We start from the raw sequence: 53,578 nt of genomic DNA on the forward strand, positions 1-53,578 counted from the left end.
CTTGAACTCTCCGGCATGGATATCCCCGCTCCACGCGCAAAAGAGAAGTACAGCTGACGCGAGCTTAAGGAGTACTCGATCCAGATTGATGAACATACGTCGAAAAGAGGCGCGCATGTTGCCCTCCAGCATGAAACAAGGCCTGAGGCAGTCGCTCGCCACCCACTGAGCTTTGACACCAGCGCGGTCGTAGGAATGATCGTAGTTTCCCCCTGCCCCACCAATTGCCAAGTGCGATTTTGCTCGCAGCAAGCTACCCCTCATCGATAATAGAGTGGTTCCATGGGCCGCGCATGACCCATTTGGGTATAGGATCATGGCGACCGTGGCGTCAGGGCAGTTGTCACCGTTGCCGTATCCCTGAGCCTGTGGAGCGCGCCGACTTACTCCGTCGGGCCGCGGCAGCAATCCAGGACTATAGTGACGAGATCGCCATCGCATTCGGGTTGGCGCATGCCGACGAGATCGTCGGCAAGCACGCGATTGCGAATCCCACAATGCGCTTTGCCTGGAACGCTATCGCGACGGGCATAAGATGAAGAAATGCCGCAGCGATGGAACGACCAACAATTATCGTGATCACAACCGTTTCACGTTAACCGTTAGGAAACGACGGGCTTGTTAAATGAGTCTCCCCACGGGGCATAAATATGGCACTTCACCTTTCGGCGGATGCGGTTCCTGTGGCGGCGGCCCCACAGAAGTATCTTTTTGGTCCGGTCGCTGACTTTCTCATGCTTGGCTGGAGCGCGTTGCTCATCCTGCCGGTCTTGTTTTTTGTCCCTCTTAAGTACGAAGGTTTCGTGGGCGCAACGATGTTGTTGCTGGCTCATCTGATAAACCATCCGCACTTTGCCCACTCGTATCAACTTTTCTATCGCAATTTCGGGCGGAAGGTGTGCGGAGACGGATATGACAAGAACCTTCAGGTCCGTTACATCTTCGCGGGCATTGTCGTCCCGCTGATCATGGGCGGTTTTTTTGCTTACGGTTCAATAGCGGGGAATGCGCGCCTGCTGGGGTATGCTGGCAATGCGATGGCCTTTTTTGTGGGCTGGCACTATGTCAAGCAAGGCTACGGCATGCTGATGGTGGACGCCGTATTGAAGCGCAGGTTCTTCAACGAGCAAGACAAGAAAGTGCTGCTGTTCAACGGCTATGCCGTATGGCTGTTCGCCTGGCTTCAGACAAACGCGGTGATCACCGAAAGGCAATTCTGGGGCTTGGACTACTACACATTTGCCGCCCCCTCATGGGTCACCAATATTGCCGTATTTGCCGCCGCTGCTTCCACGGCAGCCACGGTCGTGATGCTGATCAATCGCTGGCACAAGCATGGTGGCACGCTACCGTACAACGGCGTCGTCGCTTACGTCGTGTCTCTATACGCCTGGATTCTATTTGTGAGGATAAACCCGCTCTGGTTGCTTGTGGTGCCGGCGCTCCATTCGTTGCAGTACCTGGCGGTGGTCTGGCGTTATCAGACCAACGTAGAGCTCGACCGTTCAGATGCTGTTATAGAACCCGAATTCAAGGTCCTGTCCATTATTGGTCCGATGTATAGGTTGCGAGTGCTGGGCTTTGTCATCATTGGTAGTATTCTTGGGATTCTCGGTTTCTGGCTGGTCCCGATCGCGTTGTCTGCTTTGATTCCTTATAATAAAGAGGTGCTCGGCTCGTCGCTGTTCCTCTTCATAGCGTGGATATTCATCAACGTGCACCACTACTTCCTGGATAACGTTATGTGGCGACGAGGCAATCCAGAGGTATCAAAATATCTGTTCCGCTAGTCACTTGCCGCGGCAATCCTGTGATGGCCACAGATAGCCGGCCGGACCGCTCGCCACGCGGAGGCCAGCGTCGGAAAACGGTTCGGCCATACCTGCGTCAGCCGCTTGGTGGGCTTCAATAATGTTCGAGATAATCGATCTGAAAGCGATTCTGATCGTCTTTATGATCTTCGTTCCGCTGGAGCATCTGGTGCCGCTTCATGAGGGGCGACGGTACCCGCGACGGGCGTTCGTAACCGACCTCCTTCACCTGCTGGTGACCGGACTGCTGTTCAAGATCGGATTTCTGATCTTTGTCGGCGCCTGTATAATGGCCATCAATTCAGCCGTTCCGAGTATCATCGGCGAAACGGTGCGGGCGCAGCCCATATGGCTCCAGACGATCGAGGTGATCGTTATCTCGGACGTTGGTTTCTACGTCGCCCACAGGACGCTCCACTCTGTGCCGTTCCTTTGGCGTTTTCACGCGATCCACCACAGCATCGAAGAACTGGACGCCCTGGCTGCCCACCGTGTTCATCCCCTCGACCAACTCTTCGTCAAGGCGACGTCGCTCCTACCGATCTACGCCCTCGGCTTTTCGGTCTGGCCAATCATCATCGCTGGGCTGATCTACCAATGGCAGGCGCTACTAATTCACTCGAACATCAGGATCGGGTTTGGGCCGTTCAAGTGGGTGGTCGCCTCACCGCTCTTTCATCATTGGCACCATGCTAACGAGCCAGCGGCCATCGACAAGAACTTCGCCGGCCAGCTTTCTATCATCGATGCGATATTCGGCACGATGTACATGCCCAAAGCGATGCCGACGAAATACGGGACCGACGAGCCGGTGCCAGATGCCTATTTGGGACAACTCGCCTATCCGTTCACCACGCCTAAAAGGCCCATCGCATCAGACTTGCAAATGGCGGAGCTGAATCATGACCAGTCGAATTGAAGACTTCGCCGGCCAGGCCGCGATCCTGGCTATTTTCTCGGCGCTGGTAGTGCTGGAAACAGGTACAATTGGCGGCATATTCAATGCGCGCGAGAGTCTCGAAGGATGGTCGCTAGTATTGATCTCTCGGATCGCTGCCTTGATCTTCATGGCTATGTCGCTCTTTTTCACGCTGGTGAGGCTGCCGGCCAAGGCCAGCGCGTCGGGCCTTGCACCGCGCATAGTCTCGATCGCGGGAACCTTTGTGATGTTCTTGCTGGTCGTGCTCCCGGTCGGAACCGTTCCAACAGAAGTTCGACTGTTTGGAACCGCGATGATCGTGGTGGGCACGATCCTTTCAGCCTACTGCCTGCTTTGGCTTGGACGGTCATTTTCTATAATGGCGACAGCTCGAAAGCTCGTGATCGCCGGCCCCTATAGCATCGTCAGACACCCGCTTTATGTTGCGGAGGCGATCACAATCAGCGGTGTTATCATCGCCAACTGGTCGATCTCGTCGGTTGCGGTCGGTGCCTGCTGGTTTATGCTTCAGTTCCGGCGGGCCGTGAACGAAGAGCGCGTGCTGCGCGCCGCGTTCCCCGAATACCAGGAATACGAACGGCGAGTGCCAATGCTGCTACCATTTCGAGTGGTCAAGGCAGCCCGCTGATCGTTTCCGGCGCCACCTGGTTAGGATCGAGATAGAGTATCTTGTCGGGCAACGGCGTCAGGCCATATGCCGTGCGGAATTTCCCGTTGTGGCGCTTCTTTCGACGCTCGCCTGAGGACATGAGCTACAAGGCGTTCCCTTCTAGCTCTTCTGACGAATTGAAGCGTTGCGACCGGAACGGAAACAGGCGTGATGACGTAGCGTGTCTCAAAGCAGGGCGTGGTCCAGGAGCCAGGGGTTTGGCAAACTATTTGGTCTCGTCATCTGTTTTGTCTTCTTCCTGAGTGCACTGCACGTTGCGTATGAAAACGGTGTCTGGCTGGCACCAAGCGCACACCAAGCGCGCTACGACCACAACGTGTACAAAGTTCGCCATACAAAATCGCAGAAAAAAGTACGGCGATGGCTCCCTAAGTAATTGAAAACTATGGTGATCCCGACAGGAATCGAACCTGTGACCTACAGATTAGGAATCTGCCGCTCTATCCTACTGAGCTACGGGACCACGCGGCCCGACACATAGCCGCTTCGGACCGTTTCGCCAAGAGGCAAGCTTGACGCAATCGGCCGGTCACGAGTGGACCGCAAAGATGAGCCGGAAATAGCGGAACTTCGGACCACCGCCGCGCTTTAGTGTGCCGAAGGAGAGACCCGCATGAGTGCCACGAAAGAGTTCTTCGAAACCTGGCTCCAGGAGAACGTCGGTAACCTGCCCGCGGAAAGCGAAGTGAGCGTGGCCGTCCTGGTTCAGCAATTCGAGCAGGATGCCGATGCGGCCGGCTATGGCCACGAGGTGCGCCAAGACGAGATCGGCGACATCGAAGAGGCCATTGAGAAAGCTCTGAACAGGGCCCGGACAGGCGAACAGCCGCAGGCTGACGATCCGGCCGAAGAGAGTGATCTGGCGCCCGTCATGGAGGCGCTGGAGGTCGACGACCCGAAGAGCGGGCCGTAGCGATCCCAGGCAACATCGGATGGCAGCCTACCAGCGGTTGCAGCTCTCCCCTTCCACCCTAAATGACCCGGCATGATGGATGCCAAACACATCACACTCGGCGTTGTGATCGGCGTGGCTATCGGTGTCGCATCGGACAATATCATTGCGGGTATCGGAATCGGTATCGCCCTGGGCATTGCCTTGGGTCTTGCGCGGAGGCGGTCCGGTCGGAAGTGACGATCGGAGCATCGTCACGTCCCGCGCCCGACCGCCTTGCAGCCATCCCAAATCGCGGCGCACCCCTCGGATCAAGCCGCAGGGCGGTTTATGGCCGATGCATCAGGCGGCCAGCGCCGTCTCCGCCAGCTTCACCCAATAGCTCATGCCGTGCGGGATGACCTCGTCGTTGAAGTCGTAGGCAGGGTTGTGGAGACCGGCGGTGTCGCCATTGCCGATGAAGATGAAGGCGCCCGGCCGCGCTTCCAGCATGTAGGAGAAATCCTCGCCGCCCATCACCGGCTGGATGGCGCGTTGCACCTGTGCCTCGCCGGCGATTTCAGCGGCGACATCGCTGGCAAAGACCGTCTCCTCCGGATGATTGAAGGTGACGGGATAATTGGCTTTGTAATCGACCTCGATCGTTGCGCCGAAGGCCGCGCCCACGCCCTCGCAGATGGCGCGCACACGCTGCTCAGCCTTCCTGGCGACCTCCTTCTTCAGCGTGCGCACGGTGCCGGCGATCTCGGCGCTCTCGGGAATGACATTGTAGGCGTCGCCGGCGTGGAATTTCGTCACCGACACCACGACAGCCTCGACCGGATCGGTGCTGCGCGAGGCGATCGTCTGCAGAGCGCCGACGAGCTGGCTGGTGATGACGATCGGGTCGATCGTGCCGTGCGGCATCGCCGCATGCCCGCCCTTGCCCTTGACGGTGATGGTGAATTCGGCTGTCGCCGCCATGATCGGGCCCGGCTTGATGGCGAATTGTCCGACCGGCAGGCCCGGCATGTTGTGCATGCCGAACACCTTGGAGATGCCGAAGCGCTCCATCATGCCGTCCTTGACCATCTCGTTGCCGCCGCCGCCGCCTTCTTCGGCCGGCTGGAAGATCACTGCGACGGAGCCGGCGAAATTGCGCGTCTCGGCAAGGTATTTGGCGGCACCAAGCAGCATCGCGGTGTGGCCGTCATGGCCGCAGGCGTGCATCTTGCCAGGAATGGTCGAGGCGTAGGGTTTGCCGGTGATCTCGTTGAGCGGCAGCGCATCCATGTCGGCGCGCAGGCCGATGCTCGTGCCTTCGCCCAGGCGGCCGCGGATGATGCCGACGACACCGGTCTTTCCAAGGCCGGTCACCACGTCGTCGCAACCGAAGGCCTGCAGCTTCTCGGTGACGAAGGCGGCGGTCTCGAAGACGTCGAAATTCAGCTCTGGCGTCTGGTGCAGATGGCGGCGCCAGCCGGCGACCTCGTCTTGCATTTCGGCGGCGCGGTTCAGGATCGGCATGATGTTCCATCTCGCTGTTGGAGCAGACGGGCTCTGCCTGCTGCTTTGCAATTGTGCCTGCTGTTTTAGAATTGTCATTCAGGCACTTTGCCATCTTGACGTCACATAGGCTAAATAGCACCGCAAGATAGTGATCCGGATAGAGGGACCGGATCACCATGCTGGCGATCGCGTAGCAAATCTTACGGAGCCAGAGGCGACTGCGGCAAGAGGCGATTTCGGATTCCACCATGCGGTACAGGCGTTTCCTCAAATTGTTGCTCGCGGGCGCCGTGGCGCTTGCGGCGCTGGCCGGCCCGGCTCTCGCCAATCCGACGATCGTGTTCGACCTGGAGAATGGCAAGATCCTCCAGCACCAGGAGGCATTCAAGCGCTGGTATCCTGCCTCGCTGACCAAGCTGATGACCGCCTATGTGGCGTTTCGTGCGATTGCCGCCGGCGAGGTCCAGGTCGATTCGCCGATCAAGGTGACGAAGCGTTCCGCCAGCGAGCCGCCGAGCAAGATGGGCTTCAAGCCCGGCTCGGTCATGCGGCTCGATAACGCGCTGAAGATGATACTGGTCAAATCGGCCAACGACGTCGCCATGGCCGTCGGCGAGAACATCGGCGGTTCGCAGATCGCTTTCGCCGAACGCATGAACGCCGAGGCGCGCCGGCTCGGCATGACCGGAACGCATTTCGTCAACCCGAACGGGCTGTTTTCGCCGGACCAGTATACGACTGCGCGCGATCTCGGCTTGCTGGTGATGGCGATCCGCACGGAATTTCCACAATATGCCCCATGGTTCTCGATCGAGGGCCTGGCCGTCGGCAAGAAGAAGATCTCGAATTACAATCTTCTGATCGGCCGCTATCCCGGCGCCGACGGCATGAAGACCGGCTTCGTCTGTCCGTCGGGCTTCAACATGATCGGCTCGGCAACACGCGACGGGCGCACGCTGGTGGCGGTGGTGCTTGGCGAGAAGTCGGCCATCACTCGCGCCGAGACCGTCGCCAGGCTGCTCGACCAAGGCTTTGCCACGCCGACACCGGGCTGGCTGACGGTGGCGGCGCTGCCTTCCTATGGCGACACCACATCGGTCAACGACATGAACGACGAGATTTGCAGGAAGAAGCCGGCTAAGGAGCAGTCGGAAGCTGCCGCCCCCGTCGGCGATAAGAATGCGCCAAAATCTCCCTATCGAAAAAAACTCGATCACGCGCCGGCATTGGTCGCAGTCGGCCTTGGCGGCGCCACCGGGCCGATACCGAAAGCCATGCTCGATGCATCGGGCCAGGAATATGCCGACGTGCCGCTGCCGAGCTGGCGGCCCGACCTGCCGCCGCCGCCCGGCGCGGAGCCGGCAGTGATCGGTTCCGCTACTGCGGCCCAGGAGCCCGCCAAGGCAGTGAACTAGGCTGATGAGCAGCAGCTTTCCCATCGCCGTTTCGGTGCTGACCGGTTTTCTCGGCGCCGGCAAAACGACGCTGCTCAACCGGCTGCTCAGGGATCCCGCGCTCGCCGACACCGCGGTCATCATCAACGAGTTCGGCGAGGTGGCGATCGACCATCTCCTGGTCGAACAGGCCTCCGACGGGATCATCCAGCTTTCCGACGGCTGTCTCTGCTGCACGATGCGCGGCGAACTGGTCGACACGCTGGCCGATCTCGTCGACCGGCTGCAGACCGGCCGCATCGCCCGGCTTGGCCGCGTCGTCATCGAAACCACCGGCCTCGCAGATCCGGCGCCGGTGCTGCAGTCGATCATGGCCCATCCGGCGCTGGTCGAGGCCTTCCGGCTCGACGGCGTCATCACGCTGGTCGACGCGGTCAACGGAGACGCCACGCTCGACGCCCATGTCAAGGCAGTGAAGCAGGCGGCGGTCGCCGACCGCATCGTGCTGACGAAAGCCGATCTGGCCACCGATCCGCGCGACGTCGAGGCCTTGCGGGCGCGGCTGCGGCAGATCAATCCGGGTGCCGAGCTGCTCGATGCGGGTGACAGAAGGACCGATGCAGCGGCGCTGTTCGATTGCGGCCTCTATAACCCAGCCACCAAGTCCGCCGACGTGCGGCGCTGGCTGGGCGAGGAAGCCGCCCATGATCACCACCACCACCACCATGGTGACCACGGCGATCATGACCACGATCATGACCATCGGCACGATTCCCGCGTGCGCTCCTACTCGCTCGTTCATGACGGGCCGGTGCCGTTTTCGGCGATCGAGATGTTCCTCGACCTGTTGCGATCAGCACATGGCGAGCGCCTGTTGCGCATGAAGGGCGTCATCGAATTGCTGGAAGACCCGTCGCGGCCACTGGTCGTCCACGGCGTCCAGAAGATCCTGCATCCGCCGGCGCGGCTGCCGTCCTGGCCGGACGGCCAACGCGGCACAAGGCTGGTGCTGATCACGCTCGACATGCCGGAAGATTACGTCCGCCGGCTGTTTGCCGCCTTCACCAACCGGCCGTCGATCGACTCACCGGACCGCGCAGCGCTGGAAAACAACCCGCTGGCCATCGCCGGGCGGTAGGCGGCTGATCTCCCCCCTCGAGGGGGAGATGTCGCCGAAGGCGACAGAGGGGGTCGTCTCGGCCGGTGCGACGCCCCGTAGGAACGAAAGATAAGGTTGGCGCTTCACGCGCGGCAACCCCCTCTGGCCTGCCGGCCATCTCCCCCTCGAGGGGGGAGATTATCCCGCTCAGCCGCCGCCGCGCTCGACCAGAAACCGATGGCCGCCGGAAACCGCTGCCGTTTCGATCAATCGATGGCCGCTCTCGGTGCAGAAGGCGGGAATGTCGATGACGGCGAGGGGGTCGGTGGTTTCGAGCCATAGCCGGCTGCCCGGCCGCATTGTGGCCAACCGCTTTTTTGCCTTGAGCACGGGCAACGGGCAGTTCAGGCCTTTGAGGTCGTAGACGGGGGCGGGGGCGGGGCTGGTTGAGGGCCTGTCTTCCTGGCCCCCATCTCCTTGTTCAGGCATGAAGCTCAGCCGCCGAACATCCCGAGCAGCTTCTTCTTCAGCCTTGTCGTCCTGCTTTCACCGGCATTCGCCGCCTGCGTTGCGGCCGGGGCGGCATCGGGGGACGACGCAATTGTCGCGGTAGCGACAGGCGCTTCGGCAGCGGCCCTGGCATCCTCCTCTTCGGCCAGCGAATTGATCCTGGCCGTTTGCTTTTCGGCCAGAGCCTGAGCCCTGGCCGCCTCTTTCGCGGCCTTGGCCGCTTCTATCGCGGCAAGCCTTTGCTCCTCGGCCTTCTGCTTGGCGGCCTTCTCGGCGTCGAGCGCGGCCATCTTGCGGCCCGCCGGCGAATCGATGCGGCCCATGCGCGCCGTCGCCGTCACCGAGCCGTCGGCGTTGAACGACGGCGGATCGATCGGCACGCGTTCGCCACGGGCGCGTTTCTTCGACCACTCGGAGACGATGCTGGCTTCCTTGATCCCGCCGATGGTCGGCTTGGGAGCCGGCACGCTGGCCTTGACCGCGCCATTGAAAGCCGCCTCGTAGGTGCTCTGGTAGGCATTGAAGGCGCTCTTCAGCGAATCCGGCTGGGTCGTCGCGGGGCAGGCGCCGGTCGGATCGAAGGTCTCGCCGTCAGGCGCGACCTGGTTGAAGACATAGCGCTTCTCGCAGACATCGACCTTCGGCGGCACTTTCGTGATCTCGAAATTGTCGTAGCCGACCTTCAGCATCTTCCAGAATTCGTAGTTCGGATCTTTGTGATAGCGCGCCATGTTGGCGGCGGTCATGCGGAACGGAAAGGCCTGGATCTGGAACTCGGTCTGCCCGCCCTGGAAAGCGTCGCGGCCGAAGGCGTAGATCTGCTCGATCTGCGCGTCGGTCATCGAATAACAGCCCGACGACGAGCAGGCGCCATGGACCATCAGATGGGAACCGGTGCGGCCATTGGCGCGGTCGTAGACGTTGGGATAGCCGATGTTGAAGGCAAGGTGGTAGCTCGACCGCGGATTCATCTGCGCCGGACGGACCGTATAGAAGCCCTCCGGCGCCTGGCGGTCGCCTTCGGTGTATTTGGGGCCCAGCTTGCCCGACCATTTGCAGATGTCGTAGCTGGCGACCAAGTCATAGCGACCGTTGGTCTTGGCCTTCCAGATTTCGAGCTTGCCCTCTTCCTTGAAGATGCGGGCCATCACCGGCGAGGTGCGGGTCATGCCCTTGGCCTTCATGCTGGCCAGGATTTTTTCGGGCAACGGCTTGTTGGCGTGGGGGGCAAAATCCTTCATCGAAGAATCGTTGCAGCCAGCGACGCCTATCGCGGCAATCACAAGTGCGGTGCGGGCAAGCTTGGCAAACATGGCTATGTCTTTTCTTTCGGACCGCAGGCATCAGGGCCGACAGGCCCAACCCTAAGCCCGTTAACCTTGAAAATTCCTTACCGCAGCGCCGGGCCTTACGGCAATCCGATTGAAACGAGCGCAGCGGCATTTTTGTGGCGAAGGTGCTTAATCTCGCCACATTGCGGCGTCGAAACCGTCCGGCGGTCCGTCCGACTGAAATCGGCCGGCCTGAATCCTCTTGTTCGACCACGCCTTTTGCGAAAACCGGTACCCACTTTTTGCTGCGCTGAGCCTCGGTTCGGGATCATAGTCTAGAGGTTTCGCCCCATAGTCAGATATTTCTCGCGGCGCTGCTCACGAAAATCGGTGTTGGCGCCGGAGAATTCCTTCATCGTTTTGGCGATGAGATCGCCGGTGGCGGCAATCACCGTATCCGGGCCACGATGGGCGCCGCCGAGCGGTTCGGGAACGATGGCGTCGATGATCTTGAGCTCCAGCAGATCCTGAGCGGTGATCTTCATGTTGGTCGCCGCATCCTTCGAGCGGGTGGTGTCGCGCCACAGGATCGAGGCGGCGCCCTCCGGCGAGATCACCGAATAGATGGCGTGCTCGAGCATGTAGACGCGGTTGGCGGTGGCGATCGCGATGGCACCGCCCGAGCCGCCTTCGCCGATGACCACCGAGATCGACGGCACCTTCAGGCGAAGACAGGCCGAGGTCGAGCGGGCGATGGCTTCGGCCTGGCCGCGCTCCTCGGCATTGACGCCCGGATAGGCGCCGGCCGTGTCGACCAGCGTCAGCAACGGGATATTGAAGCGGTCGGCGAGTTCCATCAGCCGCACCGCCTTGCGATAGCCCTCCGGCCGCACCGAGCCGAAATTATGCCTCAGCCGGCTGGCCGTGTCCGAGCCCTTTTCCTGGCCGATGATCGCCACCGGCTCGCCGCGGAAGCGGGCGAAGCCGCCAACGATCGCCTGGTCCTCGCCGAAATTGCGGTCGCCGGCAAGCGGCGTGAAATCGTTGAACAGGCCCTTGATGTAGTCGACGCAATGCGGCCTGTCCGGATGGCGCGCCACCTGCACCTTCTGCCACGGGGTCAGTGCCTTGTAAGTGTCGCGCAATGCGTCGCGCACGCGTTTCTCGAGCCGGCTGATCTCATCGCCGACATCGACCGCCTCGCCATTCTCGGCGAGCTTCTTCAACTCGATGATCTTGCCTTCGAGATCGGCGACCGGCTTTTCGAAATCGAGGTAATTGTACATTCTTGAGCGGACCGATAAGCCGGGAGGCAATGACAAGCCGGGAGGCAATGACTGGCGGAACCTGGGAAATAGAGGCTCCGGGCGGTGGAACGTCGTCCTCACATAGCGATATGACGCCTAGTCGGCAAGCGGATGATGATCGTTGACCAGCCGCACCAGCCGCTCCTCCAAAACATGTGTGTAAATCTGCGTCGTTGAAATATCGGCATGGCCAAGCAACTGCTGCACCGCCCTGAGATCGGCGCCGTTCTGCAGCAGATGGCTGGCAAAAGCATGGCGCAGCACATGCGGCGATATTTTCGCCGAGGCGATGCCGGCCCGCGCGGCAAGGCCCTTCAGGTCGCGGGCGAAGACCTGCCTGGAGAGATAGCCGCTGTCGCTTGCCGCCGGAAACAGGAACGGGCTATCCGCCAAAGCCGGCACCGTTGCCCGGGCAGCGAGCCAGGCCCGCATGGCCACGCGCGCCTTTGTCGATAGCGGCACCATGCGTTCCTTGTCACCCTTGCCGCGCACCATGAAGAAACGATCGTCGCGCAACGCCACCGTCACCGGCAGGCCGACCAGTTCGGAAACCCGCAGGCCGGTGGCGTAGAGCACCTCGACCAGCGCATGCAGGCGCAGCGCCGCCAGGCCGTCGCCATCGTTCAGCGAGGCGCCAGCTGCCTCCTGCGCCGCACGGTCGATCAGCCGGCCGGTGTCGGCCTCGCTCATCGTCTTCGGCAGCGGCCGGCCCTTCTTCGGACTGTCGAGGGTTCCGGTCGGGTCGTCGCCGCGCAGACCCTCGGCGTAGAGGAACTTGAAGAACTGGCGCATCGCCGACAGCTTGCGTGCCTGCGAGGTGGCGGCAAAACCGCGTGCTGCTATCTCGTCGAGATAGTTGCGGATATCGGTGGCGGCGGCACCAGCGAGCCCGCCGTCGATCTCCGCTGATGCGTCTTCGAGGTCGCGGCGATAGCTGGAAAGCGTGTTTTCGGCAGCGCCGCGCTCGGCGCTCATCATTTCCAGAAAGGCTTCGATGCGGGCCGCGCTGTTCATGTCTCTCAGTTTTTCTTGGGAATGAGCTTTTCGGGAGGGATGCGCACGCTCATTTCGGCCTTTCTCGGCTCGACGAACATCGCCAGAGCGAACATCGCGCCATAGACAATGCCGGCCAGAATCGTGAGCGTCACGACAAAGCGGAACAGTGTCGGCATCAATTTTCGCCCGTCTTGTTGTTCTGCGTTTCCAAACCCAGTGCCCTTATGAGACGCCAATCCGGCCAATTCAAGGGCGAAGCGCCGACGACGTGCGGCGGCGCCACGCTTGACGCAATCAGGCTTTTGATGTCGATACGCCGGCAAAGAGGGGTCTAAGCAGGCATTCGTGGGCTAGCCCGAAAATGCCTGCCTGGATTCTTTGGCTTGTCGCAGGTTCTGTCGCAAAACCTGGGATAGCTTTGCGGAACCTGCTTAGAAACATCATGGTGTCATGAACGCGTTGCCAGCCAATCCTCCCGATGAGAGCCATGCCGCGCTGCTCGGCCGGCTGGGCAGCCGTTCCATTGTCTTTGTCGGCCTGATGGGCGCGGGCAAGACGGCGATCGGCCGCAAGGTGGCGGGGATGCTGGGACTGCCTTTCATGGACAGTGATCAGGAAATCGAAAGCGTGTCGCGGATGAGCGTCCCGGAACTGTTCGAACGCTATGGCGAGCCCGAGTTCCGGGCGCTGGAGCAGCGCGTCATCCTGCGCATATTGGAACACGGCCCGCAGGTGCTGTCGACGGGCGGCGGCGCCTTCATGAGCGCGCAGACGCGGGAGGCCATTGCCGGCCATGGCGTGTCGGTATGGCTGAAGGCCGAGATCGATCTGTTGATGGACCGCGTTTCCAAGAAGCAGAACCGGCCGCTCCTGAAAAGCGCCGATCCCCGTGCCGTGATCGAGCGGTTGATGGCCGAGCGCTATCCGGTCTACGCAACCGCCGATGTTACCGTGCCGACCCGCGACGATCGCAAGGAGGTCATCGCCGCCGAGGTGGTGAACGCGCTTTGCGGGTATTTCGGCGTGGCAGCCGCGACAGGCGAGGTGGGCTCGTGAAAAGCAATGCGACAGTCACCGTCGAAGTCGGGCTCGGCGATCGCGCCTATGACATATTGATCGGCTCCGGCCTGCTGTTGCGCGCCGGCACCGAGATTTCGCGCCGCCTGCCCGGCACGCGCGCCGCGGTGGTCACCGACGTCAATGTCGCCGCCGCCCACCTCGAGACGTTGAGGGCCGGCCTTGAAAAGGGCGGCATCCGGCCCGCCGTCATTACGCTGCCGGCGGGGGAAAAGACCAAGAGTTTCGCGCATCTCGAAGAGGTGGTGGACGGCGTGCTCGCCGCAAGACTGGAACGCGGCGATGTCGTCGTCGCGCTCGGTGGCGGTGTCATCGGCGATCTGGCCGGATTTGCCGCCGGCATCGTGCGCCGCGGCATGAATTTCGTGCAGATCCCGACCTCGCTGCTGGCGCAGGTCGACTCTTCCGTCGGCGGCAAGACCGGCATCAACAGTGCGCGTGGCAAGAACCTCGTCGGCGTCTTCCATCAGCCGAAACTGGTGCTGGCCGACACCGAAGTGCTCGACACGCTGCCGATACGGGAATTCCGGGCGGGTTACGCCGAACTCGCCAAATACGGACTCATCGATCGCCCCGACTTCTTCGCCTGGCTGGAGGAAAACTGGGGCAAGGTGTTCTCTGGCGGCCCGCAGCGGACCGAGGCCATCGCCGAGGCCTGCCGCGCCAAGGCCGATGTCGTCGGCCGCGACGAGTTCGAGACCGGCGACCGCGCGCTGCTCAATCTCGGCCACACGTTCGGCCACGCGCTCGAGGCTGCCACCCGGTATGACAGCGCCCGTCTCGTCCACGGCGAGGGCGTCGCCATCGGCATGGCGCTGGCCTATCGCTTTTCGTCACGCCTCAACCTGGCAAGTCCCGACGATGCGGCGCGCGTCGAGGCGCATCTTCGCACCGTTGGCCTGCCCTGGCGCATGGCCGATATTCCGGGTGAATTGCCTGACGCCGAGGCGCTGCTTGCCTTTATCGCCCAGGACAAGAAGGTGTCGCGCGGCGCGCTGACCTTCATCCTGACGCGCGGCATCGGCCAGGCCTTCATCGCCAAGGATGTGCCGGCGTCGGAAGTGCTGTCGTTTCTGAGGGAGAACCATCCGGGTCAGCAGAACAGCCGCCCGAGTCGGCCGGGAGGCCGACCGGGTCAGCCGAGAGGCCGACCGGGATGAGCGAGGCCGGCTGGATTGTCGCTGCTGTCCTTGCCGGGCTCGGCCTGCTTGCCTTTGCCTTTCGCGCGCGCCTGCTCGCCGCCTTCGGCTATGAATTGCAGCGCATCGAGCCGCAGCATTCGAGCCATGACGAATCGCGGGGCGCCGTCGACGATTTTCGTCGCGACGGACAGGTGGTGCGCGAGGATCGCGCCCGCATCGGTCGCCTGTCCGATCTCGATGAGCTCGAAGTGTCCGATGTCATGGTCCATCGCACCAACATGCGCTCGGTCAATGCCGACAATCCGCCGGAGGCAGTGGTGCGCGAGATCCTGCAGAGCCCGCATACCCGCATGCCCTTGTGGAAGGGCTCGCTCGACAACATCGTCGGCGTGCTGCACGCCAAGGACCTGCTGCGCGCGTTGAACGATGTCGGCAACGACTTTTCCAAGATCGATGTGATGAAGATCGCTTCAAAACCGTGGTTCGTGCCCGATACCACGACGCTGCAGGAACAGCTCAACGCCTTCCTGCGGCGCAAGGCGCATTTCGCTATCGTCGTCGACGAGTATGGCGAGGTCGAGGGGCTGGTGACGCTGGAGGACATCATCGAGGAGATCGTCGGCGAGATAGCCGACGAGCACGATATCGACATGCAGGGCGTCAAGCAGGAAGCCGACGGCTCCGTCGTCGTCGATGGCACTGTGTCGATCCGCGACCTGAACCGGGCGCTCGACTGGGACCTGCCGGACGAAGAAGCCACCACCATTGCCGGTCTCGTCATCCACGAGACGCAATTGATCCCGGACGAGAAGCAGGCGTTCACCTTTCACGGCAAGCGCTTCGTCGTCATGAAGCGCGACAAGAACCGGATTGCAAGGCTGAGGATCAGGCCGGCCGGCGAGATTTAGTTCTGATAGGTTCTTTCGCGGCTAATCAATCCTGGACGCTCGCCGCGCCGGCGTGCACTTTCGACCGGGCTGTCTGGAGGTGACGGTGATCGATCGGCGAACCCTGCTTTTGATGTCGATGGCTTTGTTGACGGCCAGCGCTTCGGCGGCGTCGCGCCGGCTTTCGCCATCTCCGCAAACTATCGACTACGGTCCGGCCAGGCTCGATATCTACGCGCGCGCCGGCGCCAGTTCCCTGCCTGTGATCGTTTTCATCCATGGCGGTGCCTGGCGAGCCGGCAATCGCACCAACGTCGACGTCAAGCCGGACTTCCTGCTCGACAATGGCTTCTGCTTCGTCTCGATCGACTACCGGATGCTGCCTGAGGCTGATGTCGCCACCCAGGCCAACGATGTCGAGCAGGCCTATCGCTACGTGCGCGCCAACATCGCCAGATACGGCGGCGATCCGAACCGGATTGCGGTGATGGGCCATTCGGCCGGCAGCCATCTCGCCGCACTGACCGGGCTGCGCGGCGGTCTGCCCGGCGTCGCGGCGCTGGTTCTGAACGATACCAGGGCTTATGACCTGGAGGCGCTTGCGAGGAGCGGCGGCATGACACGGGCCTATGCAAAGGCCTTTCCCGACCCGGCGCAGTGGCGAACGCTGTCGCCGGCCACCCATGTCGGGAGCCGCAAACATCCGGCGACCTTCATCGCCTATTCGCGCGCAGCGGGTCGTGCGGCAGCCTCATGGGCCTTCGCCGAGCGCCTGCGGGCGACTGGAACGGAGGTGACACTGTTCGATGGCAGCGCCTATTCGCACATGTCGATCAATCGCGATTTCGGCGACGAAGGCGACGCGTTGACCCGTGCGGTGATGATTTTCCTGAAGGCAGCGCTCGGCTAGAGCGGTTCATCGTTTCACGGAAACGCCGAACCGCTCTATCTCTTGGTTTTTGCGCAATTCCCTAGGGAAAGCGCTATGCGCTTTTCCCGGGAAAACCGTTTCACACTTTTCCTGGAATTGCTCTGAGGTCTACCACCTGATCTTTTCGTCCGGCGCGGCCGGCTCGATCGCCAGCGCATGGACACCAGCCTTCAATTCGTCGGCCAGCAATGCGTTGACCGCGCGGTGGCGCTCGATGCGGCTCATGCCGGCAAAGGCTGAGGAGACGATGCGGACGCGGAAATGCGTCTCACCGGTGCCGTCATAGGTTCCGTGATGGTCGGAGTCCTGATGGTGATGGCCGGCATGGAGATGGCTTTCGTTGATGATGACCAGTCGCTCCGGCAAAAACGCCTTCTTCAACTTGCCTTCCATCGTCGACTGTATGGACATTCGTACTTCCCTTCACCACATATGGCTGGCGCATGACCCCCGAAAATCGGTGCCGTTTGCGCGTCCGGAAGGACGCGCGGCGCCGCCGTCGCGACAAAATTCGCCGATCGCCCGCTTTATGCCGCGATTCAGCGGTTAGGGCGATCATCGCGAAAATGTCAATTCTTGTTTCGCACCGGCGAACAGCCCATAAATGGGTGAGATGAAACCGTACCCCAAATATTTCGAGAAAATCCGCATCCGCCCGGAGAAGGATGCGGAGCTGAAGTCTCGTTCGCCGATCTGCCAGTGGGACGGTTGCAAGGAGGCCGGCACCCATCGCGCGCCGGTCGGGCGCATGAAGGAGGGCGAGTATTTTCAGTTCTGCTTCGATCATGTGCGCGAGTACAACAAGGGCTTCAATTATTTCTCCGGTGTCCCCGATACCGAGATCGCCCGCTTCCAGAAGGAAGCGATGACCGGCCACCGGCCGACATGGAAGATGGGCGTCAACGGCGCCTCGACGCGCTCCTCGCCCGATTTCGCGCAGCAGCGTTCCGGCCGCGCCGGCTACTACAACCGCATGCGCGATCCGTTCGACCTGTTCAAAGGCCCAAAAGATCCGCGCGAGGCGCGTGAGCGCAAGGCCAAGCCTCTTGAGGCCAAGGCGCTGGAAACGCTTGGCCTTGATACAAAGGCGACTGGCAAGGACATCAAGGCGCGTTATAAGGAACTGGTGAAACGCCACCATCCGGATGCGAATGGCGGCGACAGAGGTTCGGAAGACCGGTTCCGCGATGTGCTCCAGGCCTATCGCGTGCTCAAGCAGGCAGGATTGTGCTGAGCGACCTCCGTGTCGTTTTCCAACTTTCATAAGGTTGGAAAAGGCTCTAAGACCGCCCCCGGACAAAATCGATTGCCGGCGAAATCAGGCGCTTCGCCCGTGGAGACGTTGATAAAGATGAACAAGGTCGATCGCGACATCGCCAACCTGCCCGACACCACCGTGCCGGTGAAGGAGAAATTCGGCTTCGAGTCCAAGATGGTGGTGCCGGCCTATTCGGTGTCGAGCGAGCATGTGCCCGACATCGATCCCGACTATCTGTTCGACAAGAACACCACGATGGCGATCCTCGCCGGCTTTGCCTACAACCGCCGCGTCATGGTGTCGGGCTATCACGGCACCGGCAAGTCGACGCATATCGAGCAGGTCGCCGCCCGCCTCAACTGGCCCATGGTGCGCGTCAATCTCGACAGTCATGTCAGCCGCATCGATCTCGTCGGCAAGGACGCCATCGTCGTCAAGGAAGGGTTGCAGATCACCGAATTCCGCGACGGCATCCTGCCCTGGGCCTACCAGCACAATGTCGCGCTGTGCTTTGACGAGTACGATGCCGGCCGTCCGGACGTGATGTTCGTCATCCAGCGCGTGCTGGAATCGTCCGGCCGGCTGACGCTGCTCGACCAGAGCCGGGTCATCCGCCCGCATCCGGCGTTCCGGCTGTTCTCGACCGCCAACACCGTCGGCCTCGGCGACACCACCGGCCTCTATCACGGCACCCAGCAGATCAATCAGGCGCAGATGGATCGCTGGTCGATCGTCACCACGCTGAACTATCTGCCGCACGACAATGAGGTGAACATCGTGCTGGCCAAGGCCAAGCACTATCGCGATGCCAAGGGCAAGGAGATCGTCAACAAGATGGTGCGTGTCGCCGACATGACGCGTTCGGCCTTTATCAATGGCGACCTTTCGACCGTCATGAGCCCGCGCACGGTCATCACCTGGGCCGAGAATGCCGAGATCTTCGGCGATATCGGCATGGCGTTCAGGCTGACCTTCCTCAACAAGTGCGACGAGCTGGAACGCTCGCTGGTCGCCGAGTTCTACCAGCGCGCCTTCGGCCAGGATTTGCCGGAGAGCGCCGCCAACGTGGTTCTGGGCTAAGCATGGCTCGATTCCGATTTTCGGGGTCATGCTCCAAGGAATGATCGATGGCGGGTCCAGGCGACAACACGCGCAACAAGTCGAAGACGGGGTCTGAAGCCGACAGCTTCAAGCGCGCCGTCACCGTCTGCATGCGCGCGATTGCCGGCGACAAGGACCTCGAAGTCGGTTTCGCCAAGGATCGGCCGGCGCTCGCCGGCAGCCGCGCCCGGCTGCCTGAACTGCCGAAGAAAGCCTCGAAAGCCGACATCGCCATCACCCGCGGGCTCGGCGATTCCATGGCGCTGAAGCGCGCCTGCCACGACACGCGCATCCACACCAGGCTGGCGCCGGAGGGCAAACAGGCCCGCGCCATCTACGATGCGGTCGAGCAGGCCCGCGTCGAGGCGATCGGCTCCCGCGCCATGCAGGGTGTGGCCGACAATATCGGCTCGATGCTCGAGGACAAATACGCCAGGGCCAACCTCATCGACGTCAAGGACAAGGCCGACGCGCCGATCGAGGAGGCGCTGGCCCTGATGGTGCGCGAAAAGCTGACCGGCCGCGCCGCGCCGAAGAGCGGCGAGCGGCTGGTCGACCTCTGGCGCCCTTGGGTCGAGGAGAAGGCAAGTGCCGATCTCGACGGACTGTCGGCAAAGCTCGACGACCAGCAGGCCTTCGCCCGTGTCGTGCGGGAGATGCTGGCTTCCATGGAAATGGCCGAGGAACTCGGTGACGACCAGGAGACCGAAGACTCCGAAGACAACGATGAAAACCAGCCGCAAGGCGAGGAGCAGAGCGAAGAGGGCGGCGAGGACGATTCCGGCTCCGAGCAGTCGCAGTCCGACGACACCGAGGCGTCGTCCGACGACGAGCAATCGGCCGAGACGGAGGCATCCGATGCTACCGCCGACGACCTGTCCGACGATGACGACGCCGATGCCGAGACGCCCGGCGAGGCGCGCCGCAACGACAATCCCTTCACCAATCTGTCGAAGGAGATCGATTACAAGATCTTCACCACCGCCTTCGACGAGACGGTGGGTGCGGAGGATCTGTGCGAAGAGGAAGAGCTGGATCGGCTGCGCGCCTTCCTCGACAAGCAGCTTGCCAACCTGTCCGGCGTCGTCGGCCGGCTGGCCAACCGGCTGCAGCGCCGGCTGATGGCGCAGCAGAACCGGTCCTGGGATTTCGATCTCGAAGAGGGATATCTCGACCCGGCGCGGCTGGTGCGCGTCGTCATCGACCCGATGCAGCCGCTGTCCTTCAAGCAGGAGCGCGACACCAAATTCCGCGACACGGTGGTGACGCTGGTGCTCGACAATTCGGGCTCGATGCGCGGCCGGCCGATCACGGTCGCCGCCACCTGCGCCGACATTCTGGCGCGCACGCTGGAACGCTGCGGCGTCTCGGTCGAGATCCTCGGCTTCACCACCCGCGCCTGGAAGGGCGGGCAGGCACGCGAGAAATGGCTGAAGGAAGGCAAGCCGCCCAATCCTGGGCGGCTCAACGATCTGCGCCACATCATCTACAAATCCGCCGACCATCCGTGGCGGCGGGCGCGGCGCAATCTCGGCCTGATGATGCGCGAGGGCCTGCTCAAGGAAAACATCGACGGCGAGGCGCTGCTGTGGGCCCACAACCGCCTGATCGCCCGGCCGGAGCAGCGCAAGATCCTGATGATGATCTCGGACGGCGCGCCGGTCGACGATTCGACGCTGTCGGTCAATCCGGGCAACTATCTCGAGCGGCATCTTCGCGCCGTCATCGAACTGATCGAGACGCGCTCGCCGGTCGAGCTCTTGGCCATCGGCATCGGCCACGACGTTACCCGTTACTATCGCCGCGCCGTCACCATCGTCGATGCCGAGGAACTGGCCGGCGCCATGACCGAGCAACTGGCCTCGCTGTTTGGCGAGGAAAGCATGCGCGACACGCGACGCGGCGGCATGCGGCGCGCCGGATGATTTTTTCGCGGGGCGGCTTTCGGCAGACGCTTTTCGCCGCCACAGCCCTTTTCGTTGCCGGCATCGCCTGGTCGCCTCCCATCGCTGCCGGCACCGTTGCGGTCGAGCCGATCGAAATCTCGGCACGGCTGATAGACCGGTTTCATATCGGCGGTGACGAAAAGCGGTTCGGCCCGCTCGAATTCGTCGGCGGGCTGGAAATGACCTCGCCGTCACGCGATTTCGGCGCGCTGTCGGCGTTTCGTTTCCGCAAGCCCGGCAGTGATTTCATCGGCGTCGCCGACACCGGTTTCTGGTTCTTCGGCACCGTCACCCATGATGCCGACAAGCGCCCATCCGGCATCCAGAATTTCCGTATGCAGCAGATGGCCGACGAGGCAGGCCAGCTGATCGCCGAGAAATGGGAGGTCGACGCCGAAGGCCTTGCGCTCAAGGACGGCATTGCCACAGTCGGCTTCGAGCGCGATCACCGCATTGCACAGTTCAAGATCGAACCGGGCGACATGAAGCCGCCGTTCAGGCAGCTCGACTTCCTGATTCCAGCCTGGGAGCTTCGCCGCAATCGCGGCTTTGAGACCGTCACCCACGCCAATCCTGACGGCCAGCACCAAGGCGGGCTGGTCGTGGTCTCGGAAAAGAGCCTCGACAAGGCAGGCAACATCTATGCGGCCGTTATCGATGGGCCGCACAAGGGCGTCTTCACCGTCAAGCGCAACGGCAATTTCGACATTGCCGACGGCGCCTTCCTGCCGGACGGCGACCTCTTGCTTTTGGAGCGCAGCTTTTCGATGGCCGGCGGCGTCAAGATGCGGCTGCGGCGCATCTATGGCGAAAGCGTCGAGAAGGGCGCGGTTGCCGACGGGCCGGTGCTGATGGAAGCCGACATGGGCTACCAGATCGACAATATGGAAGGGCTCGACGTCTGGACCCGCGACGACGGCGCGCTGATGGTGTCGCTGGTCTCGGACGACAACCACTCGATGCTACAGCGTAATCTGTATCTGGAATTTGTGCTGCACGAGGATTGAGAGGCGGTCGGCAAAGGACGGCCGATAACAAGCTACAGCTTGGCGCCGGTTGCAGCAGGCCGGGGTCCGTTGGTCGCGATCCAGATGATTTGGCGTGCGCCGCGCTTGCCATTGGCTCGCACCTTGGCCTCCTCGACCGCGAAGCCCGCCTGCTTGAGCCGGCGGGTGAAACCGCTGTCGGGTCCCTGCGACCAGACCGCCAGCACGCCGCCGGGCTTGAGCGCTGCTCTCGCGCTGATCAGCCCGGCTATACTGTAAAGAGCATCGTTGGCCCTGTGGACGATCCCTTCCGGCCCATTGTCGACGTCGAGCAGAATGGCATCCCTAGCCGAGGCTTCCGATCGTATGATCTGCCCGACATCCGCCTCGCGAATGGTCACGCGCGGATCGTCGAGACAGCCGCCGAACAGCGAGGCCATCGGGCCGCGCGCCCACGCCACCACGGCGGGCACCAACTCGGCGACAACGATGCCGGCATCGGCGCCAAGCTCGGCAATCGCGGCGCGCAACGTGAAACCCATGCCCAGCCCGCCGATCAGGATTTTCGGCTGCCTGCGGCCGGCAATCCTTTGGCAGGACAGCCTCGCCAGCGCTTCCTCAGAACCGCTGAGGCGGCTGTTCATCAGCTCGTTCGAGCCGAGCATGATCGAGAATTCGGCGCCGCGTTGTTTCAGGCGCAGCGCGTGGTCGCCGTCAGGCGTTTTCGCGGTATCGAGTTGGACCCATGGGATCATGCTTGAGAACCTGTGAGCATGATCTTTTCCGAAAACCGGTTCCCACTTTTAGGGATCATGCTCTATGCCGCCAGTGCCGGCTGGCTCCAGCGGGCGGCAAGCAGCCGGTAGGGGATCAGCGCCACCACGGCTATGATCAGCTTCACGCCGAGGTCGCCGAGCGCCCATGACACCCAGCGCATGGCCTCGACCGGCAGCACGCCCATCAGCGGCGCGGTTTCGAGCGCAAAGCCATCGTTCGGGCCAGCGAAGGCGAAAGCCGCCGAAAAGGCGATCGTGAAGAACACCGCGGTGTCGAACACCGAGCCGACCAGCGTGCCGACGATCGGCGCCCGCCACCAGCTCTGCCGGCGCAACCGGTTGAACACGGTCACGTCGAGCAGCTGCGCGATCAGGAACGCGGTGCCGGAAGCCGCTGCAATGCGCACCAGCCGGTCGGCAGCCGTTTCGAATTCGATCAGGCCGCAACGGAACAGCAAGGGCGGGATGACGACCGAGCAGATCACTGCCGCCGCGAAGCCGACAAACACGATCCGGCGCGCCACAGCCGGGCCGTAGCGGCGATTGGCAAGGTCGGTGACCAGGAAGGAGAACGGGTAGGTGAAGGCGCCCCAGGTCAGAATGTCGGCCAGCGACAGGCCGCCGATTGCACCCTGCAGCGGGAACTGCACGAGGACGTTCGACGCCACCACGACAAGCGCCATGGCCGCAACGAAGGGCAGGTATCGGGAGAAAAAGCTCATTTTTTTATCCTGGGTAATGGAACCAGCGGGGTGTCATGCCGAGTTCGGACGACACTCCATTGCTGTTTGGCCATCGGATTTCTCCGAAAACCGCTTCGCACTTTTCGGTCCGATGCCGAAGGCGGTTGCCTGAAAAATTAAGCGGCCGGCTGTTCGGCGAGCTTCTTGGCGATCTGCTTCTTCAGCAGCCGCGCGCGCTGCGACAGCTCCTTGGCGTCGGCCTTGGCCAGGAACGCATCAAGGCCGCCGCGATGCTCGACCGAACGCAGCGCGTTGGCCGAAATGCGCAGGCGCACATTCTGGTTCAACGCTTCCGAGATCAGCGTCACATTGACGAGATTGGGCAGGAAGCGACGCTTGCTCTTGTTGTTGGCGTGGCTCACATTGTTGCCGGACATGACTGCCTTGGCAGTGAGTTCGCAGGTGCGGGACATGGTTCTAAACCTTCAGTTCTCGGTCTGGCCAAACATTCGACCCGCGCCGGGTGGCGCGCGGTTTCGGTCAGGCGGCCTTATGGAAAAAGTTGGCGTTCCATAGTTGCATTTCGGCGATGCGTCAAGCTCCGGCTTGCGCCCGGGTATGACGACGTCTTTCACATAAAGGCCGAAATTCAGTCTATAAGCGGTCGCACAAGGAGATGCCAGGCTGGAGTTGCACGCTTCTGCTGAAATCGAGGATCGATCCCGCAATGCTTCGTTCGTCTCATGCTCTCCTTGCCGCGCTCGCCGTGGCGCTGCCGACGGCAATTTCTGCCGCCACGCAACAATCCTTCAAGGGCGAGTATACGGTTTCGGTCCACGGCTTCTCGGTGGCCAAGGCAAGCTTTTCCAGCAGTTACGAAGGCGATACCTATTCGATCGAAGGCAGCGTCTCCAGCGCCGGCCTCGCCACAATATTCGACGACACGCGTGGCACGGTCTCGTCGAAGGGCAAGATTTTGGGCAAGCAATTGCAGCCGCAGGCGTTCCGCGCCGACTACAAATCGGGCGACAAGGCATCGATGATCCATATCCAGTTCGCCAACGGCACTGTTACCGCGACCAAGGTCGTGCCTGCGCCGAAGAAGCGCAATTCCAAGAAATGGATACCGCTGGCCGCCAGCCATCTCGCCTCGGTGCTCGATCCGATGGCCGCCACCGTCATCCATGCCGATAGTCTCGACAAGGTCTGCGGGCGCACGGTGAAGCTCTATGACGGCGAGATGCGCGCCGATCTGACGCTGACCTACGAGTCGAAAGGCTCGACCTCGGTGCGCGGCTATGAGGGCGATACCGTCACTTGCCGGCTGGATTTTGAGCCGGTGGCGGGTTATCGCAAGAACCGCAAATCCCTGGATTACCTGAGAAAGCGCAGCCGCATCATGGTGACGTTTGCACCGGTCGGCCAAACCGGCGTATATGCGCCGATCCACGCCACGGTCGGCACGAAAATCGGCACCCTTACCGTCAGCGCGGAGCGGTTCGAAGCGACAGATTAGGCGCGATCGCGCGCCGCCGGAGACGGACATGGGGCGCGCAACACTGATCGGCTTCTCGGCGGTCGCCATGTGGGCGCTGCTGGCGCTGCTTACGGACGCTTCCGGCAAGGTGCCGCCATTCCTGCTCTCGGCGATCACCTTCACGATCGGCACTGGCGTCGGGCTCGTCGCGCGGCTGTTCATGCCGGCCACCGCCGGGAGCGGGAAGATACCGCCGCAAGTGTGGCTGATCGGCATTGCGGGCCTGTTCGGCTATCACTTCTTCTATTTCACTGCGCTGCGCAACGCACCGGCGGTGGAGGCGAGCCTCATCGCCTATCTGTGGCCGCTGCTGATCGTGCTCGGATCGGCGCTGATGCCGGGCGAGCGCCTGGCCTGGAACCATGTCGTCGGCGCACTGCTCGGCCTTGCCGGCACTTTTCTGATCGTCACCAAGGCCGGCGGGATTGCCTTCGACGCGCGCTATGCCTTCGGCTATGCGATGGCCGGCGTCTGCGCCGTGCTGTGGTCGTCCTATTCGCTGTTGTCGCGCCGCTTTCCGTCGGTGCCGACCAGCATCGTCACCTGGTTCTGTGCGGCCACGGCAGCGCTTTCGCTTGTCTGCCATCTGATGCTGGAAGAAACGGTGCTGCCTGTCGGCGCCGGCCAGTGGCTGGCCGTGCTCGGCCTCGGCCTGATGCCGGTGGGCGCGGCCTTCTACGCCTGGGATATCGGCGTCAAGCGCGGCAACATCCAGGTGCTGGGCGCGGCAAGCTATGCCGCGCCGCTGCTGTCGACGCTGGTGCTGATATCAGCCGGTTTCGCCGAACCGTCCCTGCGCATCCTCGCCGCCTGCGTGCTGATCACCGGCGGCGCAGCGCTTGCGGCGAAATCGCTGTTCTTGCGCAAGAGGGCTGCGAGCGAGGCAGGGGCGTGATGCCGTTTCCCGGCGGCATCGACGCCGACGCCAATGCGACGCTGCTGTTTTCGCTGGCCGCCGCGGTGATCTACGCCTTCACCATCGACATGCCACAGACGCTTGCGCGTTCCGCGGTCAAGACGCTGGCCGTGGCGATGCTTGCTGTGCTGGCATCGCTGCAGGGCGGTCCGTGGCTGCTGATCGCTGCGCTGGCGCTCAGTGCTATCGGCGATGCGTTGCTGTCGCGCGACGGTGAAAAGGCTTTTGTCGGCGGGCTGGCCAGTTTTCTCGTGGCGCATGGGCTTTACATCGCGCTGTTCCTGCGCTCCGGCGAGGGGGTCGGGCTGCTCTCGGCCGAGCCGTGGCGCGCGGCGATTGCCGTGGCAATGGCCGTGTTGGCGCTCGCCATGCTTTTTGCGCTCTGGCGCCGTGTCGGCCCCGCCCCGCCTTCCCATCAGCGTCTATATCGCGACAATTTTTGCCATGGGCATTTCGGCGCTGACCCTGAGCAATTTCTGGGTCGTCGGCGGCGCCGTGCTGTTCATGGCGTCCGACGGGCTGCTCGCCTCGGAAAAGTTCCTGCTGAGCGCCATCTCGCCGCACCGCGACTGGACGCGCCGCGCGGTCTGGGTGCTGTATTATGCCGCCCAGCTGGCGATCACGATGGGTTTCCTGCTGGGCTAGGACTTCAGCCCGGTTCGGCCAGCTCGAAGGCGGCGAAATCGAAGCCCGGCGCCACGGTGCAGCCGGCCAGCGTCCACTCGCCCAGGCTACGCGCCGACTGCCACCAGCCTGCCGGCACAACGATCTGCGGCCGCTCGCCCGCCGCCAATGCCGTGCCGAGCACCTGCTCGATCACCGGCCCGTTTTCCCGATGCATCGACAGTGCCAGCGGGGCGCCGGCATAGAAATGCCAGACCTCGGCGGCGTCCTTGACGCGGTGCCAGGCCGACACTTGCTCCTGCTCCAAAAGGAAATAGATCGCGGTCGAATGGCCGCGAGCGCCTTCCGCGCCATCGCGAAAGGTCTCGGCATACCAGCCGCCTTCCGGATGCGGTTTCAGGCCGAGCGCCGCGATGATTTCGGCGGAACTCGTCATTTTCCTCAGACCTTCATGGATGCCAGACCATCAACGGTGCTCAGAAATTATCCTTGCGCTTGCGTATTTCGGCGAACACTTCGGCGTCGGAGGCGTTCTCCATGCCGAGATGCTTGCGGATTGCCGGATCGTGCCAGCGCAGGAACGGATTGGTCGACAGCTCCTCACCGATCGTGGTCGGCAGCGTCGGCTTGCCGTCGGCGCGCAGCGCTTCGATTTTTGCGGCGCGCTCCTTCAGTGCCGAATTGGTCGGGTCGACGGTCAGCGCGAAGCGGGCGTTGGAAAGCGTGTATTCATGGCCGCAATAGACGACCGTCTCGGCCGGAAGCGCCGCGAGCTTCTTCAACGAATCGTACATCACCGGCGGCTTGCATTCGAACAGCCGGCCGCAGCCGAGCGCGAACAGCGTGTCGGCGGTGAACGCCACTTTCGACGCCGGCAGATGATAGGAGACATGGCCCGCCGTGTGGCCGGGCGTGGCGATCACGTCGATCCTCTCCTCGCCGAGGTGGATGACCGAACCCTGCTCGACGGTTTCGTCGATGCCGGGAATCTTGGCCTGTTCCGCCTCCGGTCCGACGATGCGCAGCTTGTAGCGTTGCTTCAACGCCAGATTGGCCTCGACATGGTCGACATGGTGGTGCGTGGTCAGGATCATCGTCGGCGTCCAGCCGGTGCGCTCGATCGCAGCCAGGATCGGCGCCTCCTCGGGCGCGTCGATGATCGCGGTCTGGCTGCTTTTCGGGTCATGCACCAGCACACCGAAATTGTCGCTGCGGCACATGAATTGTTCGATTTCAACCGGCATCGCATCTCTCCACTGGAGCGGTTCATCGTTTCACGGAAGCGCCGAACCGCTCTATCTCTTTGTTTTGCGCAATTCCGGACGGAAAACCGTTTCACACTTTTCCTGGAATTGCTCTAGAGCGCCGCGCGTCCAGTTGGACGCACAAAGGACGCTTCTGACACTTTTTACCTGCTGCATCGTGTCTTCCGAAATCGAAACCGATTTCTGGCCGAGGCAGCAGTCGCCGCAGACATAGGGCGCTTGCCCGCGGATGTCATCGTCTTTGTAGAACTTGGCGCCTTTGTTGAACTTGGACAGCATCGAAGATAGCGTGCCGCGCATGCATTCCGATATCGTCGACCTTCGCTCGTTTTATTCGACCACGCTCGGGCGATTGGCCGAACGCTCGATCACCATGGCGTTGTCCTCGATATGGGCTGTCGTGCCCAATGAGCGGCTGGTCGGCCTCGGCTACACCTTGCCGTGGCTGGAGCGGTTCGGCACCGATGCCGAACGTGTCTTTGCCTTCATGCCGGCGACGCAAGGCGCGGTGGTCTGGCCGGCCACCGGGCCGACCGCGACCGCGCTGGTCTTCGATGAGGAATTGCCGCTGGTCGATGCCTCCATCGACCGCATGCTGCTCGTCCATTCACTCGAACATGCCGAGAACCCGCGCGAGACGCTGAACGAAATCTGGCGGGTGCTGTCGCCCGCAGGCCGCGTCGTCATCGTCGTGCCCAACCGGCGCGGTGTCTGGGCCCGTTTCGAGCATACGCCGTTCGGCAGCGGCCGGCCTTTCTCGCGCGGCCAGCTCACCGAATTGCTGCGCGAAGCGAATTTCACGCCCGCGGCCTGGTCCGACGCCCTGTTCTTCCCGCCATCGCGGCGACGCTTCATGATGCGGTTCCACAATGTGCTGGAGCGCGCCGGCCGCAGGTTCTGGCCGATCTTTTCCGGCGTCATCGTCGTCGAGGCGCAGAAGCGGCTCTATCAGGGTGTGCCGGTCGTCCAGCGCGCCTCTCGCCGCGTCTTCGTGCCGGTTTTCTCGCCGCATGGCGCCACAAGGCTCGGCCGGATATCGCCGAGCGGGAAGGCGCCGTCGCCGGGCCGCCGATGACGTTTTCGTGATCGGAATCACGCTTTTTCCCACCTATCTGTCGTGGGCGGGTTTGCTACCCGATTGAGTCGACTTGCTCACCGGTTTCAGCACCGCTTGCGAAGGGTCTTCATCTATGGCTGATCATCCGGATTTCGAGGCCAGCGCCAAGCCGATTGCCGCGTCGGTCGAGGCCAGCAGCCTGCGCGACCAGCTGGCGACAATCAGGCTGGCGCTGGCGACGTCGCCGATCCGCAAACAACTGCTCTGGGCCTGCCTCGGCATCGTCGCCGTCATTATTGCAACCTCGATCGGGCAGGTTCTGCTCAATCGCTGGAACGAGCCCTTTTACGACGCGCTGGCTCGGCGCGACATGCAGGGTTTCCTGCACCAGCTTCTGGTGTTTTCCGCCATCGCCGGCGGGCTTGTGGTGCTCAATGTCGGCCAGACCTGGCTCGACCAGACGATCCGGCTGAAGCTGCGTGAGGCGTTGACCGTCGATCTGATCGGTGAATGGATGCGGCCGGCGCGGGCTTTCCGGCTCGCCAACGCCGGCGCCATCGGCGTCAACCCCGACCAGCGCCTGCAGCAGGATGCCGGGCATCTCTCCGATCTTTCGACAGGTCTCGGCATAGGGCTATTGCAGTCGTTCATTCTGCTTGTTTCGTTCGTCGGCGTCCTTTGGTCGCTGTCTTCCGGCTTCGTCTTCCATGTCGGCGGCTATTCGCTGGCGATTCCGGGCTACATGGTGTGGGCCGCAATCCTCTATGCCGGCACCGCCTCCTGGCTGAGCTGGCTGGTCGGACGGCCGCTGATCCGCTTCAACAGCGACCGCTATACGCGCGAGGCGGAGCTGCGCTCCTCGGTGGTCCGCGTCAACGAGAATGTCGATGCCATCGCGCTTGCGCACGGCGAGGCCGACGCGCGACGGCGGCTTGAGCTCGACCTCGGCACGGTGCTGGGCGCGATGCGGCGCATCTACAGCGCCCAGATCAATCTTTCCTGGGTGACCGACACCTATGGCTGGATCACTGTCGTCGCGCCGATCCTCGTCGCCGCGCCGGTCTATTTCGCCGGTGACATCAGCTTCGGCGGGCTGATGATGGCTGTCGGCGCCTTCAACCAGGTGCATTCCTCGTTGCGCTGGTTCATCAACAATATCGGCGGCATCGCCGATTGGCGCGCCACGCTGATGCGCGTCGCCGATTTCCGCATCGCGCTTGCTGAAACGGATGTGCTCCACCACAGCGAGAGGCGCATCGAGTTCGGCGAAAATCCGGACGGCAGGCTGACATTCGACAAGCTCGAAATTGCGTCGCGGGATGGATGCACCAAGCTCGCCGAGCCCCATGTCGAGATCCGCGCCGGCGAGCGCGTCATGATCACCGGAGATCCGCGCGCCGGCAAGACGCTGTTCTTCCGCGCCATTGCCGGTCTGTGGCCGTGGGGAAGCGGGCGGATCGGCATGCCGGCCGGAGAGGTGCCGGCCTTCGTTCCCCGAAAACCCTATTTCCCGCTCGGCACGCTGCGCGAGGTGCTCGACCACGCCGATGCCGCGGTCAGCGACGCCGAGATCTCGGCGGTGCTTGCCGAGGTCGGTCTCGGGCGGCTGTCATCCTCGCTCGACCGGTCGGCGCGCTGGGAGCGCGAATTGAGCGATGACGAGCAGCGCCTGCTTGCCTTTGCCCGGCTGGTCTTGCGGCAGCCGAAATGGGTGATCATCGACGAGGCTTTGGACACGTTCGACGGCGCGACGCTGCGGCGGGTGTTGTCGATGCTGGAGGCGCGTCTTGCCGACGCCGCGATCCTCAATATCGGCCGTGGCCAGCAGAATATTGAATTCTTCCCGCGCTCATTGGCGATCGTGAAAGATTTCGAGCGACCGGCTCTCAAGCCAGTCCGCGTCAGGGCCGGCGCGATCGAACCGCCCCCGGCCGTCGCCAAAGCCCACCAACAGGCATAGCCGGCCGTAAGCTTTATTTTGCCGTGATCGCGGCGAAAGATTGCCGGCATCGTTCGGAAGCCTGCGGCGTTGGATTCATGCGACACGCTTTGAGTCTCTGCTTCGATGCTTGTCGTTACCCCAAAACCGCTGCGCGCTTTTGGGCGACCTGCGTCAGCCTGCTTGCCTGCCTTGCCCGTGCCCAGGCAGCACCTTTGGCCGCGCCTGCCGACACCATTGCCGTGGACGTCGAACTGGTGCTGGCGGTCGACATCTCGCACTCGATGGACGAAAAGGAATTCGCCCTGCAGCGCGCCGGCTATGTCAAGGCGCTGCGCCACCCCGACTTCATCAATGCGGTGCGTTCGGGCGTGAACGGCCGCATCGCGCTGGCCTATTTCGAATGGGCAGGCACCGTCCGCGACGACGCCGTCATTGCCTGGCAGGTCATCGACGATGCCGAGAGCGCCGAGGTATTCGCCGGCAAGATCGAGGCGCGCCCGTTCAGGAGCTTTCGCGGCACCTCGATTTCCAGTGCGCTCGCCTTCGGCGCCAAGCTTTTAGATGGAGCCGCTTTCGACGCGACGCGCAGCGTCATCGACATCTCAGGCGATGGCCCCAACAATATCGGGATGCCCGTCGCCACGACACGCGACGCCGCGATAGCAAAGGGCATCGTCATCAATGGCCTGCCGATCCTGATCAGCCCGTCGCCCAGCTTCAGCCATCTCGACCAATACTATGCCGAGTGCGTCACAGGCGGGCCAGGCTCCTTCGTGCTGCCGGTCTATGCCGCTTCGGAATTCGTGACCGCCATACGCCGCAAGCTGGTCCTCGAGGTCAGCGGTGTTACCGATCCTAATGCCGGTCCCGGGGCCGATCCCGGGTCCGTCCCGGTCGACGCGGCAGCACCGGTCGACTGTTTGCAAGGCGAGCGCGGTCGGCGGTTTTTCTCCGATCCGTATTTTCCGGAACTTGATCGTTAGACCTCAACGAATGGCGATCAGTCCCAGATGTCTCCGGACTCGGGCCGGCTGGCCGAAGCGACGGGTCGCCGTTATCGCTTCAGCAGGAACACCGCCTGCTGGCCAAAGAAATTCCAGAACCACCATGGCATCGACAGGCCGATTTTCTGGCCATTGGCGTCCAGCGCGGTTGCCTTTTCCACCGTTGCGCCGAGCTCTTCGCAGAGATTGACGAAGTCGCGGATGGTGCAGAAATGGATGTTGGGCGTGTCGTACCAGGAATAGGGCAGGTCCTTGGTCACCGGCATCCGCCCTTCGACGAACAGAGAAAGGCGTACCCGCCAGTGGCCGAAATTGGGGAAGGAGACGATGGCGTGCTTGCCGATCCTGAGCAACTCGTCGAGCACCAGCTTCGGGTTGCGGGTCGCCTGCAAGGTCTGCGACAGGACGACGAAATCAAAACCCTTGTCGGGATAGAATTTGAGGTCCTTGTCGGCGTCGCCCTGGATGACCGACAGGCCGCGTGCCACGCATTCGTTGACGCCGCGCTGCGACAGTTCCATCCCACGGCCGTCGACCTGCTTCGTTGCCTGCAGCAATTCGAGCAGCAGGCCATCACCGGAGCCGACGTCCAGCACCCGCGACTGCGGCGGGATGAGATCGGCGACGACTTCGAGGTCGACGCGCTGGGCGTGGTTGACACTCATGATCGTGCCTCTTGACTGGCGCATGACCTTGATCCGAAAAGTCTGCAACTTTTCGGGGCCATGCGCTGATGCCTGGCGCATGACCTTGATCCGAAAAGCCTGCAAACTTCAGGCGTCATGCGCTGCTGCCTGGCGCAAGATGCCGGTTCGAAAAGGCTGCAATCTTTGGGGGTCATGCGCTTAGCCCCTTGGCGCGGGCCGCCGACGCGATGAAGCCGTTGATGGCGGCGAACAGCTCCGGCTCGTCGAGCAGGAAGGCGTCGTGGCCGCGATCGGTCTCGATCTCGACGAAGGACACCGAGGCGCCGGCCGCGTTCAGCGCGTGAACGACCGAGCGGCTCTCCTCGGTCGGGAACAGCCAGTCGCTGGTGAAGGAGACGAGGCAGAAACGGGTCCTGGTGCCGGCAAAGGCGTCGGCCAGCCGGCCGCCATGATCGGCGGCGAGGTCGAAATAGTCCATCGCCCGGGTCATGTAGAGATAGGAGTTGGCGTCGAAGCGGTCTACGAAGGTCATGCCCTGATGGCGCAGATAGCTCTCGATCTGGAAGTCGGCGTCGAAACCGAAGGTGAGCGCTTCACGGTCCTGCAGGTTGCGGCCAAACTTCCGGTGCAGGGCCGCCTCCGACAGATAGGTGATGTGAGCGGCCATCCGCGCCACAGCCAGTCCCTTTTCCGGGCGCTTGCCCTGCTCGAAATACTTGCCGCCATGCCAGTCGGGATCGGCCATCACCGCTTGCCGGCCGACCTCATGGAAGGCGATGTTCTGCGAGGAATGGCGCGCGCCGGTGGCGATCGGCAGCGCTGAGAAAACGCGCTCCGGATAGCTCGACGCCCATTGCAGCACCTGCATGCCGCCCATCGAGCCGCCGAGCACCGAGAACAGTTTTTCGATGCCGAAATGGTCGACCAGCATCAACTGCGCCCGCACCATGTCGCGGATGGTGATGATCGGCAGGTCGAGCCCGTACGGCTTGCCGGTGGCGGGATTGGTCGAGGCGGGGCCGGTCGAGCCGAGGCAGCCGCCGATGACGTTCGAGCAGATGACGAAGAAGCGGCTGGTGTCGATGATCTTGCCGGGGCCGATCAACACCTCCCACCAGCCCGGCTTGCCGGTCACCGGATTGGTGCTGGCGACATGCTGGTCGCCGGTCAGTGCATGGCAAACGAGGATGGCGTTGGAGCGGGCGTCGTTGAGCGTGCCGTAGGTCTTGTAGGCGATCTGGAACGGCGACAGCAGCGTGCCGGCATCGAGCTTGAGCGGCTTGTCGGCGCCGAACCGCAACACCGGGCTCGACGGCTCGTCGGCCTCGTTGTTGGTTCTTTTCGTGCGCAGCGCGACCATCGCATCCTCTTACATCAACCCATCGTGTTTTCCGAAAGTCGATTGCGATTTTCGGGTCGATGCGACTGTCCGGCCGACTGCGGACAACAAAAAAACCGGCATTGCCTTCGCAAAGCCGGTTACAAGATGCAAACGGCCCTTTAGCGAGTTGTTTAACGTGGCTGCAAGCCGACCGGCCAAATCACCACGGGATTTCGCCTTCTTCTAGGACCGGCGCGCCTCGCCGTCAACGGCCAGTCACGCACCGATCATTGCCGCCTCTCGACATTCCAGGCCACGGCTTGTATTTCCGCGGCGGCTTCCAGTGTGGCGGATCCGAAATTCGCATCGCGTTGGAGCAGCGGAAGCGTTCTCGACGGATTTTTGCAATATGAACCAGGCATCGGATCAGGCACGTCCAACGCCCCGCGCGGGGATCATGGACATCGAAGCCTATGTGCCGGGCAAAAGCACGGCGCCGGCCGGCGTTGCCAAGGTCCATAAATTGTCGTCCAACGAGAATCCGCTCGGCCCCTCGCCGAAGGCGATAGAAGCCGCGCGCGACGTTGCGGCCAAGCTCGACATATATCCCGACGGCACCGCCAGGCGCCTGCGGGAGGCGATCGCCGAGGTGCATGGCCTCAATCCGGCGAACATCGTCTGTTCCAACGGTTCCGACGAGATTCTGGGCCTGCTTGCGCAGACCTATCTCGCACCCGGCGATGAAGCTGTGATCACCGAACACGGCTTCATGGTCTACAAGATCTACATCCAGTCGGCAGGTGCTGTCCCGGTCTCGGTCAAGGAAACCAAGGAGCGCGCCGACGTCGATGCGATCCTCGCTGCGGTGACGCCGCGTACCAGGATCATTTTCCTCGCCAATCCCAACAACCCGACCGGCACCTATTTGCCGTTCCAGGAGGTGCGCCGCCTGCATGCCGGCCTGCCTCGAAACGTGCTTCTGGTGCTTGATGCCGCCTATGCCGAATATGTCCGCCGCAACGACTATGAAGCCGGCGTCGAACTGGTGGCTGGCGCGGAAAACGTGGTCATGACCCGCACCTTCTCCAAGCTCGGCCTCGGCGGCGCGCGGATCGGCTGGATGTATGCACCGTTGCATATCATCGATGCGATCAACCGCGTGCGGGGTCCCTTCAACGTCAACGCGACCGCGATCGAGGCCGGCATTGCCGCGATCCGCGACCGTGCCCATGTCGAGCGCAGCGTGGCGCATAACGAGACCTGGCTGACCTGGGTGAGCCAGGAGTTGACCAGGCTCGGACTGCGGGTGACGCCGAGCGTCGGCAATTTCGTCCTCATCCACTTTCCCGAGGACAAAAAACATTCGGCGGCAGCTGCGGACGATTACCTCTGTGCGCGCGGCTACATATTGCGGCGCGTTTCCGGCTACGGCTTCCCGAATGCGCTGCGCATGAGCATCGGCACCGAAGAGGCCAATCGCGGCGTTGTCGCCGCCCTCGCGACATTTCTGAAAAGCTAGAACACCATGACATCACCGATGTTCGAAAAGATCGCGCTGGTCGGCATCGGCCTGATCGGCTCGTCGCTGGCCCGCGTCATCCATCGCGAAGGCCTTGCCGGTCATGTCGCCATCTCGACGCGCAGCGAAACGACGCTGGCGCGGGCGAAACAACTCGGCCTCGGCTCCTTCTACACGTCGGATGCGAAAGAGGCGGTCGGCGATGCCGACCTGGTCATCGTTTCGGTGCCGGTCGGTTCTTCGGGCGAGGTCGCCGAGGAAATCGCACCGGCGCTGAAGCAGGGCGCGATCCTCACCGATGTCGGCTCGACCAAGGCGTCGGTCATCGCGCAGATGCAGCCGCATGTGCCTGCCGGCGTGCATTTCATTCCCGGCCATCCACTGGCCGGCACTGAAAAATCGGGCCCGGACGCCGGCTTTGCCGAACTGTTCGAAAACCGCTGGTGCATCTTCACGCCGCTACCCGGCACCGACCCCGAAGCGCTGGAAAGGCTCTCGGAATTCTGGCGCCGCTGCGGCTCTAACATCGATACGATGGATCCCCAGCATCACGACATGACATTGGCCATCGTCTCGCACCTGCCGCACATCATCGCCTATAACATCGTCGGCACCGCCGACGATCTGGAGTCGGTGACCAAGTCCGAGGTCATCAAATATTCGGCCTCCGGCTTTCGCGACTTCACGCGCCTTGCCGCTTCCGACCCGACGATGTGGCGGGATGTCTGCCTGCACAACAAGGATGCCATCCTCGAAATGCTGGCGCGGTTCTCGGAGGATTTGGCCTCGCTGCAGCGGGCGATCCGCTGGGGCGACGGCGAAAAGCTGTTCGACCTTTTCACCCGCACCCGCGCGGTGCGCCGCTCGATCATCGAGGCCGGCCAAGACATCGACGTACCGGACTTTGGCCGGCAGGCAGTCGAGCACCCGGCCAAGGGATAGAGCATCGGACGCACAACGTGGGTACCGGTTTTGGCTCGGATGCTCAGGCAAAAGACAGAGCGGCGGCCCGATTCGATTTGAAAGGCCGCGCGCTCAGTCCGGCCAGTGAGCCGCCATCATCGCCAGTGTCTCGGCCCTGTCCGGCGCGCCCAGCCTGCCGCCGAAGCGCAGGCATTTGAGCGCGGCGGCGGCGCTGGCAAAGCGCAATGCCCGTTCGATCGGCATGGCCTCGGCCAGCCCGACGGCAAAGGCGCCGTGAAACACGTCGCCGGCGGCAAGCGTATCCACTGCCTTGATCCTTGGCGCCGCGACGTGGCGCACCGACGCTAACGAGCGGTCGAACCACCAGCTTCCCGCTGCGCCGCCGGTCACCGCTACGAATGCATCGGTGCGTCTGGCCAGCGTCTCAGCGGCCTCCTGCGGGCCTTGCTCCTCACCGCAGAGGATGAACGCCGCCGGCTCCGACGCGACGATGTGCGAGGCGAGCGGAAACAGCCGTTCCAGCACGGCCCGTGGCGCGGTGTCGGCGTCGAGTATGGCTGGACGGCCGATTGCGCGCGCCGCCGTCAGGGCCAGAGCTGCCGCGCCCGGCCAGCGCACGTCGACCAGGACGGCGTCGAATGCGGTGAGATCCTGAATGGGAAGCGCTTCGGGGTCGGCCTGGGCGAGCTTGTCATAGAACGGAACGATAATGCGCTCGCCATGCGTGTCGACCAGGATGGCCGACAGTGCCGACCGCGCCCCGGCGACGCGCCGGACAAAGCTGCAATCGACGCCTTCGGCCTCAATGCCTGCGACCAGCTGATCGCCGACGAGGTCGTCTCCCGCGCTCGCCCACAGCGATACCTCCGCGCCGAGACGGCGTGCGGCGCAGGCCGCGCTCGAAGCCATGCCCGAGGCGATCTGGACGCCGTCGGACGCGATGAACTTGCCCTGACGCGCCGGAAGCGTGTCGACGCGAAGGATCGTATCGAGCGTCAGCGCGCCAACACTCAGGAGCTTCACCGGGCGGTTCATCTATCTTCCTGTTTGGCCATGGTCTTTCCGAACTGGAGGTTCGCAATCATCGCCTAATCGACCGGCTTGATCCTGCCCAGCGGGATAAAACCGAGCGAGGCCTTGCCCTTGACGATCTTCAGGGGCATCGACGGTTCGTTGCCAAGCAGCGCCAGCCCGGCAAAGCCTGTCTTGATCTGGCTCTTCTGCTCGGGAATGGCCTTGCCGAGGATTGCCGCCACGGCCTTCGGGTCGCTGAGCTTGATCATCAGGTCGGCGTCGATCAGACCGTCGGCGCCGACCGACACCGGTCCGGAAACGGTGATGCGCGCGGTCCCCGACGACAGATCGAGCTTGCCGATATTGACCGCCTGGCCGCGCAGGCTCTTTGCTTGCGTCTTGATCAGCGCCATGCCGTTCTTCAGCGTCACGTCGCCGCTGCCGTCGAGCGGCGGCAGCACGCGGCCATCGATCGCCCCTGGATCGATTTCGAGATCGGTAAAGCTCCCGGTATAGTCGATGTCCTGGCCGTTCGGACGCAATTGTCCGGCCGCCGTCCCGGCACTGAACAGCTCGACCGGGTCAGTGCCGTCAGCCGGATCGGTCTGGGCGGACAGGCGCTCGGCCTCCAGTGAAACGCGCCAGGGCAGGGGCCAGGACAGTTTCAGGTTCGCTCGCAGAGCATCCCAGTCGATCCACAGCGGCGCCATCCCCGGCACGGAGGTCCTGAGCGGCCCGCGCAGGTCGGCGCCAGGCGACAGGGTCCGGGTGATGTGCATGACTGCGTTGAGGCTGCCGAGCGAGGCGGCGACGTTCCTGGTGTCGTCCTGATAAGCCAGGCTGTCGCAGGAGATGGCGAAGCTCGAGGGATAGCCGCTGACCATAAGATTGGCGCAGTCAGCCTCGATGCCATTGCCGTTGAGCTCGGCCACCGCTTTGCCGGCTTCGCTCTTGACCTTGTCCGCCAGATAAAACCAGCCGGCACTGTAGAGGCCGAACAGCACGACGATGAAAGCGCCGAGCCAGAAGAGGCGGCGGCGTAAATTCGGCGGGCGCTCGTCACTTGACGTCATGCTGCGGCTCTCGTTAGCGCGTGTTGCAGAGGGGGACTGTCGTTTCCGGCAACATCAGGTAGACGGAGAAGGATTGAAAAAACACCGATTCCAATACGGTGCTGCAACCAGGCTTGGCGATATGGGCGATTTTTGGGTTTTTGGCTACGGTTCGCTGATCTGGCGGCCGGGATTTGCGCATGTCGAGACGCGGCGCGCCCGCCTTCACGGCTACCGCCGTTCGCTGTGCGTCTACTCCTTCGTGCATCGCGGCACGCGCGAACGGCCCGGCCTGGTGCTCGGCCTCGACCGCGGCGGCTCCTGCATCGGGCTGGCTTTCCGCGTCCCCGGCGATCTGCGCAACGAGGTCATCACTTATCTGCGCGAGCGCGAGTTGGTCACCAATGTCTATCTTGAGCGCATGCTTAGCATTCGCCTCGACAAGGGGGGCACGCGTGAGGCCGACAAGGGTTGGGGCGAGAATGGCGGCGAGACGGACGGAGGCGAGACGGTCTCGGCGGTCGCCTATGTTGTCGATCGGACCCACGAGCAATATGCCGGCGCGCTCGATGCGGCCGATGCGGCGACCGTCGTTCGCGGCGCCGTCGGCCAGTCGGGAAAGAACGAGGACTACGTGCTCAGCACGCTGGAACACCTCGAGGCGCTGGGGATTCGCGACCACTGGCTGGAAGAGGTGGCGCGTCGGCTCGCGCCTTTGTGAAGCGCTGGTCAGTGGAAAAGTCGGCCGGCCCTTTGACGTCGGTGCGGCCCGCCATAGGTTAAGCCGGTCACGGGCTTTTCGCCCGCTCTTTCCTTTCCTCACGGAGATCAGCCTTGCAGAAACGTCGTCTCGGTCAAACCGACCTGTCCATCGCGCCGCTGGTTCTGGGCGGCAACGTCTTCGGCTGGACCGCCGACGAGAAAACCTCTTTCGACCTGCTCGACCGGTTCGTCGGCGCCGGCCTCAACGCTATCGACACCGCCGATGCCTATTCGCGCTGGGTTCCCGGCAACAAGGGCGGCGAATCCGAAACGATCATCGGCGAATGGATGAAAAGCCGCGGCAATCGCGACAAGGTCGTGGTGATCACCAAGGTCGGGTCGGACATGGGGCAGGGCAGGAAAGATCTCTCCGCCGCCTATATCGAAAAGGCCATCGATGCGTCGCTGAAGCGGCTGCAGACCGAAGTCGTGGATCTCTATCTGTCGCACTGGCCGGACCCGGCCACCCCCTACGAGGAAACGCTCGGCGCCTACCAAAAGCTGCTCGACAAAGGCAAGATCCGCCACGTCGGCGCGTCCAATCTCGATGCCGGCCAGTTGCGCGCCGCGCTGGACGTGGCAAGCTTGCGGGGCCTGCCGCGCTATTCGGTGCTGCAGCCAGAATACAATCTCTACGATCGCGCCTCTTTCGATGGACCGCTGCGCGATCTGTGCATGGCCGAGGATATCGGCGTCATCACCTATTTCAGCCTCGCCAAGGGGTTTTTGAGTGGCAAGTACCGCAGCGAAGCCGATCTCGGCAAAAGCGCGCGTGGCGACGACGTGAAGAACTATCTCAACGCGCGCGGCATGCGCGTCCTGGCGGCACTCGACGCTGTGTCGGCGCGTCACTCGGCCAAGCCGGCGGAAGTGGCGCTCGCCTGGGTGATCGCGCGGCCCGGCGTAGCTGCGCCGATCGCCAGCGCCACGACGCTGGACCAGGTCGACAGCCTCGTCCGCGCCGCATCATTGGAGCTCGGTCCGGACGATATCGCCGAGCTCGACAGCGCGAGCGCATAGACGCCAGCGCGAAGCGGCGGCTTGATCAAACAGCAGCCAAGAACCCTGCGTGGCCTGCGCCGGAAGGCTCCCTGCACGATCGTTCAAGACGCCCTGGTGTGCCCTGCCATACCCTTGCCGGCATCGCGCCTGGATACTGGTATACAGATGGCCGAACAGGTCTTTTCCCATCCGGAACTATGGCAGCAATTGCTCGCGCTTGTGCTGGCATCGGCGGTTGTGATGGGCAGTCCGGGGCCGGCGACGATAAGCGTCACCGCCGTCGGCGCCGCCTTCGGCCTGCGCGATTCGCTCCGCTATGCCTCGGGCATCATTCTTGGTACGGTCGCCGTGCTTTTGGTGGTGGCGACGGGCATTACGACCATGCTCGCCTCTGTGCCGACGCTCACACCGCTCCTGGCAGTGGCATCCGCAGCCTACATCCTCTACCTCGCCTTCAAGATAGCAACGGCCCCGCCTCTGGCCGTGCGTAGCGGCGGGGCGGCGCGTCCCACATTCCTCGGCGGGTTTCTTCTGGCCGTCGCCAACCCGAAAGCCTATGTGGCGATTGCCGCCGTATTTGCCGGCACGTCGTCCGCCGGTGAGCTCGATGCAGGGCTCAGGTTGGCGGTCCTCGCTTCGATGATCGTCGCCATCCATGTCCTGTGGCTTCTCGCCGGGGCAGCGTTTGCGCGGTTCCTGCGCCAGCCGCTGGCCTCGCGGATCATTAATCTGACGTTCGCGGCAACACTGGTGTTGACCACGGCGCTGGCTGTGATTCGCTAGGGGACAGTGCCGCAAGCTTAGATGGTCAGGTCGGGGTATCGGAGCAAAGTTCCCCCAGCCGCTTTACCGCCGTCGGCGGCATTGGCGGCGGGTTTGGCGCCTGGGACGCCTCGATGAGCAGCTGGTCGCAGGCGGCTTCCGTCTCGCCGATCAGCCGTTCCATGAATTCTTGCTTGCCCAAACCCGCCGGGATCGGCGGCAGGAAGCGGGCCTTGATCGTGCCGGGATAGCGCAGGAATTTCCGCCGCGGCCAGTAGAGGCCGGCGACATGGGCGACCGGCACCACCGGAATGCCAAGCTGGGTATAGAGCTCGACGATGCCGTATTTATAGGCCGGCTCGTCGCCCGGCGCCCGGCGCGTGCCCTCGGGATAGATGATCAGCTGGCGGGGATTGCGCGCCAGCTCCTGCCTGGTCGCGGCGACCACCGCTTTCAGCGCCTTCGAGCGGCTGCCGCGGTCGACCGGGATCATCCGCATTTTCAGGATGTACCAGCCGAAGAACGGGATCCAGGTCAGTTCCCGCTTGAGGATGTAGATCGGATCCTGCAGGAACGGGAAAAAGGCGATCGCGTCCCAGAAGGACTGGTGCTTCGGCGCCAGGATGAAGGAACCCTCGGGCAGGTTTTCCTGGCCGGTGATCTCACTTTTGGTGCCGGCGATCTTGTCATAGAGCCACATGCTGGTGTGTGACCAGAATTTCGGCACGAACCAGGCACGGTGGCGCGGAGACAGGAAATAGTACGGGGTCCAGAGGATCATCTGGACGATCAGATTGACGTAGAAGACGAAGTTGAACGCCAGCGAGCGGACATAAAGCATGCAGGAAGAGCCCGGTGAGGAGGTGTGCGTTGGTTACACCAAGCGCGGGCAAAAAGGAAACCGTGCGATGGCCCGTTCGTCAGGTCTGCCACGTCTCTTGCACCAGCCGTTTCTTCAGGCGTGGGGCGGCGAAATCGAGGAACGCACGCAGTTTCACCGGCAACAGACCCTGGCCGGCATGCACGAGGCTGACCGGCCATGGCTGCGGCTCGAATGCCTCCAGCACGGTGCGGAGGGTGCCCGACCGCACTGCAGCTGTGATCTGGTAGGAAAGCACCCTCGTCAACCCGATGCCGGCAATCGCGGCATCGATCGCCGCTTCCGCGGTGTTGACCCGAAGCCGTGAGCGGATCGGAACGGTGAGTTCGGTCTTGCCCGTGGCAAAAGTCCATGCGGCGGGAGCGGTGAGTCCCTCGAAGGTGACGCAGTCGTGTGCCGCGAGGTCTTTCGGCGTCCGCGGCGTGCCGTGCTCGGCCAGATAGGCAGGGCTCGCGCAAACAACGCGCCGAATCGAGCCGATGCGGGTGGCCACCAGACTGGAGTCGGGAAGCTGGCCGATGCGGACGGCGAGATCGATGTGCTCCTCGGTCAATTGGGTTATCCGGTCCGCAAGCATCAGCCGAATAGCCACCTCGGGGTAGGCAGCGAGAAAGCCGGTGACGACCGGCAGCACATGCAGGCGGCCAAAGACGATCGGTGCGGTGATGATCAGTTCACCCGTCGGCGCGCTGTATTCGCCGGCGGCGGTCCGCTCGGCCTCGCCGACCTCGTCGAGAATGCGATGGCAGGCAGCGAGGTAGGCGTGACCTGCGTCGGTCAGCGTCAGCTGCCGCGTCGAGCGATTCAGAAGACGCGTCTTCAGATGCCGCTCCAGGTCGGAGACCTTGCGGCTGACCGTTGCAAGCGGGATGCCGAAACGGCGCCCGGCGGCCGAAAGGCTGCCGGCCTCCACCGCGGCGACGAAAAGTGACATGGCCCCGAGGCGATCCATACTTTCTCCCGGAAAATGGAAGGTATGATTGCATTAATGCCATCTGCATCCGGAAGATGGAAGGCGTTATCTCTTCGCTGGCTCTGGCTCCCAGCTCTGCTTCAAAGGAGGCCTTCCATGAATGCTCACGTCTTCACCAGCGATGTCGCCTTTACGCCAACCGTCAAGGCGATCCAGACCCGCAAAGGCTCACGCGAGGCCTATGCCCGCGTCGAACAGCGCGGCAGCTGGCAAGCTGATATCACGCCCGATCTCGCCGCCTTCATCGAGGCGCAGACCAGCGTCTTCCTGTCGACGGCCAATGGTGAGGGCCAGCCCTACATCCAGCATCGCGGCGGGCCGGCCGGCTTCCTCAAGGTGCTCGACGAGTGGACGATCGGCTTCGCCGATTTCTCCGGCAACAGGCAATTCATCACCCAGGGCAATCTGGACGACAACCCGCGCGCTTTCCTGTTCCTGATCGACTATGCGCATCGGCAGCGCATCAAGATCTGGGGCAGCGCGCGGGTCGTCGAGCAGGACGCCGAACTGATGGCGAAGCTGATGCCGGAAGGCTACAAGGCGCGCCCGGAGCAGATCATCCTGTTCACGGTTTCGGCCTGGGATTCCAATTGCCCGCAGCACATTCCACAGCGTTTCGAAGCGGCCGATGTGGCGGCGGCGCTGGCCGAGCGGGACAAGCGTATCGAACGTCTCGAACACGAGATCGCGCGGCTGCGCAGCATCTCAAGCGCCACTCTCAAGGAATGATAGCGCTGCCGGTTCCAGATCGGCTCAGTTCGGCGCAACAGCCTCGGCCAGCGCGATGCCGGTTGGCGTTGGCTTGACCGGCACGATGCCGCGCGCCAGCGCCAGCAGATATTTGTTGTATTCGGTGAACAGCACGCGCAAGGCTCTCGGCTTGGTCAGCCAGCCGCCATTGCCAAGATTGCTGTTGACCACCGGATAGGGCTCGAGCTTGGCCTTGTGCAGCAGCCGGCCCATTTCCAGCAGGCTGCGCGGCATGTGATAGTTGTTGGTGACGAGGATCACGGTGCCATAGGCGTGGTCTTCCACCCACTTGGCGCTTTCCTCGGCATTGCCGATCGTGTCGAGCGCGGCACGGTCGATGTCGACGCAGCAGGAAAACAATTCCTTGTCGCCGCGGGTCGCGACCTGAAGCTGGCGGCGGCTGGCGGAAGGATGCACGCCGCTGATCAGCAGCCGCTCGCCCTTGCCGGACGCCAGCAGGCCCATGGCCGCGTCGAGACGCGAATGGCCGCCGGTCAGCACGATGATGGCATCGGCCCTTGCCGGATTGGCGGGCGTTGCTAGACGGCTGACGGTGCTGGCGAACCAGCCAAAGCCGCCGGCAAACAACGTTGCCAGCACGAGCAGAAAGAAAGCTGACATGCGTAGCGCGCTCGCCAATCGGCCGGGCTTGACGCGCTCGCTTGAACGCGTGATCACCAAGGGCAACTGTCCAGCCATTCCGGTCGAGTCGCGCGCGTCCATCGTTCGTATCGTTAACTCCGAAATACGGCGTTTAGTAGGTCGGAAAGCACAAATTTCGTTACGCTAATTCTCTATTCGTGATCACCCTGCGTCCGGCTGGCGGACATCGATGTCGCTTAGATATGTGACGACGGTGACATGGGAGGTTGCCGCCGTCAGCGCACCGATGACCAGCACCATCAGAACCACGCCGAGATAGCCCGCCGAACCGATGGCGAAATTGCCGAACAGGGCGGTCGCCTGATCAGCCTGTGGCGTCGCCATGTTTCGCGACGACCACCACGAGAAGACAATGAAGACGAACACCGCCGCCGCACCCCCGGCGGCGGCGCCCTTCATGCCGGTGACGAGAAAGTGGTGGCGGAATTCGCGCGCGATAAAGCGCGCTTCGGCGCCGACGAAATGCAGCACCTCGATGATGTGGCCGTTGCCGGCCATGGCGCCGCGCGTCGCGAACACCACGGTCAGCACGGTTGCCGCCAGCATCAGCGCCAACACGGCGATGCCGATGGTCACAGTGGTGCGGGCCATAGCGACCAGCCGGTCGACCCAGGTGCGATGGTCGTCAAGCGAGGCACTGGGCAGTTTCGGCGTGATCGCGGCGCGCATTGCGGCGAAATCGGGCGGGTTGGTCTCGTCTATGGTGACGATGATCAGACGCGGCACCGGCAGCTCGTCGATGTTGAGACCCGAACCCAGCCAGGGCTCCAAAAGCCGCGCCGTGGCATCGCGGTCGACGATCCTGGCGCTCTTCACGCCAGGGAATTCGCCGGCGATCTGCGAGGCCTGGGCAAGTGCTGCCTCGATGTCGAGACCGTCCATCGGCTTGATCTGGATCGTCGCCTCGCGTGAGATCTGGTTCTCCCAGACCGAGGCGGTGTCGCGCACCAGCGTCACCGCGCCGAAGGTCAGGCAGGAGAGGAACGTCATGATGGCGATCACCAGGACCAGCGCCCGGCCGGCGATGTTCTGGGCGGGCACGATCGGCGCCATCTTGCGCTGAACGCGCTGCGTCCCAGCCCTGTCAGCGTGTTGGTCTTCGACATGGCGAGCGGAAAGATCAGTCATAGATATCCAGCCTTCCGCCGGACAGGATCATGCGGCGTGCGTCGACCTGTTCCATCAGGCCGAGGTCGTGCGTTGCGATCACCACGGCGGTGCCCAGCCGGTTGAGTTCGATGAACAGCCGCAACAGGCGTCGCGCCAGCGGCGGATCGACATTGCCGGTCGGCTCATCGGCGAGCAGGATTTCGGGCTGCTCGATCAGCGCCCTGGCGATTGCGGCGCGCTGCTTCTCGCCACCCGACAGCACCGGCGGCAGCACATGCATGCGCTCGCCAAGGCCGACCCATTTCAAGAGCTCGGTCACATCGGTGCGGTAGCTGGCCTCCTCGCGCCCGCGCACGCGTAGCGGCAAGGCCACATTCTCATAGGTCGTCATGTGGTCGAGCAGGCGAAAGTCCTGGAACACCACGCCGATGCGCCGCCGCAGATGCGGCAGCTCGGCGCGCGAGATGCGCGAGCGGTCTTTGCCGAAGATGGTGATCAGCCCACGCGTCGGCTTGAGCGACATGAACAAAAGCCGCAGCAGCGTCGTCTTGCCGGCGCCCGAAGGGCCGCTCAGGAACTGGAAGGAGCGCTCCGGTATGTGCAAGGAAATGTCGCGGAGGATTTCCGGACCCATGCCATAGCGGAGGCCGACATTTTCGAAGCGGATCACGTTCGACGACCTGAAACTTGCGGCGGCGACGAGGCAGCCTTCTCTGAGAAAAGACCATCGGCCGGCATGGTTAACCGGCGGTTAATTTTGGGGTTTTTTGGGCGCGTCACAAGGGGTTTCCGGGGGAAACGTTAACCATTTCCATTTACGCATAAGAAACGAAGAGCGAACAAGTGCGAAGTGCTGGGGCCGCGATGGCTGACGATCGAACCGCGCGCCCGGTTTCCGGCGAAATCATGACCGATACGGCCGCAAATCCTGCGCCGGCACGCATCATGCGTGATCCGCCTGGTGACATCGTCGACGCCGACTACGAGGTGCTGCCGCGTTTGACCGTCAGCACGGGCGTTTCACCGCCGCTTTTGCGCGTGATCACCACGCCATCGATCAAAGGCATGGACATGCTGCGCAAGCCGGTAGCGGCGATGGAACGGCTGCGGGCGTCGCGCGGCGGGCCGATCTTCTGGATCGCCGGCCTCAGTGCCGCGTTTGCAGCCTTCTGGATCTCGGGCGGGCACGCACTGGTGCGCCAGACGCCGCTTCTTCTGGCGGCGCGACAAGCGGGCGCTGCCCTGACCATTTCAGGCGTTACGTCGCGTATCGATGCGTCCGGGCCGCAACCTGTCCTGTTCGTCGGTGGCGAGGCCGCGAATGACGGCGCCAGCCCGTCGCCATTGCCACCGCTGGAAGTCCGGGTCACCGGCAATGACAGGCGCACAACCCGTTACAGGCTGGCGACATTTAACCGTTCGCTGGCGCCCGGCGAAAGATTTGGCTTTTCCAGCCGGCTCGACGTGCCTAAAAACGGGGTCAAGACCGTCTCGGTCAGCTTCGCCAATTAGCGGCGATCATTTCTGAAAGGGCAGCCAATGCCAATCGTGCGCGGCAAGGATATCGAGGTCCTGTTTTCGGCGTCGGCGATCGCCCGCCGCAATCTGGAGCTCGCCAAGGAGATCGCCGGGCACGATTATCACGACCTTCTGGTGATTTCGGTGCTGAAGGGATCGTTCATCTTCGCCGCCGACCTTATCCGCGCAATGCACGATGTCGGCCTGTCGCCCGAGGTCGAGTTCATCTTCATCTCCAGCTACGGCGCCGGCACCACCAGCGGCGAGGTGAGGGTGCTGCGCGACATCGACAATGAGGTCGCCGGCCGAGACGTGCTGTTGATCGACGACATCCTCGAATCCGGCAAGACGCTGTCCTTCACCCGCGACCTGATGCTGTCGCGCGGCGCCAAAAGCTGCGCCATCGCCGTGCTGCTCGACAAGCGCATGCGCCGCCAGACCACGCTCAACGCCGACTATGTCGGCTTCGACTGCCCCGACTATTTCGTCGTCGGCTATGGCATGGATGTGGCCCACGCCTTTCGCGAACTGCCGTTTGTCGGCGTCGTCAAGGGCGACGCCTAGATTTATCTTCGATGCGGTTGCGGTTCAGGAAAAGTCAACTTTTCCACGCCAACATTCGGCTATGGCAAAGCTCCTGATCGTTGAGGACGATGAGTCCGTCCGCACCCTCGCTGCTCGCGCGCTCGAACGCGCCGGGCATATGATCGACATCGCCGCCGACGGCGCGCAAGGGCTTGCCCTGATCCGCGCTGCACGTGGCGGCTACGACCTTGTCGTCTCGGATATCCGGATGCCGGAGATGGACGGCATCCAAATGGCCAAGGCGGCTGCATCGCTTTTCCCGGCGATGAAGATCTTGCTGATGACCGGCTATGCCGACCAGCGCGAGCGCGCCGAGGAATTGAACGGCGTCATTGTGGACGTCGTGCAGAAGCCGTTCACGCTGGCCGAAATCCGCGCGCGCGTCGAACAGGCGCTCGCCTGTTTCGCTTAAGATTCCGCGCAGTCATGCCGGATCGCAGGTCGCTGCGATTGCCGGCGCGCTGTTCCGGCGCCGGCTGGCGTTGAGCGCGAACAGACCGGCGCCGATGATGAGAGCGGCGCCGATGACGGTGGTCGATCGCGGCACTTCGGCAAAGAACAGGAAGCCCCACAGCGGCGACCAGATGATGCCGGTGTATTCGAAGGTGGCGACGCCGTTGGCCGGCGCCAGCCGGTAGGCCTGCGACAACAGGATCATCCCGGCCGAAGCCACGACGCCGCAGGCGGCCATCGTCAGGAAGTCGATTGACGTCGGCCAGATCCATGGCCTGACCAGGAATTCGAGGCTCGGATGCGTGGCATGAGCTATTCCTGCCAACCAGAACAGCCCGGCGACCGCCGCAGCGCCCAGGAGATAGACGCCGTTTTGATAGAACGCCATGACTGTGGATGATTCGGTGTCGCCGATCTTGCGGGCCATCAACTGCGAAAAACCGTACAGCACCGCCGAGGCCAGCGACAGCAGCGCCGCCCAGTCGAACAGCCCGGCGCCGGGTCGCAGCATCACCAGCACGCCGAGCATGCCGACCATGACGGTGACCAGCGTCTGCCCCGCTACCCGTTCGCCGAGATAGGGGCCGGCAAGCGCCATGATGAACAGCGGTGCCATGAAATAGAGCGCCACCGCGTCGGCAAGCGGCAGGGCGGCGATCGCCAGGTAGTAGAGCGTGTAGGAGGTGAACAGGATCAAGGCGCGCATCGTCAGCATGCGAAACCGCTTCGAAAAGATCGCCCTGAGCCCGACATCGGCATGAACCAGCACGAGAAGAATGGGCAGGGCGACGATCGAGCGGATCGCCATCACCTCGGTCACCGGATAGGTGCCCGATACGGCCTTGATCAGCGGATCCTGGAGCGAGAACACCAGAACGCCGAGGCAAAGGCTTGCCATGCCGAGGACGATCCGGTTCTGCATGTCGTTCGACGGCTCCTTGCGTGCGCGGCCCGAGAGCCGGGCCCGCGCAACTTTGTTTATGCATATCGCCCAAAACCGCTTCGCACCCTCGGGTCAGGGCCAAGGTCAGGCCCGAGGACATGCTTTTGGGCGACCTGCATCAAAAAGAACCCGCCACCATTTCGGGCAGCGGGTACGAGTGAGGACTTTTTTGGTCCGCAGCCGATTTCGCAGCCGCGTATCCAATGGGTGAAGCGACTATTATCCGCCGTTTGACATGTTGCAAACGAATTGGAATGATGCCAGCGATCAGATTTTCTTATGGCGGACAAATGAAGCCCACGCTCGACAGCGATCTGCTGCGCACGTTCGTCGCGGTCGCCGACGCCGGCAATTTCACCAAGGCTGCGGTGCAGGCCGGCCGTACCCAGTCGGCGGTTTCGATGCAGATGAAGAAGCTCGAAGATATGGTCGGCGACAGCCTGTTCGAGCGCGGCTCGCGGGGTGTGGCGCTGACGCGCCGCGGCGGCGAGCTCATCGTCAACGCCCGCCGCATCGTGTCGCTGCTGGACGAGACGGCGGCATCGATGGTCGCGGCGCCGCTTGGCGGACCGGTGCGCATCGGCATTCCGGAGGAATATGGCCACGCGATCCTGTCGCGCGCGCTCGGCGCCTTTGCCAAGCGCCATCCTCAGGTCGACATCACCGTCCGCTACGCGCATTCCGGTGCGCAGATCGCGGCGCTCGCCGCCGGCGAGCTCGATCTGGCGGTGGTGTTCGAATGGCAGGACCTCTCCGGCGGTGAGGTGCTGATGCATGATCCGACCGTGTGGGTGACGTCGGAGCTGCACCATATGCATGAGGAGCGGCCGGTGCCGATCGCGCTCTACAATCGCGCCGGCTGGTGCAAGGATTTTGCGATCAAGTCGCTGGAACAGCGTGGTCTCGCCTATCGTGTCGCCTATACCAGCGATACCAATGGCGGCCTGCGGCTTGCCGTCACCTCCGGGCTGGCGATTGCGCCGATCTCGCGCAGCAACATCCCCGCCGGCTGCCGCGAGCTTACCGCCGCCGACGGATTCGGCGACATCGATTCCTCGAACGTGGTGCTGCGGCGCAATCCGAATGCTTCCGGCGAGGCCATCGCCAGCATGGAAGAGGCGATCCGCGAGGCGTTCACCAACCGTTAGAGCAGGCCGGCTTTACTTCAGCTCCAGCAGCCGCTCCAGATAGCTGCGCTCGATGTCGGGGCTGAGCGCGTTGCCGAGCCGCTTGCGGATCGCGTCGAGGATCTGGCGGGCGCGCTGCACGTCGATCTCGTCCGGCACCTTCACCGAATCGCCGAAATCTGGACCCTCGGTGGCGCGTGGCCGGCCGAGCGGATCGCGGTCGGCATTCTGCTGGCGGCCGCCGCGCTGGCCTTCGCCCTCGTCGCCCTGCATGGCCTGCAATTGCTTCATCATGTCCTTGGCGCCCTTGCGCAACGCTTCCAGCGCGCGGCCCTGGTGACCGACCGCCTGATCGCCATCGCTGTCGCCAAGCGCCTGTTCGGCATCGCCCATGGATTTGCCGGCCTCGCCAAATCCCTCATTGGGCTCGAGCCCCATGCCTTCCAGACCCTTTCTCAACTGGTCGAGCTCACTTTGCAGTTTGCCCTGGCCTTCCTGCAACTGCTTCAGCGCGTCGGCGAATTCCTCCGGCGTCATCGGCTTCGGCCGGCCGAGCGGATCGCGGTCTTCGCCTGGGCCGGGCTGCTCGCCCTGTTCGCCCATTTGGCCCTGCTCGCCGTTCTCGCCGAGCTGCTCGTCTCGGTTCTGCCCACGCTGTTGCTGGCCGCGCTGCATCTGGTCCATGCGGAAGGTTTCGTTCATCATCTCCTGCTGGCGCCGCATGATCTCGCCGAGCTTGTCCATCTGCTGGCGCATTTCGCTGTTCTGCTGGCCGCCCTGCTGCTGACGTCCGGCCTGCAGGTTGTTCATCATGTCCTGCAGTTGCGAAAGCAATTGCTGCGCGCTGTCGCGATCGCCGGACTTCGCCAGATTCTCGATCTGGTCCATCATCCGTTCGATATCACTCTGGCGCAGTTCCTGGCCGTTCTGCTGCATCTGCGGCGCGTTCGGATTCTGCTGCGCACGCTGGGCGAATTCCTGCAGGAACTGGTTCATCGCCTCGCGCAGTTCCTTCATCGCCTTGTCGATTTCCTCGTCGCTGGCGCCGTTCTTGATCGCGTCCTGCAACGCCTGCTGCGCCTGGCGCAGCCGCCGCTCTGCGTCCGAAAGATTGCCTTCCTCGATGCCGAGCGCGATCTCCCAGAGATAGGCGACCTCGTCGCGCAATTTGTCGTCGTTGTCGGCCATCTTCAGCCGGGTGCGGGCGCTCATGATGGCGAGGTAGTGCGCCATATTGTCGAACGTGTCTTCGGGCCTGAGCGTGATCGCATCCATCAGGTCGAGCACGCGGCTCTTGGCGTTGGCGTCGAGCGCCAGCGCGCGGCGCTGCTCGATCACGGCCCTGGCCAGCGGATTGGAGAATGGCCGCTCCGGCATCACCAGGGTCCTGGTGTCGCTGGTTGCCGTATGGCCGGCATCGTCGGTGGCGACAAGCCTGAGCTTGATGTCGCCGCCGGCCCAGACATGCTCGGTCAGGTCCTTCGTGGTCTTGGCGGCATTCCCCTTGACGCCGCGGCGCGGCAGTGTCAGCGGCATTTCGGGCGGGCCATAGAGCGGATGCGCATTGGGCGCCGGTGGGTCGGCCAATATGAAATCCGCCTTGGCGGAGGCCGCGCCATAGTCGTCGTCGATCTGGTAGTTGAGTTCGAAGGAGCCGTTGACGGCGCGTTTAGGCTCGCCGACGAAACGGATTTGTGGCGGCTTGTCCGGGATCACCGCGAAGGCCCAGCTGCCGAGTTCGTCGCCGCCCGAGTTCAGCGTCAGCGTGCCGTTGGCCGTCAGCTTTCCGGTGAACTGGCGCACCGTGGAGGGCGTTGCCGTGGAGGGCGTTGCCGCCGCCGGCTTGGCCGCGTCGGCCTGCTGCCCGGCCGGCTCGATGGTGCGGGCGTTGCCGTCGGCGTCGGCATAGCTCAGCGTTTCCTCGCCCGAGCCGCCGGTGACGCGCAGCGACACATCGCTGCCCTCCGGAACGGTGAAGGTGGACGCAGCCTGATTGGCATTGCTGGCAAGGGCCGGGTTGGCGAGGGCTGGGGAAGTGAGGAAGACCGGTGCCCTGCCGGTGTAGGCCGGCGGTGTCACCCAGGCGTCGATGCGCGGCGGCACGGCGTCGCGCGCCGCGTGGGCACTGAACCCGTCCGCGATGCGGCCGCCCGACGGTCCGAACGAGAAGGCGAAAGCCGTGACCAACACAAGCGCCGCCACGGCGCGCAGCCCCCACGGGTCGCGCTCCGGCACCCGGGTGCGTGGCAGGTCGCCACCGAGGTTGCCGAGTTTTTCGGCCATGCGTTTCTGGTGCTCGCGCCACAGCGCTTGCGAAAAAATGCTCTCCCTGCCGCTCGGCCGGTCCGTCTGCACCAGCACCGGGCTGTGCAGCAATAAGTTGGCCGCCTCGATGCGTCGATCGATCTCGGCACTGGACGGCACCCGGAAGAAACGCAGGGGATAGAGCGCGACAAGGGCTGCGATGGCGAACACAGCCACAACACCGATGCGCGCCATGTCGGGCAGCAAAAGGAAGAGGCCGAGCCACGAGACGCTGAGGAACAGGCTGGCGACGATGACGAGCGGCAGCAGCAACGGCCAGCCGCGCTCGACAGTCATCGAGACCCGCGTCGCCAGCCGGCTCACGGCAAGGCGCCCGGCCAGGCTGCGATCGCTGGTTAAGGTGGGTCGTTGCGTCATCGGCCCTTCCTGTTCGGGCGGGATAACCCGAACCTCACAAATCTATCGCACCGGCCCGAAAATCGGATGCGAAGGACTCAAAGTCTTAGATGCACGTCGCTCCAAACATACCAAGAAACACGGCGAAGGCGAGGCAGTTCCCTAAAACGTGAACAGGACTGCCCCCGCTATCGTCAGAATCTAGCCGGATCGGCGTTTGCACCGCAGACCAGCACGGCGACACGCTCGCCCGCAGCCGCCGCGTAGCGGCCCGACAGGAGCGCCGCGAAGGCCGCGGCGCCGCCCGGCTCGGAGATGATTCGCACCCGGTCCCAAAGCGCCGTCTGCGCGGCGATGATCTCGTCGTCGCTGACCAGTATGGAACGCTCGACGAAGGCCTCGGCGATCGGAAACATCATTTCGCCGACGCGCTTCGGCGCCAGCGAATCCGCGGCGATGCCCTCAGTCGGCGCATCGACGGGCCGGCCGGCCTCGAAGGCGCGATGAAGCGTCGGCGCGCCCTCCGGCTCGACGGCGATGATCCTGATGCGGCCGGCAAACCAGGCGGCGATGCCGCCGATCAGGCCGCCGCCGCCGACGGCGACCAGCAGCGTGTCGAGTTCAGGCAGGTCGGTCTCGATCTCGAGGCCGAGCGTGCCTTGCCCGATCAGCGTTTCCTCCTGGTTGAACGCATGGATCTGCAGCGCGCCGGACCTTTCGGCAAAGTCTTCGCTGGCGGCCAGCGCTTCGGCATAGCGTGCGCCACCGACGACCAACTCGGCGCCATAGCCGCGGATCCGTTCCAGCTTGGCCGGCGGGCTGACTTCGGGAACGAAGATGGTTGCCTTGTGGCCAAGCCGCATGGCGGCGTAGGCGACCGCGGCACCATGATTGCCGCCCGATGCCGCGACGACTCCAGCCTCGGGAACCGGCCGCTCGAGAAGATTGGTGAAGGCGCCGCGCGCCTTGAACGAGCCGGAATGCTGCAGGCATTCGAGCTTCAGGTCGATGCCAAGAGGCGGACGGCCGAAATCGGCCATGTCGACGCGCAGCACCGGCGTGTGGCGCACGAATGGCCGGATGCGCGGCTCCATTGCGGCGATGCGTTCGCGGGTGATGCTATTGCCGTTCAGCATGGTCTGCTCCCAAGGGTTGACATCACTTAGTAACTTAGCAAAATGGCTAAATGCAAGAGGTTGATGTCTTCAAGGCGATCGCCAACGAGCGCAGGCTGCAAATCCTCGATTGGCTGAAGGATCCGCGCGCGCATTTTCCGCCGCAGACGGATGGCGATCTGGTCGAGGACGGCGTCTGCGCGCTGCTGATCGCCGAAAAGCTGGGGATTACCCAGGCGACGCTCAGCGAGCATATGCGGGTGCTGACCCAGGCGGGCCTTCTGCGC

At 63.3% G+C, this 53,578-nt stretch carries 58 protein-coding genes, 1 tRNA gene, 1 pseudogene and 1 riboswitch (2 of these 61 cut by a window edge); of the genes and pseudogenes, 32 read left to right on the plus strand and 28 right to left on the minus strand.

Annotated elements, in window-relative coordinates; all coding sequences use genetic code 11:
- Positions 1-132, minus strand: the beginning of a protein-coding gene (locus AC0L2R_RS24750) for an alpha/beta hydrolase (RefSeq protein WP_473512100.1). 1,494 nt of this gene lie to the left of the window's left edge; 132 of the gene's 1,626 nt are visible here — the first part of the coding sequence; its start codon is at positions 130-132; its stop codon lies off the left edge, out of view.
- Between the two features lie 518 nt (positions 133-650).
- Here AC0L2R_RS24750 and AC0L2R_RS24755 point away from each other — a divergent pair.
- The 3 genes from AC0L2R_RS24755 to AC0L2R_RS24765 all read left to right on the plus strand — a co-directional run bounded on the left by AC0L2R_RS24755 (position 651) and on the right by AC0L2R_RS24765 (position 3,379).
- The gene (locus AC0L2R_RS24755) at positions 651-1,790 is read left to right on the plus strand and encodes a hypothetical protein (protein WP_473512101.1); all 1,140 of its coding nucleotides are present in this window, start codon (positions 651-653) and stop codon (positions 1,788-1,790) included.
- A 121-nt stretch (positions 1,791-1,911) separates the two neighbouring features.
- Complete coding sequence (locus tag AC0L2R_RS24760) at positions 1,912-2,730, plus strand: sterol desaturase family protein (protein ID WP_473512102.1); 819 nt, start codon at positions 1,912-1,914, stop codon at positions 2,728-2,730.
- A complete protein-coding gene (locus AC0L2R_RS24765) occupies positions 2,714-3,379 on the plus strand; it encodes a methyltransferase family protein (protein WP_473512103.1) in 666 nt (221 codons plus the stop codon). The genes AC0L2R_RS24760 and AC0L2R_RS24765 overlap by 17 nt, the downstream gene beginning before the upstream one ends.
- On the opposite strand, the gene AC0L2R_RS24770 is transcribed toward AC0L2R_RS24765, so the two are convergent.
- Together AC0L2R_RS24770 and AC0L2R_RS24775 are read right to left on the minus strand one after the other, a co-directional pair.
- On the minus strand, positions 3,363-3,500 hold the full coding sequence (locus tag AC0L2R_RS24770; protein WP_473512104.1) for a hypothetical protein: 138 nt from the start codon (positions 3,498-3,500) through the stop codon (positions 3,363-3,365). The two genes, AC0L2R_RS24765 and AC0L2R_RS24770, sit on opposite strands and share 17 nt — an antisense overlap.
- Positions 3,501-3,807: 307 nt before the next feature.
- A tRNA-Arg gene (locus AC0L2R_RS24775) sits at positions 3,808-3,884 on the minus strand.
- A 150-nt stretch (positions 3,885-4,034) separates the two neighbouring features.
- On the opposite strand from AC0L2R_RS24775, the gene AC0L2R_RS24780 reads away from it, so the two are divergent.
- Positions 4,035-4,334, plus strand: a complete 300-nt coding sequence (locus AC0L2R_RS24780; RefSeq protein ID WP_027153425.1) for a DUF768 domain-containing protein — start codon at positions 4,035-4,037, stop codon at positions 4,332-4,334.
- A gap of 72 nt (positions 4,335-4,406) precedes the next feature.
- Positions 4,407-4,553, plus strand: coding sequence for a glycine zipper domain-containing protein (locus tag AC0L2R_RS24785; RefSeq protein WP_236368745.1), 147 nt, complete (start codon positions 4,407-4,409; stop codon positions 4,551-4,553).
- A gap of 102 nt (positions 4,554-4,655) precedes the next feature.
- On the opposite strand, the gene AC0L2R_RS24790 is transcribed toward AC0L2R_RS24785, so the two are convergent.
- Positions 4,656-5,819: a M20 aminoacylase family protein gene (locus AC0L2R_RS24790; protein ID WP_128176127.1), complete on the minus strand. Its 1,164-nt coding sequence runs from the start codon at positions 5,817-5,819 to the stop codon at positions 4,656-4,658.
- Between the two features lie 230 nt (positions 5,820-6,049).
- Here AC0L2R_RS24790 and AC0L2R_RS24795 point away from each other — a divergent pair, with 230 nt between their 5' ends.
- Both AC0L2R_RS24795 and AC0L2R_RS24800 read left to right on the plus strand, forming a co-directional pair.
- On the plus strand, positions 6,050-7,216 hold the full coding sequence (locus AC0L2R_RS24795) for a D-alanyl-D-alanine carboxypeptidase family protein (RefSeq protein ID WP_473512106.1): 1,167 nt from the start codon (positions 6,050-6,052) through the stop codon (positions 7,214-7,216).
- 4 nt (positions 7,217-7,220) lie between these two features.
- Positions 7,221-8,333: a CobW family GTP-binding protein gene (locus tag AC0L2R_RS24800; protein ID WP_473512107.1), complete on the plus strand. Its 1,113-nt coding sequence runs from the start codon at positions 7,221-7,223 to the stop codon at positions 8,331-8,333.
- Positions 8,334-8,501: 168 nt separating this feature from the next.
- Here the strand turns inward: AC0L2R_RS24800 and AC0L2R_RS24805 are convergent, their stop codons facing one another.
- The 5 genes from AC0L2R_RS24805 to AC0L2R_RS24825 all read right to left on the minus strand — a co-directional run bounded on the left by AC0L2R_RS24805 (position 8,502) and on the right by AC0L2R_RS24825 (position 12,554).
- Positions 8,502-8,783 carry a sulfurtransferase TusA family protein gene (locus tag AC0L2R_RS24805; RefSeq protein ID WP_473512108.1) on the minus strand — a complete coding sequence of 94 codons (282 nt, stop codon included), beginning with the start codon at positions 8,781-8,783 and terminating at the stop codon, positions 8,502-8,504.
- A gap of 5 nt (positions 8,784-8,788) precedes the next feature.
- Positions 8,789-10,117 (minus strand): L,D-transpeptidase family protein, encoded by a 1,329-nt coding sequence (locus AC0L2R_RS24810; RefSeq protein WP_287218398.1) that lies wholly within the window; start codon positions 10,115-10,117, stop codon positions 8,789-8,791.
- A gap of 293 nt (positions 10,118-10,410) precedes the next feature.
- The gene (locus tag AC0L2R_RS24815; protein WP_473512110.1) at positions 10,411-11,361 is read right to left on the minus strand and encodes an acetyl-CoA carboxylase carboxyltransferase subunit alpha; all 951 of its coding nucleotides are present in this window, start codon (positions 11,359-11,361) and stop codon (positions 10,411-10,413) included.
- Positions 11,362-11,478: 117 nt separating this feature from the next.
- Positions 11,479-12,396 (minus strand): site-specific tyrosine recombinase XerD, encoded by a 918-nt coding sequence (locus AC0L2R_RS24820; protein WP_473512111.1) that lies wholly within the window; start codon positions 12,394-12,396, stop codon positions 11,479-11,481.
- A 5-nt stretch (positions 12,397-12,401) separates the two neighbouring features.
- Positions 12,402-12,554, minus strand: a complete 153-nt coding sequence (locus tag AC0L2R_RS24825) for a histidine kinase (protein WP_091593135.1) — start codon at positions 12,552-12,554, stop codon at positions 12,402-12,404.
- 274 nt (positions 12,555-12,828) lie between these two features.
- Here AC0L2R_RS24825 and AC0L2R_RS24830 point away from each other — a divergent pair, with 274 nt between their 5' ends.
- From AC0L2R_RS24830 to AC0L2R_RS24845, 4 genes are all read left to right on the plus strand, one after another.
- The gene (locus tag AC0L2R_RS24830; protein WP_287071812.1) at positions 12,829-13,434 is read left to right on the plus strand and encodes a shikimate kinase; all 606 of its coding nucleotides are present in this window, start codon (positions 12,829-12,831) and stop codon (positions 13,432-13,434) included.
- Entirely contained in the window at positions 13,431-14,615 is a 1,185-nt protein-coding gene (gene aroB, locus AC0L2R_RS24835) for a 3-dehydroquinate synthase (RefSeq protein ID WP_473512112.1), read from the plus strand. The genes AC0L2R_RS24830 and aroB overlap by 4 nt, the downstream gene beginning before the upstream one ends.
- Positions 14,612-15,505, plus strand: coding sequence for an HlyC/CorC family transporter (locus AC0L2R_RS24840; RefSeq protein ID WP_473512114.1), 894 nt, complete (start codon positions 14,612-14,614; stop codon positions 15,503-15,505). Before aroB ends, AC0L2R_RS24840 begins: the two co-directional genes overlap by 4 nt.
- Before the next feature lie 85 nt (positions 15,506-15,590).
- Entirely contained in the window at positions 15,591-16,394 is an 804-nt protein-coding gene (locus AC0L2R_RS24845) for an alpha/beta hydrolase (RefSeq protein ID WP_473512115.1), read from the plus strand.
- 129 nt (positions 16,395-16,523) lie between these two features.
- On the opposite strand, the gene AC0L2R_RS24850 is transcribed toward AC0L2R_RS24845, so the two are convergent.
- Positions 16,524-16,826, minus strand: coding sequence for a BolA family protein (locus tag AC0L2R_RS24850; RefSeq protein WP_473512117.1), 303 nt, complete (start codon positions 16,824-16,826; stop codon positions 16,524-16,526).
- A gap of 193 nt (positions 16,827-17,019) precedes the next feature.
- Between AC0L2R_RS24850 and AC0L2R_RS24855 the strand changes: the two genes are divergently transcribed.
- From AC0L2R_RS24855 to AC0L2R_RS24870, 4 genes are all read left to right on the plus strand, one after another.
- Positions 17,020-17,649, plus strand: coding sequence for a J domain-containing protein (locus AC0L2R_RS24855; RefSeq protein ID WP_036262308.1), 630 nt, complete (start codon positions 17,020-17,022; stop codon positions 17,647-17,649).
- 117 nt (positions 17,650-17,766) lie between these two features.
- The gene (cobS, locus tag AC0L2R_RS24860) at positions 17,767-18,753 is read left to right on the plus strand and encodes a cobaltochelatase subunit CobS (protein WP_128168748.1); all 987 of its coding nucleotides are present in this window, start codon (positions 17,767-17,769) and stop codon (positions 18,751-18,753) included.
- A gap of 47 nt (positions 18,754-18,800) precedes the next feature.
- The gene (gene cobT / locus AC0L2R_RS24865; RefSeq protein ID WP_473512118.1) at positions 18,801-20,699 is read left to right on the plus strand and encodes a cobaltochelatase subunit CobT; all 1,899 of its coding nucleotides are present in this window, start codon (positions 18,801-18,803) and stop codon (positions 20,697-20,699) included.
- The gene (locus AC0L2R_RS24870; protein WP_473512119.1) at positions 20,696-21,727 is read left to right on the plus strand and encodes an esterase-like activity of phytase family protein; all 1,032 of its coding nucleotides are present in this window, start codon (positions 20,696-20,698) and stop codon (positions 21,725-21,727) included. The genes cobT and AC0L2R_RS24870 overlap by 4 nt, the downstream gene beginning before the upstream one ends.
- Positions 21,728-21,759: 32 nt before the next feature.
- On the opposite strand, the gene AC0L2R_RS24875 is transcribed toward AC0L2R_RS24870, so the two are convergent.
- The 3 genes from AC0L2R_RS24875 to rpmB form a co-directional block, all read right to left on the minus strand.
- Positions 21,760-22,461: a spermidine synthase gene (locus AC0L2R_RS24875; protein WP_473512120.1), complete on the minus strand. Its 702-nt coding sequence runs from the start codon at positions 22,459-22,461 to the stop codon at positions 21,760-21,762.
- A 62-nt stretch (positions 22,462-22,523) separates the two neighbouring features.
- Positions 22,524-23,204: a queuosine precursor transporter gene (locus AC0L2R_RS24880; RefSeq protein WP_473512121.1), complete on the minus strand. Its 681-nt coding sequence runs from the start codon at positions 23,202-23,204 to the stop codon at positions 22,524-22,526.
- A 137-nt stretch (positions 23,205-23,341) separates the two neighbouring features.
- Positions 23,342-23,638: a 50S ribosomal protein L28 gene (gene rpmB / locus AC0L2R_RS24885; RefSeq protein ID WP_023797188.1), complete on the minus strand. Its 297-nt coding sequence runs from the start codon at positions 23,636-23,638 to the stop codon at positions 23,342-23,344.
- A gap of 254 nt (positions 23,639-23,892) precedes the next feature.
- Here rpmB and AC0L2R_RS24890 point away from each other — a divergent pair, with 254 nt between their 5' ends.
- The 3 genes and pseudogenes from AC0L2R_RS24890 to AC0L2R_RS24900 all read left to right on the plus strand — a co-directional run bounded on the left by AC0L2R_RS24890 (position 23,893) and on the right by AC0L2R_RS24900 (position 26,263).
- A complete protein-coding gene (locus tag AC0L2R_RS24890) occupies positions 23,893-24,681 on the plus strand; it encodes a DUF3108 domain-containing protein (RefSeq protein ID WP_473512122.1) in 789 nt (262 codons plus the stop codon).
- Between the two features lie 28 nt (positions 24,682-24,709).
- Positions 24,710-25,597: an aromatic amino acid exporter YddG gene (gene yddG, locus AC0L2R_RS24895; protein WP_473512123.1), complete on the plus strand. Its 888-nt coding sequence runs from the start codon at positions 24,710-24,712 to the stop codon at positions 25,595-25,597.
- Positions 25,597-26,263, plus strand: a pseudogene (locus tag AC0L2R_RS24900) (lysoplasmalogenase family protein). The gene yddG and the pseudogene AC0L2R_RS24900 overlap by 1 nt, the downstream one beginning before the upstream one ends.
- A 4-nt stretch (positions 26,264-26,267) precedes the next feature.
- Here the strand turns inward: AC0L2R_RS24900 and AC0L2R_RS24905 are convergent.
- The 3 genes from AC0L2R_RS24905 to AC0L2R_RS24915 are packed head-to-tail and all read right to left on the minus strand — an operon-like array spanning position 26,268 to position 27,786.
- The gene (locus tag AC0L2R_RS24905; RefSeq protein WP_473512125.1) at positions 26,268-26,678 is read right to left on the minus strand and encodes a cupin domain-containing protein; all 411 of its coding nucleotides are present in this window, start codon (positions 26,676-26,678) and stop codon (positions 26,268-26,270) included.
- 40 nt (positions 26,679-26,718) lie between these two features.
- Positions 26,719-27,486: a hydroxyacylglutathione hydrolase gene (gloB, locus tag AC0L2R_RS24910; RefSeq protein ID WP_473512126.1), complete on the minus strand. Its 768-nt coding sequence runs from the start codon at positions 27,484-27,486 to the stop codon at positions 26,719-26,721.
- Positions 27,487-27,537: 51 nt separating this feature from the next.
- Positions 27,538-27,786, minus strand: coding sequence for a hypothetical protein (locus AC0L2R_RS24915; protein ID WP_473512127.1), 249 nt, complete (start codon positions 27,784-27,786; stop codon positions 27,538-27,540).
- A 19-nt stretch (positions 27,787-27,805) separates the two neighbouring features.
- Here AC0L2R_RS24915 and AC0L2R_RS24920 point away from each other — a divergent pair, with 19 nt between their 5' ends.
- The 3 genes from AC0L2R_RS24920 to AC0L2R_RS24930 all read left to right on the plus strand — a co-directional run bounded on the left by AC0L2R_RS24920 (position 27,806) and on the right by AC0L2R_RS24930 (position 31,489).
- Entirely contained in the window at positions 27,806-28,582 is a 777-nt protein-coding gene (locus tag AC0L2R_RS24920; RefSeq protein ID WP_091593108.1) for a class I SAM-dependent methyltransferase, read from the plus strand.
- Between the two features lie 115 nt (positions 28,583-28,697).
- On the plus strand, positions 28,698-30,524 hold the full coding sequence (locus AC0L2R_RS24925; protein WP_473512128.1) for an ABC transporter ATP-binding protein/permease: 1,827 nt from the start codon (positions 28,698-28,700) through the stop codon (positions 30,522-30,524).
- A gap of 77 nt (positions 30,525-30,601) precedes the next feature.
- On the plus strand, positions 30,602-31,489 hold the full coding sequence (locus AC0L2R_RS24930; RefSeq protein WP_128176099.1) for a DUF1194 domain-containing protein: 888 nt from the start codon (positions 30,602-30,604) through the stop codon (positions 31,487-31,489).
- A 71-nt stretch (positions 31,490-31,560) separates the two neighbouring features.
- Here the strand turns inward: AC0L2R_RS24930 and metW are convergent, their stop codons facing one another.
- Complete coding sequence (gene metW, locus AC0L2R_RS24935) at positions 31,561-32,175, minus strand: methionine biosynthesis protein MetW (protein ID WP_023797197.1); 615 nt, start codon at positions 32,173-32,175, stop codon at positions 31,561-31,563.
- A 172-nt stretch (positions 32,176-32,347) separates the two neighbouring features.
- On the minus strand, positions 32,348-33,517 hold the full coding sequence (gene metX / locus AC0L2R_RS24940) for a homoserine O-acetyltransferase MetX (protein WP_473512130.1): 1,170 nt from the start codon (positions 33,515-33,517) through the stop codon (positions 32,348-32,350).
- A gap of 120 nt (positions 33,518-33,637) precedes the next feature.
- Positions 33,638-33,715: riboswitch (SAM riboswitch) on the minus strand.
- Between the two features lie 172 nt (positions 33,716-33,887).
- Between metX and hisC the strand changes: the two genes are divergently transcribed.
- Positions 33,888-34,997: a histidinol-phosphate transaminase gene (hisC, locus tag AC0L2R_RS24945; protein WP_473512131.1), complete on the plus strand. Its 1,110-nt coding sequence runs from the start codon at positions 33,888-33,890 to the stop codon at positions 34,995-34,997.
- A 6-nt stretch (positions 34,998-35,003) separates the two neighbouring features.
- Positions 35,004-35,939 carry a prephenate/arogenate dehydrogenase family protein gene (locus tag AC0L2R_RS24950; RefSeq protein ID WP_419694883.1) on the plus strand — a complete coding sequence of 312 codons (936 nt, stop codon included), beginning with the start codon at positions 35,004-35,006 and terminating at the stop codon, positions 35,937-35,939.
- A 93-nt stretch (positions 35,940-36,032) separates the two neighbouring features.
- On the opposite strand, the gene AC0L2R_RS24955 is transcribed toward AC0L2R_RS24950, so the two are convergent.
- A complete protein-coding gene (locus tag AC0L2R_RS24955) occupies positions 36,033-36,956 on the minus strand; it encodes a PfkB family carbohydrate kinase (RefSeq protein ID WP_473512133.1) in 924 nt (307 codons plus the stop codon).
- 53 nt (positions 36,957-37,009) lie between these two features.
- A complete protein-coding gene (locus tag AC0L2R_RS24960; protein ID WP_473512134.1) occupies positions 37,010-38,008 on the minus strand; it encodes a DUF2125 domain-containing protein in 999 nt (332 codons plus the stop codon).
- A gap of 121 nt (positions 38,009-38,129) precedes the next feature.
- On the opposite strand from AC0L2R_RS24960, the gene AC0L2R_RS24965 reads away from it, so the two are divergent.
- From AC0L2R_RS24965 to AC0L2R_RS24975, 3 genes are all read left to right on the plus strand, one after another.
- Positions 38,130-38,708 (plus strand): gamma-glutamylcyclotransferase, encoded by a 579-nt coding sequence (locus AC0L2R_RS24965; RefSeq protein WP_473512180.1) that lies wholly within the window; start codon positions 38,130-38,132, stop codon positions 38,706-38,708.
- 113 nt (positions 38,709-38,821) lie between these two features.
- Positions 38,822-39,769 (plus strand): aldo/keto reductase, encoded by a 948-nt coding sequence (locus AC0L2R_RS24970; RefSeq protein ID WP_473512136.1) that lies wholly within the window; start codon positions 38,822-38,824, stop codon positions 39,767-39,769.
- Positions 39,770-39,916: 147 nt separating this feature from the next.
- The gene (locus AC0L2R_RS24975) at positions 39,917-40,534 is read left to right on the plus strand and encodes a LysE family translocator (protein WP_473512137.1); all 618 of its coding nucleotides are present in this window, start codon (positions 39,917-39,919) and stop codon (positions 40,532-40,534) included.
- 25 nt (positions 40,535-40,559) lie between these two features.
- Here the strand turns inward: AC0L2R_RS24975 and AC0L2R_RS24980 are convergent, their stop codons facing one another.
- Entirely contained in the window at positions 40,560-41,354 is a 795-nt protein-coding gene (locus tag AC0L2R_RS24980) for a lysophospholipid acyltransferase family protein (RefSeq protein WP_473512139.1), read from the minus strand.
- Positions 41,355-41,433: 79 nt separating this feature from the next.
- Positions 41,434-42,345 (minus strand): LysR family transcriptional regulator, encoded by a 912-nt coding sequence (locus tag AC0L2R_RS24985; RefSeq protein ID WP_473512140.1) that lies wholly within the window; start codon positions 42,343-42,345, stop codon positions 41,434-41,436.
- 117 nt (positions 42,346-42,462) lie between these two features.
- Between AC0L2R_RS24985 and AC0L2R_RS24990 the strand changes: the two genes are divergently transcribed.
- Positions 42,463-43,095: a pyridoxamine 5'-phosphate oxidase family protein gene (locus tag AC0L2R_RS24990; protein WP_473512141.1), complete on the plus strand. Its 633-nt coding sequence runs from the start codon at positions 42,463-42,465 to the stop codon at positions 43,093-43,095.
- A 24-nt stretch (positions 43,096-43,119) separates the two neighbouring features.
- Here AC0L2R_RS24990 and AC0L2R_RS24995 read toward each other — a convergent pair whose 3' ends face one another.
- The 3 genes from AC0L2R_RS24995 to ftsE form a co-directional block, all read right to left on the minus strand.
- The gene (locus AC0L2R_RS24995) at positions 43,120-43,815 is read right to left on the minus strand and encodes a YdcF family protein (protein ID WP_473512181.1); all 696 of its coding nucleotides are present in this window, start codon (positions 43,813-43,815) and stop codon (positions 43,120-43,122) included.
- Positions 43,816-43,920: 105 nt separating this feature from the next.
- Positions 43,921-44,907, minus strand: a complete 987-nt coding sequence (locus tag AC0L2R_RS25000; RefSeq protein ID WP_128168726.1) for a cell division protein FtsX — start codon at positions 44,905-44,907, stop codon at positions 43,921-43,923.
- Entirely contained in the window at positions 44,900-45,559 is a 660-nt protein-coding gene (gene ftsE / locus AC0L2R_RS25005; protein ID WP_023797212.1) for a cell division ATP-binding protein FtsE, read from the minus strand. The genes AC0L2R_RS25000 and ftsE overlap by 8 nt, the downstream gene beginning before the upstream one ends.
- Positions 45,560-45,753: 194 nt before the next feature.
- On the opposite strand from ftsE, the gene AC0L2R_RS25010 reads away from it, so the two are divergent.
- From AC0L2R_RS25010 to AC0L2R_RS25020, 3 genes are all read left to right on the plus strand, one after another.
- The gene (locus tag AC0L2R_RS25010; RefSeq protein WP_473512142.1) at positions 45,754-46,401 is read left to right on the plus strand and encodes a hypothetical protein; all 648 of its coding nucleotides are present in this window, start codon (positions 45,754-45,756) and stop codon (positions 46,399-46,401) included.
- Between the two features lie 27 nt (positions 46,402-46,428).
- Entirely contained in the window at positions 46,429-46,971 is a 543-nt protein-coding gene (gene hpt / locus AC0L2R_RS25015) for a hypoxanthine phosphoribosyltransferase (protein ID WP_023797214.1), read from the plus strand.
- A 61-nt stretch (positions 46,972-47,032) separates the two neighbouring features.
- Positions 47,033-47,404, plus strand: a complete 372-nt coding sequence (locus AC0L2R_RS25020; protein ID WP_027153386.1) for a response regulator — start codon at positions 47,033-47,035, stop codon at positions 47,402-47,404.
- A gap of 12 nt (positions 47,405-47,416) precedes the next feature.
- Here the strand turns inward: AC0L2R_RS25020 and AC0L2R_RS25025 are convergent, their stop codons facing one another.
- Positions 47,417-48,367, minus strand: a complete 951-nt coding sequence (locus AC0L2R_RS25025) for a DMT family transporter (protein ID WP_473512144.1) — start codon at positions 48,365-48,367, stop codon at positions 47,417-47,419.
- A 311-nt stretch (positions 48,368-48,678) separates the two neighbouring features.
- Between AC0L2R_RS25025 and AC0L2R_RS25030 the strand changes: the two genes are divergently transcribed.
- Positions 48,679-49,536 carry a LysR family transcriptional regulator gene (locus AC0L2R_RS25030; RefSeq protein WP_287296395.1) on the plus strand — a complete coding sequence of 286 codons (858 nt, stop codon included), beginning with the start codon at positions 48,679-48,681 and terminating at the stop codon, positions 49,534-49,536.
- A 12-nt stretch (positions 49,537-49,548) separates the two neighbouring features.
- Here AC0L2R_RS25030 and AC0L2R_RS25035 read toward each other — a convergent pair whose 3' ends face one another.
- Together AC0L2R_RS25035 and AC0L2R_RS25040 are read right to left on the minus strand one after the other, a co-directional pair.
- Complete coding sequence (locus tag AC0L2R_RS25035) at positions 49,549-52,197, minus strand: TIGR02302 family protein (protein WP_473512145.1); 2,649 nt, start codon at positions 52,195-52,197, stop codon at positions 49,549-49,551.
- Positions 52,198-52,370: 173 nt separating this feature from the next.
- On the minus strand, positions 52,371-53,312 hold the full coding sequence (locus AC0L2R_RS25040; RefSeq protein ID WP_473493847.1) for a threonine/serine dehydratase: 942 nt from the start codon (positions 53,310-53,312) through the stop codon (positions 52,371-52,373).
- Between the two features lie 50 nt (positions 53,313-53,362).
- On the opposite strand from AC0L2R_RS25040, the gene AC0L2R_RS25045 reads away from it, so the two are divergent.
- Positions 53,363-53,578 carry the 5' portion of an ArsR/SmtB family transcription factor gene (locus tag AC0L2R_RS25045; protein WP_292483815.1) on the plus strand. It continues 87 nt past the right edge of the window, so 216 of the gene's 303 nt are visible here — the first part of the coding sequence; it begins with the start codon at positions 53,363-53,365; its stop codon lies off the right edge, out of view.

It is taken from the genome of Mesorhizobium sp. WSM4820 (assembly GCF_055811075.1).

What these genes read in the sequence shown, in the direction of transcription:
- AC0L2R_RS24960 (WP_473512134.1), bottom strand. Translation starts at nt 38,008, where the DNA reads ATGACGTCAAGTGACGAGCGCCCGCCGAATTTACGCCGCCGCCTCTTC.
- AC0L2R_RS24870 (WP_473512119.1), top strand. Translation starts at nt 20,696, where the DNA reads ATGATTTTTTCGCGGGGCGGCTTTCGGCAGACGCTTTTCGCCGCCACA.
- yddG (WP_473512123.1), top strand. Translation starts at nt 24,710, where the DNA reads ATGGGGCGCGCAACACTGATCGGCTTCTCGGCGGTCGCCATGTGGGCG.
- hpt (WP_023797214.1), top strand. Translation starts at nt 46,429, where the DNA reads ATGCCAATCGTGCGCGGCAAGGATATCGAGGTCCTGTTTTCGGCGTCG.
- AC0L2R_RS24880 (WP_473512121.1), bottom strand. Translation starts at nt 23,204, where the DNA reads ATGAGCTTTTTCTCCCGATACCTGCCCTTCGTTGCGGCCATGGCGCTT.
- AC0L2R_RS25025 (WP_473512144.1), bottom strand. Translation starts at nt 48,367, where the DNA reads ATGCAGAACCGGATCGTCCTCGGCATGGCAAGCCTTTGCCTCGGCGTT.
- AC0L2R_RS24790 (WP_128176127.1), bottom strand. Translation starts at nt 5,819, where the DNA reads ATGCCGATCCTGAACCGCGCCGCCGAAATGCAAGACGAGGTCGCCGGC.
- AC0L2R_RS24760 (WP_473512102.1), top strand. Translation starts at nt 1,912, where the DNA reads ATGTTCGAGATAATCGATCTGAAAGCGATTCTGATCGTCTTTATGATC.
- AC0L2R_RS24810 (WP_287218398.1), bottom strand. Translation starts at nt 10,117, where the DNA reads ATGTTTGCCAAGCTTGCCCGCACCGCACTTGTGATTGCCGCGATAGGC.
- cobT (WP_473512118.1), top strand. Translation starts at nt 18,801, where the DNA reads ATGGCGGGTCCAGGCGACAACACGCGCAACAAGTCGAAGACGGGGTCT.
- AC0L2R_RS24825 (WP_091593135.1), bottom strand. Translation starts at nt 12,554, where the DNA reads ATGCCGACACTGTTCCGCTTTGTCGTGACGCTCACGATTCTGGCCGGC.
- AC0L2R_RS24965 (WP_473512180.1), top strand. Translation starts at nt 38,130, where the DNA reads ATGGGCGATTTTTGGGTTTTTGGCTACGGTTCGCTGATCTGGCGGCCG.
- AC0L2R_RS24800 (WP_473512107.1), top strand. Translation starts at nt 7,221, where the DNA reads ATGAGCAGCAGCTTTCCCATCGCCGTTTCGGTGCTGACCGGTTTTCTC.
- metX (WP_473512130.1), bottom strand. Translation starts at nt 33,517, where the DNA reads ATGGTCGCGCTGCGCACGAAAAGAACCAACAACGAGGCCGACGAGCCG.
- AC0L2R_RS24755 (WP_473512101.1), top strand. Translation starts at nt 651, where the DNA reads ATGGCACTTCACCTTTCGGCGGATGCGGTTCCTGTGGCGGCGGCCCCA.
- gloB (WP_473512126.1), bottom strand. Translation starts at nt 27,486, where the DNA reads ATGCCGGTTGAAATCGAACAATTCATGTGCCGCAGCGACAATTTCGGT.
- AC0L2R_RS25040 (WP_473493847.1), bottom strand. Translation starts at nt 53,312, where the DNA reads ATGCTGAACGGCAATAGCATCACCCGCGAACGCATCGCCGCAATGGAG.
- AC0L2R_RS24995 (WP_473512181.1), bottom strand. Translation starts at nt 43,815, where the DNA reads ATGGCTGGACAGTTGCCCTTGGTGATCACGCGTTCAAGCGAGCGCGTC.
- cobS (WP_128168748.1), top strand. Translation starts at nt 17,767, where the DNA reads ATGAACAAGGTCGATCGCGACATCGCCAACCTGCCCGACACCACCGTG.
- AC0L2R_RS24805 (WP_473512108.1), bottom strand. Translation starts at nt 8,783, where the DNA reads ATGCCTGAACAAGGAGATGGGGGCCAGGAAGACAGGCCCTCAACCAGC.
- AC0L2R_RS24840 (WP_473512114.1), top strand. Translation starts at nt 14,612, where the DNA reads ATGAGCGAGGCCGGCTGGATTGTCGCTGCTGTCCTTGCCGGGCTCGGC.
- rpmB (WP_023797188.1), bottom strand. Translation starts at nt 23,638, where the DNA reads ATGTCCCGCACCTGCGAACTCACTGCCAAGGCAGTCATGTCCGGCAAC.
- AC0L2R_RS24890 (WP_473512122.1), top strand. Translation starts at nt 23,893, where the DNA reads ATGCTTCGTTCGTCTCATGCTCTCCTTGCCGCGCTCGCCGTGGCGCTG.
- AC0L2R_RS24820 (WP_473512111.1), bottom strand. Translation starts at nt 12,396, where the DNA reads ATGAACAGCGCGGCCCGCATCGAAGCCTTTCTGGAAATGATGAGCGCC.
- metW (WP_023797197.1), bottom strand. Translation starts at nt 32,175, where the DNA reads ATGAGTGTCAACCACGCCCAGCGCGTCGACCTCGAAGTCGTCGCCGAT.
- AC0L2R_RS24875 (WP_473512120.1), bottom strand. Translation starts at nt 22,461, where the DNA reads ATGATCCCATGGGTCCAACTCGATACCGCGAAAACGCCTGACGGCGAC.
- AC0L2R_RS24990 (WP_473512141.1), top strand. Translation starts at nt 42,463, where the DNA reads ATGAATGCTCACGTCTTCACCAGCGATGTCGCCTTTACGCCAACCGTC.
- AC0L2R_RS24920 (WP_091593108.1), top strand. Translation starts at nt 27,806, where the DNA reads ATGCATTCCGATATCGTCGACCTTCGCTCGTTTTATTCGACCACGCTC.
- AC0L2R_RS24955 (WP_473512133.1), bottom strand. Translation starts at nt 36,956, where the DNA reads ATGAACCGCCCGGTGAAGCTCCTGAGTGTTGGCGCGCTGACGCTCGAT.
- AC0L2R_RS24985 (WP_473512140.1), bottom strand. Translation starts at nt 42,345, where the DNA reads ATGGATCGCCTCGGGGCCATGTCACTTTTCGTCGCCGCGGTGGAGGCC.
- AC0L2R_RS24915 (WP_473512127.1), bottom strand. Translation starts at nt 27,786, where the DNA reads ATGCTGTCCAAGTTCAACAAAGGCGCCAAGTTCTACAAAGACGATGAC.
- AC0L2R_RS24780 (WP_027153425.1), top strand. Translation starts at nt 4,035, where the DNA reads ATGAGTGCCACGAAAGAGTTCTTCGAAACCTGGCTCCAGGAGAACGTC.
- AC0L2R_RS25000 (WP_128168726.1), bottom strand. Translation starts at nt 44,907, where the DNA reads ATGACTGATCTTTCCGCTCGCCATGTCGAAGACCAACACGCTGACAGG.
- AC0L2R_RS24975 (WP_473512137.1), top strand. Translation starts at nt 39,917, where the DNA reads ATGGCCGAACAGGTCTTTTCCCATCCGGAACTATGGCAGCAATTGCTC.
- AC0L2R_RS24765 (WP_473512103.1), top strand. Translation starts at nt 2,714, where the DNA reads ATGACCAGTCGAATTGAAGACTTCGCCGGCCAGGCCGCGATCCTGGCT.
- AC0L2R_RS24925 (WP_473512128.1), top strand. Translation starts at nt 28,698, where the DNA reads ATGGCTGATCATCCGGATTTCGAGGCCAGCGCCAAGCCGATTGCCGCG.
- AC0L2R_RS25020 (WP_027153386.1), top strand. Translation starts at nt 47,033, where the DNA reads ATGGCAAAGCTCCTGATCGTTGAGGACGATGAGTCCGTCCGCACCCTC.
- hisC (WP_473512131.1), top strand. Translation starts at nt 33,888, where the DNA reads ATGAACCAGGCATCGGATCAGGCACGTCCAACGCCCCGCGCGGGGATC.
- AC0L2R_RS24815 (WP_473512110.1), bottom strand. Translation starts at nt 11,361, where the DNA reads ATGTACAATTACCTCGATTTCGAAAAGCCGGTCGCCGATCTCGAAGGC.
- AC0L2R_RS24855 (WP_036262308.1), top strand. Translation starts at nt 17,020, where the DNA reads ATGGGTGAGATGAAACCGTACCCCAAATATTTCGAGAAAATCCGCATC.
- AC0L2R_RS24830 (WP_287071812.1), top strand. Translation starts at nt 12,829, where the DNA reads ATGAACGCGTTGCCAGCCAATCCTCCCGATGAGAGCCATGCCGCGCTG.
- AC0L2R_RS24850 (WP_473512117.1), bottom strand. Translation starts at nt 16,826, where the DNA reads ATGTCCATACAGTCGACGATGGAAGGCAAGTTGAAGAAGGCGTTTTTG.
- AC0L2R_RS25035 (WP_473512145.1), bottom strand. Translation starts at nt 52,197, where the DNA reads ATGACGCAACGACCCACCTTAACCAGCGATCGCAGCCTGGCCGGGCGC.
- AC0L2R_RS24980 (WP_473512139.1), bottom strand. Translation starts at nt 41,354, where the DNA reads ATGCTTTATGTCCGCTCGCTGGCGTTCAACTTCGTCTTCTACGTCAAT.
- AC0L2R_RS24785 (WP_236368745.1), top strand. Translation starts at nt 4,407, where the DNA reads ATGATGGATGCCAAACACATCACACTCGGCGTTGTGATCGGCGTGGCT.
- AC0L2R_RS24930 (WP_128176099.1), top strand. Translation starts at nt 30,602, where the DNA reads ATGCGACACGCTTTGAGTCTCTGCTTCGATGCTTGTCGTTACCCCAAA.
- AC0L2R_RS25010 (WP_473512142.1), top strand. Translation starts at nt 45,754, where the DNA reads ATGGCTGACGATCGAACCGCGCGCCCGGTTTCCGGCGAAATCATGACC.
- AC0L2R_RS24950 (WP_419694883.1), top strand. Translation starts at nt 35,004, where the DNA reads ATGACATCACCGATGTTCGAAAAGATCGCGCTGGTCGGCATCGGCCTG.
- AC0L2R_RS24905 (WP_473512125.1), bottom strand. Translation starts at nt 26,678, where the DNA reads ATGACGAGTTCCGCCGAAATCATCGCGGCGCTCGGCCTGAAACCGCAT.
- AC0L2R_RS25030 (WP_287296395.1), top strand. Translation starts at nt 48,679, where the DNA reads ATGAAGCCCACGCTCGACAGCGATCTGCTGCGCACGTTCGTCGCGGTC.
- AC0L2R_RS24795 (WP_473512106.1), top strand. Translation starts at nt 6,050, where the DNA reads ATGCGGTACAGGCGTTTCCTCAAATTGTTGCTCGCGGGCGCCGTGGCG.
- AC0L2R_RS24770 (WP_473512104.1), bottom strand. Translation starts at nt 3,500, where the DNA reads ATGTCCTCAGGCGAGCGTCGAAAGAAGCGCCACAACGGGAAATTCCGC.